This is a genomic window from Streptomyces sp. NPDC002125 (assembly GCF_053593715.1).
Genome location: NZ_JBSFDD010000030.1, coordinates 1 through 55948, shown reverse-complemented (window position 1 = coordinate 55948; position 55948 = coordinate 1). Strand labels below are relative to the sequence as shown.

49 protein-coding genes and 6 pseudogenes (1 of these 55 cut by a window edge) are annotated in these 55948 nt (G+C 68.8%); 34 read left to right on the top strand and 21 right to left on the bottom strand.

Annotation, left to right across the window (positions count from 1 at the left end; translation table 11 throughout):
- Window positions 1–254, top strand: the end of a protein-coding gene (locus ACWCQM_RS34485) for a protein kinase domain-containing protein (RefSeq protein ID WP_450919064.1). The gene continues 364 nt to the left of window position 1, outside the view; the window shows 254 of its 618 coding nt (coding positions 365–618); the start codon falls outside the window, past its left edge; its stop codon occupies window positions 252–254.
- Here ACWCQM_RS34485 and ACWCQM_RS34480 read toward each other — a convergent pair.
- Window positions 170–784, bottom strand: coding sequence for a hypothetical protein (locus tag ACWCQM_RS34480; RefSeq protein WP_450919063.1), 615 nt, complete (start codon window positions 782–784; stop codon window positions 170–172). The two genes, ACWCQM_RS34485 and ACWCQM_RS34480, sit on opposite strands and share 85 nt — an antisense overlap.
- A 160-nt stretch (window positions 785–944) precedes the next feature.
- Here ACWCQM_RS34480 and ACWCQM_RS34475 point away from each other — a divergent pair, with 160 nt between their 5' ends.
- Window positions 945–1547: a DUF6000 family protein gene (locus tag ACWCQM_RS34475; protein WP_450919010.1), complete on the top strand. Its 603-nt coding sequence runs from the start codon at window positions 945–947 to the stop codon at window positions 1545–1547.
- 178 nt (window positions 1548–1725) lie between these two features.
- On the opposite strand, the gene ACWCQM_RS34470 is transcribed toward ACWCQM_RS34475, so the two are convergent.
- On the bottom strand, window positions 1726–2112 hold the full coding sequence (locus ACWCQM_RS34470; protein WP_450919009.1) for a hypothetical protein: 387 nt from the start codon (window positions 2110–2112) through the stop codon (window positions 1726–1728).
- Window positions 2109–2471 carry a hypothetical protein gene (locus ACWCQM_RS34465; RefSeq protein WP_450919008.1) on the bottom strand — a complete coding sequence of 121 codons (363 nt, stop codon included), beginning with the start codon at window positions 2469–2471 and terminating at the stop codon, window positions 2109–2111. The genes ACWCQM_RS34470 and ACWCQM_RS34465 overlap by 4 nt, the downstream gene beginning before the upstream one ends.
- 358 nt (window positions 2472–2829) lie before the next feature.
- On the opposite strand from ACWCQM_RS34465, the gene ACWCQM_RS34460 reads away from it, so the two are divergent.
- The 8 genes and pseudogenes from ACWCQM_RS34460 (at window position 2830) to ACWCQM_RS34425 (ending at window position 8167) form a co-directional block, all read left to right on the top strand.
- Entirely contained in the window at window positions 2830–3342 is a 513-nt protein-coding gene (locus ACWCQM_RS34460; RefSeq protein ID WP_450919007.1) for a hypothetical protein, read from the top strand.
- On the top strand, window positions 3339–3683 hold the full coding sequence (locus ACWCQM_RS34455) for a transcriptional regulator (protein WP_450919006.1): 345 nt from the start codon (window positions 3339–3341) through the stop codon (window positions 3681–3683). The genes ACWCQM_RS34460 and ACWCQM_RS34455 overlap by 4 nt, the downstream gene beginning before the upstream one ends.
- Window positions 3680–4612, top strand: coding sequence for an ABC transporter ATP-binding protein (locus ACWCQM_RS34450; RefSeq protein ID WP_450919005.1), 933 nt, complete (start codon window positions 3680–3682; stop codon window positions 4610–4612). Before ACWCQM_RS34455 ends, ACWCQM_RS34450 begins: the two co-directional genes overlap by 4 nt.
- Before the next feature lie 11 nt (window positions 4613–4623).
- Window positions 4624–5475: an ABC transporter permease gene (locus tag ACWCQM_RS34445; protein ID WP_450919004.1), complete on the top strand. Its 852-nt coding sequence runs from the start codon at window positions 4624–4626 to the stop codon at window positions 5473–5475.
- 187 nt (window positions 5476–5662) lie between these two features.
- Window positions 5663–5881, top strand: coding sequence for a hypothetical protein (locus ACWCQM_RS34440; RefSeq protein ID WP_450919003.1), 219 nt, complete (start codon window positions 5663–5665; stop codon window positions 5879–5881).
- Window positions 5882–5904: 23 nt separating this feature from the next.
- Window positions 5905–6120 (top strand): hypothetical protein, encoded by a 216-nt coding sequence (locus tag ACWCQM_RS34435; protein WP_450919002.1) that lies wholly within the window; start codon window positions 5905–5907, stop codon window positions 6118–6120.
- Window positions 6121–6464: 344 nt separating this feature from the next.
- A pseudogene (locus tag ACWCQM_RS34430) lies at window positions 6465–6794 on the top strand (MmyB family transcriptional regulator); the annotation flags it as partial.
- Window positions 6795–6979: 185 nt separating this feature from the next.
- Entirely contained in the window at window positions 6980–8167 is a 1188-nt protein-coding gene (locus ACWCQM_RS34425) for an outer membrane protein assembly factor BamB family protein (RefSeq protein WP_450919001.1), read from the top strand.
- A 406-nt stretch (window positions 8168–8573) separates the two neighbouring features.
- Here the strand turns inward: ACWCQM_RS34425 and ACWCQM_RS34420 are convergent, their stop codons facing one another.
- The 3 genes from ACWCQM_RS34420 to ACWCQM_RS34410 all read right to left on the bottom strand — a co-directional run bounded on the left by ACWCQM_RS34420 (window position 8574) and on the right by ACWCQM_RS34410 (window position 15079).
- Entirely contained in the window at window positions 8574–9452 is an 879-nt protein-coding gene (locus ACWCQM_RS34420) for an ATP-grasp domain-containing protein (protein ID WP_450919000.1), read from the bottom strand.
- A gap of 471 nt (window positions 9453–9923) precedes the next feature.
- Window positions 9924–12515 (bottom strand): glycoside hydrolase family 9 protein, encoded by a 2592-nt coding sequence (locus ACWCQM_RS34415; protein WP_450918999.1) that lies wholly within the window; start codon window positions 12513–12515, stop codon window positions 9924–9926.
- A gap of 1127 nt (window positions 12516–13642) precedes the next feature.
- Window positions 13643–15079, bottom strand: a complete 1437-nt coding sequence (locus tag ACWCQM_RS34410) for a sulfatase-like hydrolase/transferase (RefSeq protein ID WP_450918998.1) — start codon at window positions 15077–15079, stop codon at window positions 13643–13645.
- Between the two features lie 285 nt (window positions 15080–15364).
- Here ACWCQM_RS34410 and ACWCQM_RS34405 point away from each other — a divergent pair, with 285 nt between their 5' ends.
- The 10 genes and pseudogenes from ACWCQM_RS34405 to ACWCQM_RS34360 all read left to right on the top strand — a co-directional run bounded on the left by ACWCQM_RS34405 (window position 15365) and on the right by ACWCQM_RS34360 (window position 26853).
- Window positions 15365–16711, top strand: coding sequence for an ABC transporter substrate-binding protein (locus ACWCQM_RS34405; RefSeq protein WP_450918997.1), 1347 nt, complete (start codon window positions 15365–15367; stop codon window positions 16709–16711).
- Complete coding sequence (locus ACWCQM_RS34400) at window positions 16708–17679, top strand: carbohydrate ABC transporter permease (protein WP_450918996.1); 972 nt, start codon at window positions 16708–16710, stop codon at window positions 17677–17679. Before ACWCQM_RS34405 ends, ACWCQM_RS34400 begins: the two co-directional genes overlap by 4 nt.
- Window positions 17680–17714: 35 nt before the next feature.
- A complete protein-coding gene (locus tag ACWCQM_RS34395; protein WP_450918995.1) occupies window positions 17715–18587 on the top strand; it encodes a carbohydrate ABC transporter permease in 873 nt (290 codons plus the stop codon).
- A 30-nt stretch (window positions 18588–18617) separates the two neighbouring features.
- A complete protein-coding gene (locus ACWCQM_RS34390) occupies window positions 18618–19814 on the top strand; it encodes a GntR family transcriptional regulator (protein WP_450918994.1) in 1197 nt (398 codons plus the stop codon).
- Window positions 19811–20857 carry a Gfo/Idh/MocA family protein gene (locus tag ACWCQM_RS34385; RefSeq protein WP_450918993.1) on the top strand — a complete coding sequence of 349 codons (1047 nt, stop codon included), beginning with the start codon at window positions 19811–19813 and terminating at the stop codon, window positions 20855–20857. Before ACWCQM_RS34390 ends, ACWCQM_RS34385 begins: the two co-directional genes overlap by 4 nt.
- 86 nt (window positions 20858–20943) lie before the next feature.
- Entirely contained in the window at window positions 20944–22014 is a 1071-nt protein-coding gene (locus ACWCQM_RS34380) for an ROK family protein (protein ID WP_450918992.1), read from the top strand.
- Between the two features lie 90 nt (window positions 22015–22104).
- A complete protein-coding gene (locus tag ACWCQM_RS34375) occupies window positions 22105–25011 on the top strand; it encodes a polysaccharide lyase family 8 super-sandwich domain-containing protein (RefSeq protein ID WP_450918991.1) in 2907 nt (968 codons plus the stop codon).
- A 97-nt stretch (window positions 25012–25108) separates the two neighbouring features.
- A pseudogene (locus ACWCQM_RS34370) lies at window positions 25109–25697 on the top strand (class II fructose-bisphosphate aldolase).
- A complete protein-coding gene (locus ACWCQM_RS34365; protein ID WP_450918990.1) occupies window positions 25681–26349 on the top strand; it encodes a helix-turn-helix domain-containing protein in 669 nt (222 codons plus the stop codon). Before ACWCQM_RS34370 ends, ACWCQM_RS34365 begins: the two are co-directional and overlap by 17 nt.
- 33 nt (window positions 26350–26382) lie before the next feature.
- A complete protein-coding gene (locus ACWCQM_RS34360) occupies window positions 26383–26853 on the top strand; it encodes a hypothetical protein (protein ID WP_450918989.1) in 471 nt (156 codons plus the stop codon).
- Window positions 26854–27154: 301 nt separating this feature from the next.
- On the opposite strand, the gene ACWCQM_RS34355 is transcribed toward ACWCQM_RS34360, so the two are convergent.
- Window positions 27155–28777, bottom strand: coding sequence for a protein kinase domain-containing protein (locus tag ACWCQM_RS34355; RefSeq protein WP_450918988.1), 1623 nt, complete (start codon window positions 28775–28777; stop codon window positions 27155–27157).
- A gap of 555 nt (window positions 28778–29332) precedes the next feature.
- On the opposite strand from ACWCQM_RS34355, the gene ACWCQM_RS34350 reads away from it, so the two are divergent.
- The 3 genes from ACWCQM_RS34350 (at window position 29333) to ACWCQM_RS34340 (ending at window position 31385) form a co-directional block, all read left to right on the top strand.
- Window positions 29333–29908 carry a GNAT family N-acetyltransferase gene (locus ACWCQM_RS34350; protein ID WP_450918987.1) on the top strand — a complete coding sequence of 192 codons (576 nt, stop codon included), beginning with the start codon at window positions 29333–29335 and terminating at the stop codon, window positions 29906–29908.
- 205 nt (window positions 29909–30113) lie between these two features.
- On the top strand, window positions 30114–30602 hold the full coding sequence (locus ACWCQM_RS34345) for a hypothetical protein (protein WP_450918986.1): 489 nt from the start codon (window positions 30114–30116) through the stop codon (window positions 30600–30602).
- A 132-nt stretch (window positions 30603–30734) separates the two neighbouring features.
- Window positions 30735–31385, top strand: a complete 651-nt coding sequence (locus tag ACWCQM_RS34340) for a hypothetical protein (protein ID WP_450918985.1) — start codon at window positions 30735–30737, stop codon at window positions 31383–31385.
- Window positions 31386–31504: 119 nt separating this feature from the next.
- Here the strand turns inward: ACWCQM_RS34340 and ACWCQM_RS34335 are convergent.
- Together ACWCQM_RS34335 and ACWCQM_RS34330 are read right to left on the bottom strand one after the other, a co-directional pair.
- Window positions 31505–32328: pseudogene (locus ACWCQM_RS34335) on the bottom strand (DUF4397 domain-containing protein).
- 106 nt (window positions 32329–32434) lie between these two features.
- Window positions 32435–33040 (bottom strand): RNA polymerase sigma factor, encoded by a 606-nt coding sequence (locus ACWCQM_RS34330; protein ID WP_450918984.1) that lies wholly within the window; start codon window positions 33038–33040, stop codon window positions 32435–32437.
- Between the two features lie 160 nt (window positions 33041–33200).
- On the opposite strand from ACWCQM_RS34330, the gene ACWCQM_RS34325 reads away from it, so the two are divergent.
- A complete protein-coding gene (locus ACWCQM_RS34325) occupies window positions 33201–34208 on the top strand; it encodes a MerR family transcriptional regulator (protein WP_450918983.1) in 1008 nt (335 codons plus the stop codon).
- A 714-nt stretch (window positions 34209–34922) separates the two neighbouring features.
- On the opposite strand, the gene ACWCQM_RS34320 is transcribed toward ACWCQM_RS34325, so the two are convergent.
- The 3 genes from ACWCQM_RS34320 to ACWCQM_RS34310 form a co-directional block, all read right to left on the bottom strand.
- Complete coding sequence (locus tag ACWCQM_RS34320) at window positions 34923–36065, bottom strand: polyprenyl synthetase family protein (protein WP_450918982.1); 1143 nt, start codon at window positions 36063–36065, stop codon at window positions 34923–34925.
- A 137-nt stretch (window positions 36066–36202) separates the two neighbouring features.
- Entirely contained in the window at window positions 36203–37699 is a 1497-nt protein-coding gene (locus tag ACWCQM_RS34315) for a cryptochrome/photolyase family protein (RefSeq protein ID WP_450919062.1), read from the bottom strand.
- A gap of 332 nt (window positions 37700–38031) precedes the next feature.
- Window positions 38032–39195 (bottom strand): MFS transporter, encoded by a 1164-nt coding sequence (locus ACWCQM_RS34310; protein WP_450918981.1) that lies wholly within the window; start codon window positions 39193–39195, stop codon window positions 38032–38034.
- A 108-nt stretch (window positions 39196–39303) separates the two neighbouring features.
- On the opposite strand from ACWCQM_RS34310, the gene ACWCQM_RS34305 reads away from it, so the two are divergent.
- The 5 genes and pseudogenes from ACWCQM_RS34305 (at window position 39304) to ACWCQM_RS34285 (ending at window position 42462) form a co-directional block, all read left to right on the top strand.
- Window positions 39304–39762, top strand: coding sequence for a winged helix-turn-helix transcriptional regulator (locus tag ACWCQM_RS34305; protein ID WP_450919061.1), 459 nt, complete (start codon window positions 39304–39306; stop codon window positions 39760–39762).
- Window positions 39763–39834: 72 nt separating this feature from the next.
- Window positions 39835–39963 carry a hypothetical protein gene (locus tag ACWCQM_RS34300; protein WP_450918980.1) on the top strand — a complete coding sequence of 43 codons (129 nt, stop codon included), beginning with the start codon at window positions 39835–39837 and terminating at the stop codon, window positions 39961–39963.
- 18 nt (window positions 39964–39981) lie between these two features.
- Complete coding sequence (locus tag ACWCQM_RS34295; protein ID WP_450918979.1) at window positions 39982–40650, top strand: hypothetical protein; 669 nt, start codon at window positions 39982–39984, stop codon at window positions 40648–40650.
- Between the two features lie 231 nt (window positions 40651–40881).
- A complete protein-coding gene (locus ACWCQM_RS34290; RefSeq protein ID WP_450918978.1) occupies window positions 40882–41328 on the top strand; it encodes a hypothetical protein in 447 nt (148 codons plus the stop codon).
- Between the two features lie 227 nt (window positions 41329–41555).
- Window positions 41556–42462, top strand: a pseudogene (locus ACWCQM_RS34285) (carotenoid oxygenase family protein).
- A gap of 216 nt (window positions 42463–42678) precedes the next feature.
- Here the strand turns inward: ACWCQM_RS34285 and ACWCQM_RS34280 are convergent.
- On the bottom strand, window positions 42679–44007 hold the full coding sequence (locus ACWCQM_RS34280; RefSeq protein ID WP_450918977.1) for an ISL3 family transposase: 1329 nt from the start codon (window positions 44005–44007) through the stop codon (window positions 42679–42681).
- 515 nt (window positions 44008–44522) lie between these two features.
- Between ACWCQM_RS34280 and ACWCQM_RS34275 the strand changes: the two genes are divergently transcribed.
- The gene (locus ACWCQM_RS34275; RefSeq protein WP_450918976.1) at window positions 44523–45449 is read left to right on the top strand and encodes a tyrosine-type recombinase/integrase; all 927 of its coding nucleotides are present in this window, start codon (window positions 44523–44525) and stop codon (window positions 45447–45449) included.
- A 221-nt stretch (window positions 45450–45670) separates the two neighbouring features.
- On the opposite strand, the gene ACWCQM_RS34270 is transcribed toward ACWCQM_RS34275, so the two are convergent.
- Window positions 45671–45883: a hypothetical protein gene (locus tag ACWCQM_RS34270; protein WP_450918975.1), complete on the bottom strand. Its 213-nt coding sequence runs from the start codon at window positions 45881–45883 to the stop codon at window positions 45671–45673.
- A gap of 217 nt (window positions 45884–46100) precedes the next feature.
- On the opposite strand from ACWCQM_RS34270, the gene ACWCQM_RS34265 reads away from it, so the two are divergent.
- Window positions 46101–47330, top strand: coding sequence for a tyrosine-type recombinase/integrase (locus ACWCQM_RS34265; protein WP_450918974.1), 1230 nt, complete (start codon window positions 46101–46103; stop codon window positions 47328–47330).
- A gap of 194 nt (window positions 47331–47524) precedes the next feature.
- Here the strand turns inward: ACWCQM_RS34265 and ACWCQM_RS34260 are convergent, their stop codons facing one another.
- Entirely contained in the window at window positions 47525–47827 is a 303-nt protein-coding gene (locus ACWCQM_RS34260; protein ID WP_450918973.1) for a hypothetical protein, read from the bottom strand.
- A gap of 218 nt (window positions 47828–48045) precedes the next feature.
- On the opposite strand from ACWCQM_RS34260, the gene ACWCQM_RS34255 reads away from it, so the two are divergent.
- Together ACWCQM_RS34255 and ACWCQM_RS34250 are read left to right on the top strand one after the other, a co-directional pair.
- Window positions 48046–48894: a Mu transposase domain-containing protein gene (locus tag ACWCQM_RS34255; protein ID WP_450918972.1), complete on the top strand. Its 849-nt coding sequence runs from the start codon at window positions 48046–48048 to the stop codon at window positions 48892–48894.
- A gap of 84 nt (window positions 48895–48978) precedes the next feature.
- On the top strand, window positions 48979–49329 hold the full coding sequence (locus ACWCQM_RS34250; RefSeq protein ID WP_450918971.1) for a hypothetical protein: 351 nt from the start codon (window positions 48979–48981) through the stop codon (window positions 49327–49329).
- A 20-nt stretch (window positions 49330–49349) separates the two neighbouring features.
- Here ACWCQM_RS34250 and istB (ACWCQM_RS34245) read toward each other — a convergent pair.
- The 5 genes and pseudogenes from istB (ACWCQM_RS34245) to istA all read right to left on the bottom strand — a co-directional run.
- Window positions 49350–49877, bottom strand: a pseudogene (gene istB / locus ACWCQM_RS34245) (IS21-like element helper ATPase IstB); the annotation flags it as partial.
- Window positions 49878–49979: 102 nt separating this feature from the next.
- Window positions 49980–51767, bottom strand: coding sequence for a group II intron reverse transcriptase/maturase (gene ltrA / locus ACWCQM_RS34240; protein WP_450918970.1), 1788 nt, complete (start codon window positions 51765–51767; stop codon window positions 49980–49982).
- A 653-nt stretch (window positions 51768–52420) separates the two neighbouring features.
- Window positions 52421–52660, bottom strand: a pseudogene (locus ACWCQM_RS34235) (ATP-binding protein); the annotation flags it as partial.
- Window positions 52657–53247 (bottom strand): Mu transposase domain-containing protein, encoded by a 591-nt coding sequence (locus ACWCQM_RS34230; RefSeq protein ID WP_450918969.1) that lies wholly within the window; start codon window positions 53245–53247, stop codon window positions 52657–52659. The pseudogene ACWCQM_RS34235 and the gene ACWCQM_RS34230, both read right to left, overlap by 4 nt.
- A 50-nt stretch (window positions 53248–53297) precedes the next feature.
- Window positions 53298–54008: an IS21 family transposase gene (gene istA, locus ACWCQM_RS34225; protein WP_450918968.1), complete on the bottom strand. Its 711-nt coding sequence runs from the start codon at window positions 54006–54008 to the stop codon at window positions 53298–53300.
- A 390-nt stretch (window positions 54009–54398) separates the two neighbouring features.
- Here istA and istB (ACWCQM_RS34220) point away from each other — a divergent pair, with 390 nt between their 5' ends.
- Window positions 54399–55196 carry an IS21-like element helper ATPase IstB gene (gene istB / locus ACWCQM_RS34220; RefSeq protein ID WP_450918967.1) on the top strand — a complete coding sequence of 266 codons (798 nt, stop codon included), beginning with the start codon at window positions 54399–54401 and terminating at the stop codon, window positions 55194–55196.
- 82 nt (window positions 55197–55278) lie between these two features.
- Here istB (ACWCQM_RS34220) and ACWCQM_RS34215 read toward each other — a convergent pair whose 3' ends face one another.
- Complete coding sequence (locus ACWCQM_RS34215; RefSeq protein WP_376169134.1) at window positions 55279–55575, bottom strand: hypothetical protein; 297 nt, start codon at window positions 55573–55575, stop codon at window positions 55279–55281.
- Window positions 55576–55948: the final 373 nt, after the last annotated feature.

Here is a 55948-nt window from a genome sequence, read left to right as displayed (position 1 = left end):
CGCCAGCGGCAAGGCGGACGGACTCTGGGACCCCAGGACCCGAAACCTCACCGACAGCGTCAGCACCTCTTGCCCCGCAACAACTAGCACCCCGAGGGGAGCAGAGAAACGCTTCCCTGTGTCTGTTCCACGAGCCGGGGCTGGGTTCGCACTGTTGCGCAAACGCGTTCTACTCGCCGAGTGAGTTCTCGACCTCCGTACGCAGGTCGCGAATCGGGAACGTCACTGGTGAGGGGAGCGCGTCACACTCGTGACCGTGCAGCTCGTCTGGGAGCAATGACCAGGCAATGGCCTCGTCGGGACCGCAGTACGCCGGGTCAAGGTGGAAGGTGGTCCGAGTGCCGGAGACCCTGGGCGTGCCGAAGGCTTCCCAGACGCCGATCGGCGTCGCCTGAGCCAGCTCCTGGCGGTAGCCCCGTCCGTCCAGCCATACCTCGACAACCGTACGGACGCTGAGAGCTGCGGCCGCAGCGGGCGCCCATCTCCTCTGGTCGAGGAGGGAATCGAAGAACCCGGGAAGCGGCCTGCCTTGCTCATCAGCAGCATGGCGTCGATCATCCTCTACAACGAAGCTCAGGTCCGAGCCGATCTCCACACTGATCTGGCCATGTGTACCGTCGCTGTGGTGCAGGGCGTCCCAGACCACCTGCTGAAGAACCTCGGTCGGAAGCTCAGGACTGCCCTTGTCCACCCGGAAGTACATCGCGGGACGCGCCCGGACGTGTTCCACGAAGGTGATCCCCTGGATCCGATCGGCTGTGTCACGCTCCACAGACCCGATCATGTCACCCACCTCTGACACGTCGAACTGCCGAACTGCCTATCCCGAAGCAGATTCTGCGACGCAGGGTCACCAATCACAGCAAGTGGCTCTGTGGAGCAATGACGCTGTGTGCTGTCGAAACCCTGTTTGTCCGACCTGCTCTTCGCGAGAGGATGGAGGGGTGATCCGCTACGACTCCGAGACACAGGCCCTGTACCTCCGCTACTGCTTCCCGGCACGCCGCTACCTGAAGCTTGGCGGAGCAGTACTTCGCATGTCGCGCGAGGAGTACGCGCCGTTCGTTCATGCCCTGTCCGCTGATGCGAAGGCTGTTTCCGACGCCGAGCTCGCCATCCTCTTCGAGGGCAGTTGGCGCGAGCGGCGGACCGCGGCGTGGCTCGCCGCTGTTTCGCGCCGTGACCACTTCCGCGAGCGCCTGGGAGCGCTGCTGCTGGAGAGCGAGGTCTGCTTCGCGGGTGGGGCATACTGCGTGGCTCTGGCGAGTTTCGGCACCACGCGAGACGCCGACCTGCTTGCCGCTTACCTGGATCGCTACCTGCGTCGGCCCGACCTTGCCTACGACCAGCCGACGGCCATGGGCGCCCTGGCGTACACCGACTCCGTCCTGCACGGCGACCTGGCCGGCCCCTTGCTTGAGGAGGGCGGCCTGTGGCGGAGGTGGTTCCAGGACGCGCCTCACATGCAGGGCGATGACGGCATCTCCAACTATCTCGGCGGCATCCGCCGCGCCTGCGCCGTCGTTGACGATTGCGCCAACACCTGACCTGCGTTTGTTTTGTTCGCTTTCGCACGCTCTGGCTCGACGTCCGTGCCCGCGGCTTGAGCATTCTGATCCGGTTGGAATGCCCTTCGACCGCGCCCGAGCTTCAGGACACGACAGTTGGCCTGTAGGGACAGGTCCGCGCTCAGCGACGGGGGAGATCCCGCAGACGTCCCGATGGTCAAGGCGTGGGCGAGGCCTCGGTCAGTGCCATCCAGTCTCGGACCATCTCCAGGTGCGAACCGCCGGCCGTGCTCGCAGCCGCTGCTTCGGCGTCCTCGACGGAGCACGGCTTCCCTGCTCGGGTGGGCAGGGCCAGTGGCCACGCGGGGCCCGCACCGGCTGGCTCTCCATCGAAGGCAGTCCAGTCCCAGGGGCCGTCGAACCGCCATGCCCGGCCCATGATGTCGGCGACTTCGTCGCCCGTCTGGAGAAACGCGTAGGGGCGCATCAGCAATTCGAAGGTGAAGGGGATACCGTCGCCGTGGTGGATGGTGTACCCCGAGCCATCGAGATGGCTCCCGTCTGGGAACTCACGATAGGACAGGCCTCGGCGCAGCACCGTCACGGTCTGGGGGGATGTGGAAGCCAGGCCGTCTCCAGTGGGGGATCGTGGTGGTCGACGGCCGTTACGTGCACCACGGTGGGCGGCACGCCGACCTGGCAGATGTCTCCAGCCTTCAGCTGTTCGGGCGGAGGATCCGTTCGGAACAGTTCGGCCTCCACCTCAGGCGCGACGTGCCCGCTGCCGCTCACGCCAAGGGCGACGATCCCATTCCAGTGCGCGAACTCGCTGTCGCCGTCGATTTCCCACCACGGCCACCGCACCGCCACGTGATCCCACGTGACACGCTGCTCGACCCTGGTAACCGTAAAGGGGCAGGCGACCGACAGCACGTCACCGACCCGGAAGTCCCCCTCATCCATTCAGCCAGGGTAGACGGGGCCTCTCGGCTGTCCACGAGGGCCAGGCCCAGGGGCCTGCTCGGGCCCGCGGGCCCTCGGAACAGGCGAGCCTGGCACCGATAGCACGTGCCCGAGGCCCGCTTGGGCAGCCACGCCTGCCACTGGCCCCTGCGAGGCCGGGAGCCCTTCGGGCAATTTCCGCCCCGGCAAGCGCGACCAGGGGGCTGAGGCCGCAGGCGTCCGCAGGTGCGATTCGTGCTACGGGAACGGCGGGTGACCGTCGCGGCTTCCGCCTCCCGGTATCCGCAGACCTCCGACTTGCCTGCAAGGAAAGTCAAGAGTACTTTCCTTGCAGGAAAGTACTCGGGACGGGAGGGCTATGGCCGTGAGTACGCCGGTGGATGCCGAACAGGCGTGGAAGGATCTCCAGCGCATCCGAGTGCCGCAGGAGCGGGTGTACGACGAGTTCGAGCGCTCGGCGTCCGGTGGGCGCGGTATGACCTATGGCACGGCCGCGCTCATGTGGGTGTTCCTTGCCGGCGTCGGCATGGACCTGCCCCAGTGGGGTGTCGGACTCTTCGTGGCTGCCTACGTCGTCCTGTTGAGCGCGCTGGTCGTGGTGAGCAAACGCGGGATCCGGATGCAGCTGCATCACACTCGCTGCCCCGGGCGCATGTGGGCCGCATTCGGTGCGTCGGCAGTGCTGGTCGGCGGGACGGTCGTGCTGTCGGACCACCTGACCGAGCGGCTGGCGCCGCTGTGCGCCGGCCTCGTCCAGGCCACGGCCGCGGTCGCTGTGTACCTGCTCACCCTCGGTCCCGCCAACCGCTGGGCGGCCGACTCGGTCCGGAGCAGCCGCGAGCGGGTGGCCGACGAGGAGGCGGGCCGATGAGTACCCCTGCCGGCTTCGACGAGCTGATCCACCCCGCCACCCGGCTGTCGGTGGTCGCGCTGCTCGCCGCCACCGAGTGGGCGGACTTCGCGTTCGTCCGTGACAGCCTCTCGCTCAGCGACTCCGCGCTCTCCAAGCAGCTGCACACCCTGGAGGGGGCCGGATATCTGGAGATCCAGAAGGAGGGCGGCGGCCGCAATCGTCGTACGAGGGTACGGCTCACGGGCCACGGCCGCGCTGCCTTCGAGGGACATGTGGCGGCACTCCGGGCCATCGTCGACAGTGCCGGACCCGCGCCCGGGGCAGCTCAGCAGCAGACCCACGCGGAGGCGGGCCGATGACGACGTCCGGGCGCACTGACGTCCAGCCCGTGATCCAGGTGCGCGATCTGACCATGGCGTACGGCGATGTCGACGTCCTGCGCGGCGTGGATCTGGACATCCACCGCGGTGAGGTCTTCGCGTTGCTCGGGCCCAACGGCGCGGGGAAGACCACCACCGTCGAGATTCTGGAAGGCTTCCGGCAGCGTTCCGGCGGGGAGGTGAGCGTTCTCGCCGCGGATCCCGAGCGGGCAGGCGACGCGTGGCGAGCCCGGATCGGCCTGGTCCTGCAGTCCTGGCGCGACCACCGCCGCTGGCGGGTCGCCGAGCTGCTGACCCACTTCGCGACCTACTACCCCGACCCGCGCGACCCGGCCGAACTGCTGGCCCTGGTCGGCCTCACCGATCAGGCCGGCAGGCAGGTGGACCGGCTGTCCGGCGGCCAGCGCCGGCGCCTCGACGTCGCGCTCGGCATCGTCGGCCGCCCCGAACTCCTCTTCCTTGACGAGCCGACCACCGGCTTCGACCCTCAGGCGCGGCACGAGTTCCACGTCCTGGTCGAACAGCTGGCCCGCGACGAGGGCGTCACCGTCCTGCTCACCACTCACGACCTGGCGGAGGCCGAGCGGCTTGCCGATCGGATCGCCATGCTGGTCGGCGGCCGGATCCGGGCCTGTGGCACACCCGCGGACCTGGCCCGGCGAGCCGCCGCCCAGGCCGAGGTCCGCTGGACGGCCGACGACGGGGCGCCCCGCCGCGAACGAACCGAAGACCCCTCCCGGCTGGTCTGGGAACTCCACCAACATGCGAACGGCCCGATCGCCGACCTCGAAGTCCGCCGCCCGACACTGGAGGACACCTACCTGCACATGGTCCACCGAGAGGCCGACGACACGGACAGTGCCGACGGCACGGACAGTGAAACGGACCAGGAGGCACCGGCCGCATGAAGGGGACACACATGACGAACAGCTGGCGTGCCGGGCTCCAGCGCGGCGGAATCGAGCTCCGGCTCCTCCTGCGCAACGGCAAGGAGATGTCCGGTCATCTGACCAACGTGGTTGTCGCGTTGCTCGTCGCCGTCTATCTCAGCGATGACGTGCCCGGGACCCGAACCCCGATGACTCATCTCGTGCTGGCGGGCTTCGCCGCCTACCTGCTGTTCCAGGTCGGGCTGATCAACCTCCCGCAGATCCTCGTGACCGAGCGGGAGGAGGGCACCCTGCTGCGGTTGCGCGCCACCCCCGGGGGGATCCCGGCCTACCTCGTCGCCAAGTGCCTGCTGGTGGTCGTCCTGGCGGTCGGCACCCTGGCGCTGCTCCTGATCGCCGGGGCGCTGCTGGCCGACGGACCGCTGCCGCACGGGCCGGGCGACTGGCTGACGCTGCTGTGGGTCACCACACTCGGGCTGCTCGCCGTCGTCCCGCTGGGCGCGGCCATAGGCGCCGTACTGCCCAACCCCCGCGAGGCCCTGGCATTGATCATGCTGCCGACGATGGGGCTGCTGCTCATCTCGGGAACGGTGTTTCCCATCACCGCGCTGCCCGTGCCGCTCCAGCAGGTGGCCGCAGTGTTTCCGCTCAAGTGGATCGCACAGGGCCTGCGTTCGGCGCTGCTGCCGGACTCGGCACGGACGGCCGAGGTGGCAGGCTCCTGGGAACTGCCCATGGTCGCCCTGGTTCTTACGGCCTGGGCGGTCCTGGGGTTCCTCCTCGCGGTACCGCTGCTGCGGCGCGCTGCCCGCCGCGAGTCCGGCTCGCGGCTGACTGCCCGCCACCGCAAGGCGGCACAGAGCGGCGCGCTGACCGCGTAGGCCAACGGCCGGCCGACGGGCCTGCGCGGCGAGCCTCGCACGGGCACGAACGCCCCGAATGCCAGAGCCGATCTGAAGAACCCCGATATCGTGACCGGCAATCAGGAGGACGAGGATTCGCCATGTGCAACAACTCCGAGACGTGGCTACCTGGCATGGCCGGCATGGCCAGAAAGGCGCACACCGGATGAGTGACGAGCAGAGCCTGATGAGGGAGGAGTCCCTCATCAGGGCGTTCGCCGGTGCCTCGCGTGTCGAGTGCGGTCCTGTGGACGCCGAGGCGGCCCGCTTGGCCTACCGGAAGGCGGGTTTCGACGTCACCGACGAGCTCGTGGAGTTCCTCGGGACGTATGGCGGACGACGGTCTTCTGGCCGTCGCACGTCACCGGGAACGAGGCGTCGCTGACGATCTCCGTGGAGGAGGCCGTGGTGGCGTTTCCGGCGTACGTCCGCTCTTTGGAGAAGCGTCTGGGAATGTCCGCCCTGCCGGTGGATACCGCCCTCTCGACCGAGGAGGTGGTTCTCCTGGCAGGGAACGGTGACATCGTCCTGGGTGGTGACGCAGGACTTCAGCGGGTCGCGCACGGGTTCGAGGAAGCCGTACGGGCCCTGATCTCTGGCGACTGGGACATGACGTTCTTCTAGTCGCCGCAGCTCTGACGTTTGGTACTGATCACAGCCATCTTCCGATCGCGGCGGCAAGGACGGTGGCTTCGAAGCTGATGGCGACCGCACGGTGTCTCTCGAGCCGGTTGATCCCGCACTCGACCGCATGGCGCTCGCGGTGGTCGACCGGGTCGAAGGGCGGCGACCGGCAGCCGCGCCCCGCTGGGCCGCGGCCTGCACGAGATCGTCTCGTCAGAGACCGAAGTGGATCTCGATGGGGTCGGTGACGTCCAGCGCCAGCCCAAGGGCCCGGTCGGGCCCAGTGCCGACCAGGTCCTCGACCTGCCCGGGGCGGCGGGCGGCGATGACGGCAGCGCGGCGACGTCCTGGCCACCAACCACCTGTGCCGGGTCCTGATCGCCGACTTCGACGCCATGCCCTACCGGGAACGCAACCTCACCCGCTGGATCGTCCTGTCGCCCGAGGCCCGCGAGCTGTACGCGGACCGGGAGCGGATCGCGGCGGAGATGACCGCGATCCTGCGCCTGGACGCCGGCCGGTATCCGGCTGATGCCCGCACCGCCGAGCTGGTCGGCGAGCTGACGATGAAGAGCGAATACTTCCGCGTAGACCTCTCGCTCGACCGGGGCAAGCCCGGGCGAGCTCAAGGACGGCATCGGTTCCTCGCGTCGAAGTGCACAGCCGGGGAATGAGGCTTCGAATCCCGCGTGCCGAGCAAGAGTGAGGGCAGTCACGTTGCGTCGCAACTAATGGAAAATAAAAGGCGGTTGATATCCAACGGAGGATCATGGGGACTTGAAGGCGGCCACCGCGCCCCGGGGGCCGGTCCGTGCCGAGCGCATTGCCATGGCAATGCCGAACGATGAGGGAAGTCCAAGTGAAGCTTCGAAGAACCATCGCCGTCCTGTTCGGTGCGGCACTGTCGGTTGTCGCGCTCGTGTCGCCGGTCGGCGCGCAGCAGGCGCCTGCCGCAGTCTCGACCACCTACCAGATCAACGCCCGGCACGACGGCAGCCTCGTCGACCCCGCTGTGGGCGCGCCCCCGCTCAATGAGAAGTGGTCCCGCGACTTGGGTGGGAAAGTCTCCTACCCCGTCGTGGCCGGCGGGCGTGTCTTCGCCACCGCCGCCTCGCCGAACGGGTACGGCACCACCCTTTACGCCATTGACGCGGCCACGGGCGAGAACGCCTGGGAGCCCGTCGATCTCGGTGGCACCTACTGGTGGTCCGCGCTCGCCTATGGGGGAGGCCGACTCTACGCCCAGAACTACGACGGAGTGCTGACGGCGTTCAACCCCGCCACCGGGAAGGAGATCTGGACCGTCAAGCTGCCCGACCAGTACTCCTTCACCTCGCCGCCCACCTTCGCCGGCGGAGTGGTGTACACGGGCGGCGCCGGTTCGGGCGGCACGTTATACGCGGTGGATGCCGCCACGGGTGCGGTGATCTGGACCCAGCCTGTCGCGAACGGGGACAACAGCTCACCCGCTGTCACGGCCAACGGCGTCTACGTCTCGTACGCCTGTGAGCAGACATACGCCTTCGACCCCAAGACGGGCGCCCCGATCTGGCACCACCAGACGGACTGCTCCGGCGGCGGCGGGCGCACCCCTGTTCTCGCCGACGGTGGTGTCTGGGTCCGCGACGGCGCCGGGATGACTCCGTCGGTCCTCAACACCGCCGACGGGACAGTCCGCGGCACCTACGAGGCTACCGGCTGGTCACCCGCGCCGGCCTTCGACGGGCGCCAGGGCTACTTCGTCGATGACGGCGTCCTCCAGGAGCGGCACAGCCGCACCCTGGCCACTCGCTGGAAGTTCGAGGGCGACGGCCAGATCAGCACCGCGCCGATCGTCGTCAACGGCTACGTTTACGTCGGCTCCCGAAGCGGTCAGCTGTGGGCGCTCAACGGTGCCACGGGACAGTCCGTCTGGTCTGCCGACGTCGGCGCGCCGATCGACGAGCCCGACGAGCACAACGTGTCCCAGCCGCTGACCGGTCTCGGCGCGGGCGGCGGGCTCGTGGTGGTGCCGGCCACCGATCTGCTCGTCGCGTACGGGCAGTGAGCAGTGGGGGGTGGCCGCCGGTTCCGGCCGCCACCCCCCGGCCCGGCCGCCGGCTGGACGCTGACTGGGCCGCTGCTACCGGCCGGCGTGGGAAATTACAGGTGGGGGGTCGTGGGACGGGCCGGCCGGAGTCCGAATCCCCATCGCAGAGTTGAGTTGCGATGGAGGAAAGATGGCTCTCGGGCCATTTGCCCCTGGCCGAAGGGGAGCTGTCGCCGGACGACCGGCACTCCGGTCTCTCAGGCGCTGCGGCGACTCGGCGCCGCCAAGGGCAATCACGTCGAGGGTTCGCCGCAGTCGGACTCGGCCGCGACGCGACACGGACGACTGGCTCTCGCCCACGAACCGGACAAGGAAGGACCGACGAGCACACCACGTGACTTGGTGCGGGGAAGGAGCGCACGTGCTACGGACCTACCAGCAGCGCGGCCAATTCGCCTCGGCTGATCGACTGGTGCAGATCGCTGACTTGGCCATCCCCGACTTCGACGACCCGCCACACCCCGTCCGAGCGAAGGGCCACGTCGGTGGTGACGAACCGGCATCCCAGGCGCCGCACTGCAGGTCCGATGTGATCAAGGTCGGGCACCAGCCCGCGCCCCAACGCGCTGTCCGGATGGGGCGTCAGCAGCCTGGGTTCACCATCGAGCCACCAGACGCGCACTTCAGCCGCGGCGGACTCAAGCCGTGAGAACGCCTCGAAGGCGCGGAGAACGATCCCACCAGCCAGGAACTCCTCCTGCAACTCTACAAAGCGCCGCACGACCCGCGTCAGCTCCACGGCGTCGGCGAGATCGGGAATGAAGCACGCTTGCTCCCACTCGTGCTTGCGTGATTTGACGTAGTCCTTCACGATTCCCGAGCCTGGCAGCAGGGGTTCGGCGAGAGCAGCCAGGTCGTCGGCGGTCAGCATCTCACCGGGCTTCGTGGGACGCCACACGCTCGCGGGCGAGATGTCGACGAACATCGCATACCAACCTGGCAGTTCGTGAGCGGTGCGGTACTGCTGGGGTGTCACGAGCAGATCGGTGCCACGTCGGCTCAGGGCCTCAGCCAACGCGGCGTATCGATCGCTGGGAATCATCCAACCTCGGTACCAGGCACTTCCCAGCCCAGCCGGAACTTGTGCGACTGCCTGCTGCGCGTCACCCCGCAACAGGGCGTCGTGGTCGAGCAGCCCTACTGTTCCGCCACAGGCGCGGACCTCCCGAGCTTCCAGCGCGAAGTGTTCGTCTACGCGTCGAGGGTTCAATGAATCGCGGCAGTACAGGACGGGCATCGGCATGACCGGCACGCTACGGAACCTTCAGCTCTCGGGCCACGGGTTTCGCGCTGCCAGGCACGGCATCCAGCCATGTGCGGAGATCCTGCATCCTGCACGCAATCGAAGTGCAGTGGGAACGAGCGACGCGCGTCGATGCGCGAGACTTCAGCTGCTGGATCCAACTGTCGGTCATGCTGCGAGCGACCGCGGGCAAGCGCTTCCCGCCCGCCACCTCATCTACCGCCGCACCCTGCGCGGATTGGGCCTGCTGGACAACGCTGCAGGTCACGAAGAGTGCTCCCCGCGCCTGCGGGCCGAGTGCGTCTCGGCGCCGCGTGCGGTGGACCGATTCGTCCCACCTCGTACGTTGCCGCGCGTCTGCTGCCGCTCACCCCGTCGCCCATGAGCCCTCCCCGCACCGCGGGGAGGGCTCATGGGCCTGAGATCGTGTCAGGGTGGTTCAAGCTGGCTCGTGCGGCACCTACGGTGAGGTCAGCCCGACGAGCAGGCCCGGCCGTTCAGCTTGAACGCCGCTGGATCTGGAGCCGGGCCCGCTGCTGAGGTGTTGAAGCCGAAGTCGACCGCCGCCCCGGGGGCCAACGTCCGGTTCCACGCCAGCGGCTTCGCGCTGATCGTGCGGCCGGACTGGGTGAAGTCCGCGCTCCAGGTGTGACTCAGTTTCTGTTCACCGGAGAGCAGCCAGGTCAGCTCCCACGGCGAGACCGGCTCGGAGCCGGTGTTCTCCACGCGGACCGTCACCGTCGAGCCACTGTTCCACGGGTGTGAGGAGTAGGTGACCTCGCACGCACGGGCCTGGGCGGCCGGGTCGCCCGCGCCCGCGTCGTCCAGGTAGGAGGCGATGAATGCCAGCGGCGCGTTCCAGTTGATGGTGATCTCGTTGGTCGCCCAGGAGCCGATGTCATCGATGTAGCACATGGCCGGGGCGCAGCCGCTCAGCTTGTCCTTCGCTACCGGGTCTCCGGAGCCGGCTGCGGTGAGGTTGGGCCCACCAGCCACCGAACCTGGGGCCGGGTGGGGCAGAGCGGGATCGTTCTGGTGCGCCCAGAAGCGATGGTGCTGGTTGTGGGAGTCCCGCTCGCCGTAGCCGGTGACGTACGACTGGTTCAGGGGGTTGCGGCCGAACAGGTAGTCGGCGCCCCGCAACACGGCGCCCTGGTAGGCGGCCTTGCCGGTCAGGTCGTGGGCCGTGGCCAGCACGATCATGTTGTTCAGGACCTGACTGTTGGATCCCCAGACGTAGTCCCCGCCCTGAGGGGCGTACGGCAGCCCGTACGCCTGGGCGCCGGACTGCGCGGCGTAACGGTCGGCGGCCGTGGTGACGACGGAGCGGACCTCGTCGAGCTGCGCCGATGTCAGGCCGTTCGGCACGGTGGCAAGCGTGAGGACACCGAGTCCACCGGTGGATCCCCATGAGATTCCGCCGCCCGCCGGGAAGACCGCGTCCGTGTCCCCGTGCAGGTCGGAGGAGAGCACCGCCTGGCGGTAGGTGTCCTTGCCCGTGGTGGTGAACAGCTCGGCGGCGGCCCAGTAGAACTCGTCCGAGACGTCGTTGTCGCTGTACGCGCCGCCGCCGGTTCCGTCATCGGGGTCGGCGAGCACGTCCGGGTGCTGCTTCGCCGCGGCCCACGCGGTTTCGGCGGCCCGCAGGCAACGGTCGGCGAAGTCTTCGTCGAAGGGGGCGTAGAGCCGGGCGCACTGTGCGGCCGAGGCGGCGAGGTTCAGCGTGGCGGCCGTCGACGGCGGGTGCAACTCACGCTGCTGCGGGTCGAGATGCGGCTTCATCGGCAGCCCGGTCCACTCGGCGTCGTGCATCTTGTGGTGCGCCATTCCCGCCAGCGGTTCGCCGGTCGGCACCTGCATCTTGATCAGGAAGTCCATCTCCCAGCGCGCCTCGTCCAGAATGTCCGGCACCCCGTTGTCGCGTTCGGGCACCCGCAGCTTGCCATCTCCCAGTTCCGCCGACTCGCCGTTCGGGGCGGTCAGGGTGCGCTCGTACGTGGACATCAGCTGGGCCACCGAGATGCCGCCGTTGACCACGTACTTGCCGTGGTCGCCCGCGTCGTACCAACCGCCCGACACATCCAGCCGGTAGTCACAGACTCCGGGCTGACAGGGAACGTCCGTGTCGCCCTTGTTGGGGGCGACACCGATGTGGCCGGCCGGGCGTGCGTACTCCGCGCCCACGAGGTCCGCCTCGATGGGTGCCCCGCTGCGGTTGTGGTAGAAGTACGCCAGCGCGTCGGAGCGCAGCTTGTCGTACAGGTCACCGCGGATCGAGAACGGCTCGCTGACCTCGCCGTCCACCTCGACGGTGTAGCCGTCTCCCAGCTCGGTGAGGCCGTCGAAGTCGAAGGTGTGGACCCGCTGGTGCGAGGTGGGGTCCTCGCCTTGGGGAACGGTCGTCCCGGTGGCGGCCCTAGAACCGTCCTGGGCCTTCACCGTCCAGGTCAGCGGTGCGTCGGCATCGGTGACCACGGTGCCGCTCTTGGGGCCGTCGGGCAGGTAGCCGACCTGGTTGACGCGTACGGGCGAGCCCGTGTCGGGCACGTACACGGGCGGTTCGGCGCCACCCCGCAGGGACACGTCATCCAGACAGAAGGTCGTCGCCCGCTCACCGCCGCCTATCTGCAACTGCACCGACGCGGCCGGCAGATCGGCCGAGGCCGTGAACGTACGCGTCACCTCGGTCACCTCCGTGCCCACGGGGTCCGCAGTGGCGAGCACGGTCGTGTACGGCTCGGTCGCCTCCTGGACCCGGGTCTGGACGGCCAGAGGCACGGTGGAAGTGGCCGTGTAGGACAGCTCGTAGCTCTCACCCGCGACGATCGGTACGTCGTTCTGGCCGATGATGACGTCCCAGGCGTTGGTCGTACCGGCGGGCACCTGTGCGCAGAGCCGGCCGTCCGCGACCGCCGCCGGCGCGTTCGCCGTCCACCACCAGGGGGCGGTCCCGGCGGCGAAATCGCCGTTGGAGATCTGCTCGGGGCCGGGTTCGGCTTCGAGCGCACCGGCCGTTCCGGGCACCGCCAGCGCCGCCGCGAACAGTAAGGCGGCGGCTGACATCCCGAGCACACGTCGCCCGTGCCGAGGGCGGGTGCGCACAGGCCGTGCGGAAAGTGGTGAGGCGTTCACCGGGGAAGCCTTTCTTCGACGGGGGCGATGGGCATGGGAGAGCTGCCTTCCTGCAAGTGGGAGCGCTCCCACTTGCATTGTGGGGGGTGATCGGGTGGTCCCGCCAGGGTCATGACAGCGGCGAGTGTCATCGAGTGGTGGGCACCGCGCGCTCCTTCATCGTCGACTTGCCTCGCGCGCGACGCTCCCAACCTCTTCAGCCGCGTGTTCGGGGCTCTTCAATTCCGGCCCGGATCATGGCCCGGCCTGATAGGGAGTCCAGGCCTTGGGGAGCCCTTACCGGCGATCGAGCGACCTCGGTATCAGCCGGTCACCCGAGGCTTCGCTCCGGTTTGGCCAACCGGCTCGGAATCGCCCGGCGCACCCAACTGGCGTGCGGTGTCCTGCTCCGCCCGATGCCGGACGATGAACTCGAGCAACGGCAGAGTCGAATCTCCGAGCTGGAACTAGCCCGATGCGTGCTTCTCGCTGTCGAGCAGGAGATGCCGGAACATCAGCCCCACTCCACCGTCCGTCCACCGCGCACCACCGGAACCGCGGTCACCTGGAGATGCCGGTACCGGCAGGGCTTCCCGCCCTCTGCCCTCTCCCGGACTCGGACCACAGCGTCGAACGGGCTGTCCTCAGCCACCGCGGCGTCCCATTCCCGCTCGACGCGCGCCCGGTCCTCGGGTGCGAGGAATCGAGCCAGGCTCCCCGGGTCTCCGCCGGGCCGACGGCGAGAGCGGAGTGGTCGCCGTGCAGCAGCATGGTGACCTCCCCGTCCAAGGACATCGTCCACAGGCTCTGCCTGGTCGCGGACAACAAGGTCTCGTACCGCTGCAGATCCCTCAGCGCGGCTTCCGCCGATCTGCTGTCTTTCCCTCGGCTCACCCGACCAGGATCGCTCAGGCACAGACCCGAGCATCCGCACGTCGGCGTCCGGGTGGGAGGAGGACAGCCGCGGTGTAGGCCAGGGCTGCGTCTGCGGCCCTGCCCAGTTCCGTCTGACGGTCGCGAGGCGGTCGCAGGCCGGGGGAGGCGGAGAAGTCGAGGCGACGGCGGCGGCGGTCCGGCGCTCAGCCATCGGACAGGGGTTCGAAAGCGGTGGCGAGCGACCCCGGGGTGACAGGGGTGCGCTGGCCGGAGCCGGTGACGGGCAGGCGCGCACCGTCGAGGGCCGGGTCGACGTATGCGGCGAACCAGGCGTCCAGACGCGCGGCCAGCTCCGTGCGGACGGCCCCGTGCCGCGGGTCGTCCACCAGGTTCTGCTCCTCGCCGGGGTCGGTGACCAGTTCGTACAGTTCGTGCGGACCGTGGGGGTAGCGGTGGACGTACTTCCAGTCGCGCGTGCGGATCATGCGGACCGGGCCGTACTCGTCGTACACGACCACCCGTTCGCGGTCCGGTGTGGCGCCGTCCGGTAGGGGATCGTCTCCCAGGAGATCGGTGAAGGAGCGTCCGGGGAGGCCGGGGTCGGGGGAGTGGTCGAGTCCGAGGTGGTCGACGAGAGTAGGCAGGATGTCGTACTGGGACAGCAGCGCGTCGCAGTGGCGTCCCTGGGCGACACGGCCGGGTTGTGCGATCAGGCACGGCACGATCACCGAGCTGTCGTACATGTTCTGCGGGAAGGTGCCGTTGCCCTTGCCCCAGATGCCGTGGTGGCCGGCGTTGAAGCCGTTGTCACTGGTGAAGACGGTGAGGGTGGATTCGGTGAGGCCCAGTGCGTCGAGCCGGGCGAGGACGCGGCCGATGGCGGCGTCCATGGCGGTCGTCGCTGCGAAGTAGCCGATCAGGGCCTGGCGGGTGTCGCTCTCGCCGCCGATCGGGGCCCCGTCCTCATCGAGGGGCTGCCATGGGTGGGGAGGCCCCTGCGGGCAGGTTTCGAACGCGCAGTTCTCGTACAGGTCGGTGAATCGCTCGGGGTGCTGGCCCTTCCATGGCTTGTGCGGGGCGGTGAAGTGCAGGGACAGATGGAAGGGTTCGGGCCGCTCGGACTCGGCTGCCAGGAAGCGCTCGGCGTCGTCCGCCAGGGCGTCGGTGAGATAACCGGGTTCCTCGGAGCGCACCTCGTCGCGGTACATGGGCGCCCCGTGGTACGGACCTCCACCGCTCTCGTGGGCGTACCAGTGGACGAAGCCCTTGCGCGGCCGGTCGTTGGCGCCGAGGTGCCACTTGCCGCTCAGGCCCAGGCGGTATCCCGCGTCGGCGAGCAGATCGGTGAAGAGGAGCCGGTCGGCGAGGAAGTCGACTCCGGTGCGGCCGGCGTGGTGGTACGAGAGCCAGTCGTGGACACCGTGCTGGGAGGGCAACAGACCGGTGAACAACGAGGCACGGGCCGGTGAGCAGACCGGCGAGGTGCAGAAGAACCGGCTGAAGCGGGTTCCGCGGGCGGCGAGGGCGTCCAGGTGCGGAGTGTGGATCTCGTGGTTGCCCGCGCAGCCCATGGCCCAGGGGCCCTGGTCGTCGGAGAGGATGAGCAGGACATTGGGCCGGCTGGGATCGCGGCTGGCCATGGGTACCTCCTGGTGCGACGGGCAGGGGGCGGGCCCACATGCCTGGGGTGCATCCGATCCTGCGCGGGCTCCGGGCCCGTATCAACCGGCGCTCGCATGATGAATTCACCATGAATCCGTGGAGCACCAGCACGGCGTGAGGCGATCCAGCCGTATCGGCGGCCGACGGCGGGATTCATCTCTCATTCATGTGGTCCGAGGACGATTGACCGGTCAATGAATGACTGGAAAACATGTGGCAACCGCGCGGCTCGCCCCCAAGTCGCAGTCTCCGAGGAGTGCCCCATGCGCAGTGCCAGACCTTCCGACAGTCCTTCTCGCCCCTCTCGCCGTGCGATTCTCACCACCGCCCTGGCGACCGCGCTCGTTCTCTCCACCGCTGCCTGCTCCTCCGGCACCGGATCAGGCAGCGCGGACGGCACGTCGCTCACGTACTGGTCGATGTGGAAGCAGGACGAGCCGCAGGCCGAGGTGCTGAGCGCCGCGATCGAACAGTTCACCGCGGACACCGGCATCGAGGTCGACGTCCAGTGGAAGGGCCGCCAGGTGATCCAGCAGCTGGCGCCGACGCTGAACACCGCCAACGTACCCGCCGACCTCGTCGACTCCGCGGACCGGTTCGCCTACGCGCAGCTCCAGGCCACCGGCCAGGCCCTGGATCTCACATCCGTGCTGGACAAGCCGATTCCCGGCGAGAGCGGTAACACCGTCGGCAGCGTCATACCGGAGCGCTACCGCGATCTGAACACCACCGACGGGGCACTGTGGCAGATCCCCTACGAGGTGCTGACCACGCAGATCTGGTACGACGGCAACGCCCTGCCGGACGTCACGGAGAACCCGCCCACGACCTGGGCCGACCTCACAGAACTGCTCGCCGACCGCAAGAAGGCCCATGGGGGCGACGGGGCTCTGGCGCTGGACGGCGACATCCCCGACTACGCGGCCTACTGGACGTACTACGCCGTCCTGCGCGAACTCGGGCCGGGCGCCTTCGCCAAGGCGGCCAGGGACAAGAGCGGCGCCGCGTTCGAGGCGGAGGGTTTCGTCGACGCGCTGCGCCGGATCGAGAAGCTGGTCTCCTCCGACGACTTCACCCCTGGATACGACGGGTCCAAGTGGCCGGCGGTCCAGCAGAAGTGGGCGCAGGGCGCGTCGGACTTCCTGCTGCTCGGTACCTTCGCTCCCAGCGAGACCGCCGAGTTCGCGTCACCCGGCCTCACCTACCGGTCGTTCCCCTTCCCCGCGTTCGAGGAGGGCGGGGACATCAGCCAGGACATCTCGCTGATCGGCTTCTCGATCCCCAAGAAGGCCAAGAACGCCTCCGCCGCCGAGCAGTTCATCGCCTATTTCCTCGCCAAGAAGCAGCTGGAAGGCATTTCCACCAAGGCGTCGAACCTCACCCCGCGCTCCGACATCGCGGCCCCGAAGGACTTGGCCGACGCACAGAAGGCGGTCGCCTCGGGGAAGGTCGTGAAGACGCTCGACGGGGTCAAGGAGACCGAGGCCGAGTGGTACACCAAGGTCTTCCTGCCGCTCAACACCAAGTTCATCACCGGCCACCTCACGGCCAAGGCCTTCGCGGGTGAGCTGAAGTCCGGCTCCGCCGCCTACTGGAAGTCGGCCTCATGAGCGCCACCGAGCTCGCCGACCCGCCGCTCTCCCAGCGGCGAGAGCCGGCACCGGCCGCCGCGGATTCCCCGAGCGGGCCCAGCCCGCTCGCGGCTCGGCGCCGCAGACTCTTCTGGCCGCTGCTCCTGCCAGGCGTCCTGGTGTACCTGGTGTTCTTCGCAGGACCGTCCCTGTTCACGCTCTGGCTGAGTCTGAACAAGTGGGGCGGGGCCGGACCCATGTCGTTCGTCGGGCTCGACAACTACCAGAGGCTGTTCGAAGACCCCACGTTCCGACAGTCGTTCGGCAACACCCTGTGGATCATCTTCGGGGTGGGCGGTCTGACCTTCGCCGTCTCCTTCGGGCTGACGATGGTGTTGCGCGAGATGAGTGGCCGCAAGGCCGCCCGGTCCATCCTCTTCTTCCCCAACATCGTTCCCACCCTCGCGCTCGCGATCCTGTGGGGCTTCCTGTTCCAGCACGACGGGCTCGCCGACTCGCTCGCCTCGATGCTCGGCATGGACGAGCCGCCCAACTGGCTGGGCCAGGAGAACCTCTTCCGGGTCATCATGATCGGCCTGGTGTGGACCTCCACCGGCTTCTACACCACCATCCTGATGGCCGCCGTGGACCAGATCCCGCCCGAGCTGTACGAGGACTGCGATCTCGCGGGCGCGAACACCTTCCAGAAGTTCCGCCATGTGACGCTGCCGCTGATCTGGGAGGTGGCCGGGGTGTGCGCGGTGCTGTGGACGATCAGCGCCGTGAAGGTCTTCGAATTCATCTACGCCTTCGCGGGCGCCGCCGGGCAGATGCCCGACACCGGGGTGTGGAACACCGCCGTCTACACCTACGGCGAGGCGTTCGCCTCCGGAGGCGTGCCCCGCTACGGCTCTGCCGCCGCGAGCGCCGTGGTCATGCTGGCCCTCGTCGCCGTACTGGTGGTGCTCATCCGGCGGATCATGCGCCGCGACACCGTGCAGTTCTGACCGTTCCGCCCACCACATCCCCGGAGGCCCGTGTCATGGCCGTCACCACGCCACCCGGTCGCCCCGCTCGCCTGCGCGGCCGGCTCACCACCACCCGGCTCCTCGGAGTCCCCCTGGTCTGGCTCGTCGTCGGCTTCAACGTCCTGGCCGGCCTGTGGGTCCTGCTGTCGTCGCTGAAGACCGCGAACGAGATATTCACCGACCCCTGGCAGCTCCCGGACGCCCTGCAATGGGGCAACTACGCGCGTGCGTGGACCAGCGGCCTGTTCGGGCAGGCATTCCTCAACACCGTGCTCGTGGTGGGCGGCACCGCACTCGGCACCCTGCTCCTCGCCGCGCCCGCCGCCTACGTGCTCAGCCGCATCACCACTCGCTTCAACGGCGGCTTCACCCTGTTCTTCGTGCTGGGACTCGGCATCCCCGCTCAGGTCGTCATGCTTCCCCTGTTCGTGGTGATGAACCAGCTCCTGCTCGTGGACACCCTGTTCGGTCTGATCATCGTCTATGTGGCGACTTCGCTGCCGTTCGCGGTGTTCTTCCTGACCGGCTTCTTCTCCACGCTGCCCGTCGAGCTCGAGGAGGCGGCGTCCCTGGACGGTGCCTCCCCACTGCGCACCTTCGTACAGGTGATGCTGCCGCTCGCCCGCGGCGGCCTGGTCACCGTACTGATCCTCAACATCATCCAGCACTGGGGGGAGACCGTCTTCGCTCTGGTCTTCATCCAGACCACCGACCACCAGACGCTCCCCCTCGCACTGCTCGGCTTCCTGCAGCAGATGCAGTACAACGGGGCCGACTGGGGCGGCCTGTTCGCCGGTGTGGCCATGGTCATCCTTCCCGTCCTCGCCTGCTATGTATGGCTGGGCCGACGCATCATCGAGGGCATGACGGTCGGCTCGGTCAAGTGACGCCAGACCTGGCAGAGTCAGAGGAAACACATGGCAGAGAACGTGCATCCGTCCGAGGCTGACACTTCGGAGGACACCCCGGACCTGAAGTTCCGCCGGCTCGCACGCGAGCTGCGCCAGCGGATACGCCAAGGAACCTGGCCCGCGGACGGCCGCATACCGACAGAGAAGCAACTGTCCATGAGCAGCGGAACGTCGGTGAGCACCGTCCGGCGTGCCGTCGACGAGCTGGTCGCCGAAGGTCTGGTCGTACGCCGCCAGGGTTCCGGAACCTTCGTTCTCCCGCCCGACGCGCCCGGCACCGGCCGGGCACTGATCGGTGTCGTCGTCCCCGACACCACCTTCTACTACCCGCGAGTCCTCCAGGGGATCGAGGAGACGCTCTCCGCCGCCGGGGCAAGGCTCCTGCTCGCCTGCTCCGGCTATGACCAGAGGCGCGAGCGCAAAGACCTCCAGGACATGCTCGAAGCAGGTGTGGACGGCCTGCTCGTGGTGCCCACGCTCACCGGCCCGGAGCCGGCCGAGCGCCACCTCAGCTGGCTCTCCGCACTCCCGGTGCCAGCCGTCCTGATGGAACGCCGCGGCACCTCCCTGGGCGACATCAACGAATATGTATGTACCCATCACGAGGCCGGCGCCTACGACGCCGTACGGCACCTCGCCGCGCTCGGGCACCATGCCGTCGGACTGGCCCTGCGGGAGCCCAGTCCGACCGCCTCGCCGGTGGCCGACGGATTCCGGCAGGCGGCGACAGAACTGGGCTGCGTCACCACGGTGTTCCGTGCCAGCCGGGAGGAATGGAGCCCGGCGACGGCAGACCGGTGTCTGGCCGGTCTGCGCGCCGCCCAGGCGAGCGCGGTGGTGTGCTTCGGCGACCGGCAGGCCGCGATGCTGGTCGGCGCCGCACGCCGGGCCGGACTGACCGTGCCCGGGGACCTCGCCGTGGTCGCCTACGACGACGAGATCGCCGACCTCGCGGACATCTCGCTCACCGCGGTCGCGCCGCCCAAGCACCTGCTGGGCGTGACGGCCGCCGAGACCCTGCTGCGCCGGCTCGACAACCCCGGCCTGCCGCGCCGGCACGTCATGCTGCGCCCCGGCATCACCGTCCGGCAGTCCTGCGGGCAGCGCTTGCCCCCCACCGAGAACCACGTCGGACCCGCGCCCGAGACGCCTCGGCGGGTTCGCACCAGAAACACTCTGATGAAACGGGAGACAGATTCGTGAGTGAGATCCGGCTCGGTCTGATAGGCGCCGGCGCCGTCGGAGCCCTGCACGCCGAAGCCGCGGCGGCCACCTCCGGCTTGCGGGTGACCGCCGTGTGCGACCTTGTCGCCGACACGGCGCGAGCGCTCGCGGTTCCCGCGGGAGCCGACGTCCACACCGACCACCGGCAGCTGATCGCTTCGGGCGCGGTCGACGCGGTCGTGGTCAACACGCCCCACGCGCTGCACACCGACATCGTCACGGACTGCGCCGCGGCCGGACTCCACGTACTGGTGGAGAAGCCCATGGCCACCACCACCGAGGACTGCGCCATCATGGAGCGCGCCTGCAGGGCCGCCGACGTCGTGCTGTTCGTGGGACACATCCAGCACTTCCTGCCGCCGATGGCCGCGGCCAAGGCGGCGCTCGACGCCGGCGCCATCGGTCCTCTGCTCGCGGTCTCCGACTGGCGCAGCACCGACTATCGTCCGGGCAGCCGCCCCTCCTGGTTCTTCGACCCGGCCGTCTCCGGCGGCGGCGTCTTCATGAACATCGGAGCGCACTGCGTCGACCGGCTCCTGTGGCTCACAGGGCGCCGGGCGGTCGCGGTCGCCGCCACCGCCGGCCATCGCCTGAAAGCGGGCGTGGAGACCGACGTGCTGGCACGCCTGGAGCTGGAGGGCGGTCTGACCGGGCACATCGGAGTGACCAGCACCGGGCTGCCGTCCCGCGACGAACTCGTCCTGATCGGCGAACGGGGCGCGATCCGGGTGGCCCGCGGCGCGGGAGCCGAGCTCTACGCGGACGGCTGCCCGGACGATTCCGGGCAGCCCGGTGGATTCGGCACCCCGGTCGTGCTCGCCGAGGAGTCCGCGGACGACGTACCACGGGCCTTCCACGCCGAACTCGCCGCGTTCGCCGCCGCCGTCCGCGGCGAACAGCCCCCGGCCGTACCGGCCGAGCACGGGCGACGGGTCATCGAGGTCATCGAAGGCGTGTACGAGTCCTTCGGCAGCGGCCGACGGATCGTCCTCGGTGCGGAGCCGGCCGTCGCCACCGCCTGACACGCGCTGCGGTCCGTCGCCGGAAGGTGCCCGCGAGACCGCCCATGCACACCCGCGCCCGTGAAGGACCGGCCCGAGGGGGGCTCATGAACACAGACACCGCACGACCCCGTGCGCAGGCCGTGGCCGAGGGTGAGGGCGGCACGGAAGAGCGCCCCAGGATCGCCGCTGTGGTGACGCACGGTCACGTCGTTGCCGTCGACCTCGGCGGCACCGAGATCAAAGCCGCACTCGTGGCGCACGACGGCGGTGTGATCCGGAGCGTGCGCCGGGCCACCCGCCGTGAACGCGGGCCGGAGGCGGTCGTGGACCGGGTGACGGAGACAGCCGAGGCCCTCGCCGACGATGCCGTCGAGACGTTCGGGTCGTCGCCGCTCGCCGTCGGTGTGGCGGTCCCCGGGATTGTCGCCGAAGGAGCGGGACGGGCGGTGTACTCCGCCAACCTGGGCTGGCGGGACCTCCCGCTGCGCGACCTGCTGGCGGAGCGGCTGGGCCTGCCCGTGGTACTGGGGCATGATGTCAGGGCCGGGGCGGTGGCCGAGGGGCGGCTGGGTGCGGCGCGCGACCGGGACGAGTTCCTGTTCGCCGCGCTCGGCACCGGGATCGCCGCGGCCCACGTCCGCGGCGGCCTGGCGCACGGAGGCAGTGGCGGCGGTGCCGGCGAACTCGGGCATCTGACCGTACGGCGCGGCGGCCCGGAGTGCGGCTGCGGGAACCAGGGCTGCCTGGAAACCCTCGCTTCCGCCTCGGCCGTAGCGCGCCGGTACACCCGGGCGGCCCGCCGGTCCGCGGGTGGGAAGGCCGCCGGGCACGTCTCCGCCGAGGAGGTCTCGCGACTGGCAGCCGCCGGAGACCCATTGGCCCGCCGCATCTGGCAGGAAGCCGTCGAAGCTCTCGCCGAAGGGCTGGCCGTATACACGGTCCTGTGCGATCCCGGTCTCGTGGTGCTGGGCGGCGGTCTTGCCCGCTCGGGCGAGGCCCTGCTCGGACCGGTTCGCGCAGCACTGGCCGACCGACTGCGCTTCCACGCGGTTCCGGACCTGGTGGCGGCGGAGCTGGGCGCCGAGGCCGGCTGCCGGGGCGCCGGCCTGCTCGCCCTGGACGCCCTCTCGGCACCACCGCCAGGACCGTGCCGCCGCCGTTCCTCCGCGCCGTAGACAGGCTTCCCGCACCCGTTCCCCCTGCACCGAAACTCCGTCCGCTGTCCGATCACACACGTCATCGCACCGCACACCCGAGGAGATCCCGTGCACGAGTTCACCACCGGGCGGCTCGGCCGCCGCAGCTTCCTGACCGCCGCCGCACTGACGCTCGCCCCGCTGACCGGCGCCGCCCAGCTGCTCGCCGGCGCCACCCCGGCAGCCGCGGCCGACGACGCCTACGACACCCTCCGTGCCACATGGGGAGCCATCCTGACGGGCGGCTCCATAGACCCGTCCGACACCGGGTACGCCACCGCCCTGACGACCCTGTCCACCACCGCCACCGGCCTGTGGAACTCCCTCTCCCCGAACGCCTCTGCGAACTCCCTCTGGCCCGGCCTGCCCCTGTCCGTCCCGGCCAACATGACGGCCGGCTACAAGCAACTGGCGACCATGGCCACCGCCTACGCCACCCCCGGCACCGTGACCACCGACGGCAGCGGCCGCGCCCTGTACGCCGACCACGCGCTCGGCGCCGCCGTCGTGGCAGGCCTGGACTTCCTGCACGCGCAGGTCTACAACGCCCTCGCGACGGAGTCCGGAAACTGGTGGGAGTGGGAGATCGGCTCGCCGGTCTCCCTGACCAACGCGGCTGTGCACGTCTATCCGCTGCTGACCACCACCCAGCTGGACAACTACACCGCGGCGATCGACCACTTCGTCCCCGATCCCACCCTCAACAGGTACGGCACCGCCCGCACCACCTCGACCGGCGCGAACCGGGTCGACCTGTGTCAGGTGGTCGCCCTCCGCGGCATCCTCGGCAGGAACAGCGAGCGTCTGACGACGGCGGCCGCCGCGCTGTCCGACGTCTTCCCCTACGTCACGACGGGAGACGGCCTGTACGCCGACGGCTCCTTCGTCCAGCACACTTCCATCCCGTACACCGGCACCTACGGCATGGTGTTGCTGCGAGGACTCGCCATGCTCTTCCAACTGCTGGAGAGCTCCGACTGGGACATCACCGACCCGGCAGCCGCGCACATCCACGACTCCATCGACAGCGCCTTCGCCCCCTGGGTGTGGAACGGCCTGTGCATGGACGCCGTCCGGGGCAGGGCCATCAGCCGCTCCACCGAGACCGACTTCTACGACGGGAACCTCATCGCCCAGGCCGTGCTGCGCGCCGCCCTCTCCGCGCCGGCCACGGACCAGGCCACCCGGTTCAGAAGCCGTGCCAAGGGCTGGATCACCCGCGGCGACGCGTACGCACCCTTCGCCAGTACCGCAGGCGTCGCGGGCATCGCGCTGGCGCGACCGGTGCTCGACGACTCCTCCGTCACCCCCGCCCCCGAACCCGCGGGGCACGTCCAGTTCCCCTCCATGGACCGGGCCGTGCACCGCGGCGAAGGCTGGGCGTTCGCCCTCGCCATGTCCTCCGCGCGCATCGCCCGCTACGAGGCGATGAACGGCGAGAACCTGCACGGCTGGCACACCGGTGACGGCATGGGATACCTCTATCTCGACTCCGACCTCGGCCACTACACCGACGGCTACTGGCCCACCGTGGACCCGAACCGTCTGCCGGGCACCACCGTGGACACTCTCGCACTCGCCGACTCCGCCGGAACCGGCACGCGGCCGGCCGCGACCTGGGTGGGGGGCGCGAGTCTGGCCGGAAGATACGGCAGCGTCGGAATGGACTTCCGCCAGTACGGTTCGACGCTCGGCGCCAAGAAGTCGTGGTTCTGCCTGGGCGACTCCGTGGCCTGTCTGGGCGCGGACATCACCGGCGGCAGCGGGGCCGAGGTCGTCACGGTAGTGGAGAACCGCAACCTGGGTGCCGACGGCACCCAGACCCTCACCGTGGACGGCGCCCCGCAGTCCCCGGCCCTCGGCTGGTCGGACACCCTCGACGTCTCAGGCTGGGCGCACCTGGAGGGCGTCGGCGGCTACCTGTTCCCGGGCGGAGCCCGCGTCCAGGCCGCCCGCACTGCCCGCACGGGCGCCTGGAGCGACATCAACACAGCCGGCACCACCGACACCATCACCCGACGGTACGCATCCCTGTGCCTGTCCCACGGCACCGCCCCTTCGGCCGGGTCCTACGCCTATGTCCTGCTGCCCGGATTCAGTGCGGCGCGGACCGAGCGCCGCTCCGACTCGCCCACCGTCACCGTGCTGGCCAACTCCGCCTCCGTGCAGGCCGTTCGCGATACCTCCCTGGGGCTGACCGCCGTGAACTTCTTCAGTGCCGGATCCGCCGGCGGGATCACCGTCGGCGCACCATGCTCCGTGATCATGCGGCAGCAGGGCGGACGGCTGGTCATCGGCGTCTCCGATCCCAGCCGGGCCGCGTCCACCGTCACCGTGCAACTGGTTCTGGGCGGCTCCCTCATCAGCGCGGACCCCGGCATCACGGTCACCCGGTCCTCACCCACCATCACCCTGACGGTCGACGTCTCCGACGCGGCCGGAGCCACCCGTGAGGCGTCGTTCAACGTGACCTCCGCGACCCTCACCCCTATGGCCGACACGTACGTTCGCGATGGCTCCTACGCCGACACGAACCACGGCACGGCCACCACTCTCGTCGTCAAGAACGCCGCCGGCAGCGGGTTCAGCAGGCAGGCGTTCCTGGCCTTCGACACCACATGCGTCTTCGGGACGGTCACCGCCGCCGCTCTCTCGGTGCACGGTTTCGTCTCCGACAGCGGCGGCACCAGCGCCACCCTTGGCGCCTACGCGGTGGCCGACGTCTCGTGGAGCGAGTCCGGCCTGAACTGGAACACGAGACCTGCCCTCGGGAGTGCCCTGTCCTCATCCTCCGCCACCACCACGAAGTCCACGCTCACCTTCGATGTGACCGGCCACGTCGCCGCCCAGGCCCTGCTTCGGCGACCGGTCGGCCTGGCCGTGGCCGAAGCCGCCCCGGGGCTCGCCGTCGTCCTCGACTCGAGGGAGAACGCAACGCATCCACCGGTCCTCCACCTGGACCTCGCCGGCGGGTGAGGCCATCACCTCACTTGGCGGCGGTTGATGCGGGGCCGGAACCCGCCACCAGCCCCGTCCAGAACCTTCGAACAGAGGAAAAGAGCATGTCGTCACTCTGGAAGAAATAGCCGACCAGCCCTCGTGCTGGTCCCAGGTCCCGGCCGTGGCGGCCGGTCCCGGCAGGGCCGCGCTCCCAGCGCCCGGCGAAGAGGTCGCCGTCGTCGGCTGCGGCACCTCGTGGTTCATGGCCCAGTCGTACGCCGCTCTACCAGTTCCCGGCCGGTCGCCGCTACGACCGTGTGCTGGCGGTGACGCGGTCGGGCACGACCACCGAGGTCCTCGATCTGCTGGGGCACCTGCGCGGCACCACCGTCACCACCGTGATCACGGCGGACGACACCACGCCCGTCGTCCGGACCGTCGACCACGTCCTGGCACTGCCGTTCGCCGACGAGCGCTCGGTGGTGCAGACCCGGTTCGCCACGACAGCGCTCGCCCTGCTGCGAGTCCACCTCGGTGAGAATCTCGCACCGGCCGTGGAGGACGCCCGGAGCGCATTGGCCGACCCCCTTGGCATCGCCCTGGTGCCGTCGGTGATGTACGACGCCCCCACCCTGCCGTACAAGGAGAACGTGGCGGCCACCGCCGAGCTCGTGCAGTACTGCAAGCGGGCCCCGGTCTGGGTCGATGAAGCTTCCCCTTGATCGTGAACACCTGGAGACTTCAAGTCCTGGGTGTCCTGCTCGGTCGTGCAGCGAGCTGCGAAGTCACCTTCGAGCCGGGCCACCAGAACACCGAAGTGCACTGCGACCTCGCCACGGTCGTAGTGCTGCGGCCACTCCAACCACTCCGGATCATCGAGCTCGCGCAGCAACGCCAGCAGATCCGCTTCATTCTCGGCCATGGGCTCATCCTGACGCACCAGCCATCCCCGGAGCAGCTCGCGGACCACCACACTCGCCGTTCTCCGACATCACCCATTCGAGTTCGGTAGCGGTGAGACGCCGATCTCGGATCGTCGGGCATGGCTGCGTGGTGGGGAACGGTTGGCGCCGGTGCGAAGCACCGCATGGTTTCGTGGACCGGCTCTCGGCAACGCTCGTGCACCTTCGTCAGGGGGTGCCTCATGACGCGGCGGCCTGCTGGTTCGGCGTGGACCGCTCGACCGTTACCCAGCCGTCGGCGAGGTGCGGCCACCTCGGCGCACAGACCGGCGGACGCGTCGTGACGTCACTGCACCGCACCGCAAGTGCAAGAGGATCCCCGGAGCTTGATTGCGCAGTCTGCGCAATCAGTACTGCTGACGTCGCAGTCCGCCGAAGCGCACGCTCGGCGCAAAGGTTGGCCCTAGGATGAAGGTCTGTGCCGACGCTGGGAGTTCAGGTGGATATGGCTGAGCACACCCCGGATTACCCGCCCAGGACCCCGCCCCCGCCGAAACGCCCGCTCTCCCCGCCGCGTCCGGAGACCAGCCTGCAAGGGACGGCCAGGGCCCGGATGCAGGTCCGCAACCGGCGCAGTGCCAACTGGTCGCTGGAGGCTGCTCCGTGGTCCGCGAGGAAGGCGACCGGGCACGTTCTGGACCGGCTCCACGAATGGGGTTACAGGGAAGCCGACCAGGCCGCCGCCGACCTGACCGAGCTCCTGGTGGCCACCGCCGTCGCCGACGGGGGTCGCCGCGTCTCCCTCCACCTCGCCGACCAGGACCGCCAGGCGCTCATCGTCGCCCTGTCCCACCAGCCCGGCCTCGCCGTCACCAACGATGCAGTCCTTCCGGAGCTCACCGCCCGCGGCGCGGTGGCGTGCGGTACCGACACCGCCGACGACGGACGCCGACACTGGGCAATCCTCCCGCTGTAGAACTCACAGAAAGCCCCGGCGCCGCTCGCGCGGCTTTCGGCAACATCAGTCCGGAGCCGGCCCGGACCAGTGGCGCGAACAGGCTGTGCCCATGTACTTGAGGCCCTCCGGTTGGTGCACCGGAGCCCGCCAAGGCCGAGGACGCACCGACACTTGGGCGCCGAGAGCGGTCCCGAGGGGTCGTCCATGGGCCGTCACCTGGCCGTCGACCACGAAGAGGGTCTGTCAATCGACCGGCTCCATCGCACATTCGGTGGTGATGGGGCGTTCTGCCATCCGAGGAGGATGCGGTGCCATGTCGTCAGGCGCTACGGTGTGCCTGCTGCATGGCGCTGAGCCGGGAGACGTAGAGGGCGGTTGCCACGGCCGTGGGCACGGCGAGCAAGCGGATCAGGAGGCCCGCCGTGGCGGCGGCTTCCAGATCATGGTGGCGAAAGTAGTCACTCATCCAGCCGACGGAACTCACCCAGAACAGCGGCGACAGGGGACCGCTGACGATCCACAGCCACCACCAGGTGTGGAGCCTCGCGGCCGGAGCCATCCCTCCACCGGGAGATCGTGTTCCGGAGGCGTGCCAGACGTCATCGGCGATCCGCTTCGGCAGGATGAGGTTCCCGAAGGGAATGAACCACGACGTGACGGCCACCGAGGGGCCGTAACGCAATCGGCCCGGGGCGAACTCCTCGGCAGCGGTGCGGGTACGGGCGCACCAGATCAGCCAGACGATGGCCAGGAGGATCGCCGCAGTACCCAGGGCCGGCCCCAGGGTGAAGCGCGCCGTTTCGTGCCAGCTTTGCCACGTATCCCCCCTGATCAACTGGACGCCGCAGGACGCCAGCGCCAGGACTCCGTAGAGCCCCGCAGCCACCAGTACCGCAGTGGTCGACGGATGCCTTCCGGTGACCGTGCGCCGTTCCTCGGCCAGCGTCCGGTTCCTCGCGGCCGGTCCTACCCGCGTGTCCTTCGCCGTGGCGGGCACAGTGGCTGCGGTCCTGTTTCCCGCGTGCCCGGCGCTCCGCGTGGCCGGGTCCTCGTGTTCCAGTAACTCTGCCGCGTCTTGTCCGAGGCGGGCCAGGAGGGGCGCGGGGAGCCAGGGACCACGGTGGTGTGGCTGGGTCTTCTGCCAGGCGCGGAGTGCCGTGAGGTCGGGGCGGGTGGTGGGGCTCTTGGCGAGGCAGGCGAGAACGAGGGGAAGCAGAGGTTCGGGGACGCCGGTCAGTTCGGGTTCCTCGTGGACGACCCGGTACATCACGGCGTGCGCCCCTCCTTCGGGTGGGGCGAAGGGCAGGCGTCCGGATGCGGCGAAGGCGAGGACGGAGCCGAGCGCGAAGATGTCGCAGGCGGTGGTGAGGCGTTCGCCGCGCACCTGCTCCGGTGCCATGAACCCCGGTGATCCGACGACCACCCCGGTGGAGGTCAACCCGCCGTGGGTCGGTCCGTCCAACGCCCGGACGATGCCGAAATCGATGACCTTGGGACCGTCGATGGTGATCATGATGTTGGACGGTTTCAGATCGCGGTGCACAAGCCCGGTCGCGTGGATGGCGGCGAGCGCGTCGCAGAGTCCTGACACGAGCCCTCGTACGGAACGCTCGGGCAGGGGGCCGTGTCGTTCCACCACCTCGGCGAGAGTCGGGCCGGGGACGTATGCGGTGGCGGCCCAGGGGCGTTCAGCATGAGGATCAGCATCCAGTACGGCGGCGGTCCAGTCGCTTCCCACCCGCCGCGCGATGGCGACCTCCTGGGCGAACCGGCGTCGAAAGTCCGGTAACGCCGCCAGTTCGGGGCGGATCGACTTGACCGCGACCATACGGCCACGGGTCGACCGGGCGAGATACACCACCCCCATACCGCCCTCGCCGAGTCGGCCGAGCAGCCGATAGTCCGCGATGCGGTTGGGATCGTCCTCATTCAGGGCCTGCACAGCGCACAGTCTCCTTGCACTCGGCGATATGGCTCGCCCACCACGAGCGGATTATAGGAGTAGCGCCGCGGCCGCTCCCTGACTTCTGCCGGGGACGGCCGTGCCTTTGGCGAAGTCGATCTTCTTCGGTCTGCTCTCCAGGTCCTCGTCCTTCTGGAGGCCGCCATTCCCTGCCGGGCCGGCGACCGCACCTTCGGGGTCGGTACCGGAGCCATCGGCGACGGGCCTCGGCCTTTCACCACGGCGCACAAGGCCGTGCGTATGGCCGTAGGCGCATTCGCCGGCCGCCTCGGCCCTGTCACGCTCGGTATCCCTTGACGCCTGACCGGACGCACAGCCGGTTCCGATCCGGTCGTCCGGTTCGCATCGTCCGTACGCGAAGTGGGCAGCCGTGAACGGTCCTTTCGTCCTGCCGCGACCAGCGGGCCGGGAACCTCGCGCCCGGGCCCCGTGAGGCCTTGGACAGCGGGCACGCCGCAGGTAGCCACGAGGTGGCCATGCCGTGCCGCCGGGCGGCGAGCGGTGCCCGAAGGCACGTCGTGGCATCGTGGTGCCATGACCATCGCGGTTCGGCCGGCCACGGCCTTCGAGGATGTCCGTACTCTGGTCGGGCCGAAATCCCCTGGGGCCAATGTCTGCTGGTGCCTGAGTTACCGGATTCCGTCCAAGCTCAACAACGAGCTCCGCGGGCCGGCCCGCGGGGAGTACGTCGCCGAGTTGTGCCATGCGGAGCCCCCGCCGGGGGTACTCGCCTACGACGACGAAGAGCCCGTCGGCTGGGCCGCCGTCGCGCCGCGCTCGGACACCTCCTTCGCACGCAGCCGCAGGATCCCGCACGTCGACGAGCTGCCGGTCTGGTCGCTGTGGTGCATCCGCGTACGCCCCGGCCATCGCAAGAAGGGGATCTCGCACGCCCTGATCGCCGGCGCGGTCGAGTTCGCCCGCGACCGCGGCGCACCGGCGATCGAGGCGTACCCGCTCGACAACGGTGGTGCCACGGTCGACGCGACGATGGCCTACGCCGGAATCCGCAAGAACTTCGAGCGGGCCGGGTTCGTCCACGCCGCCGACACCACCTCGGTGCTGGCCGGGCACCCCCGCGTTCTCATGCGGCTCGACCTGCGCCCATAGACCGGTCCGGGCCCCGACGGTGAGACGGGCAATGGTGAGACCTCCACCGCCTCACGGTGCCGCCGGCCGCCCGCGGCACGTCACCGCCGCCGGCCGGGGCCGACGGACGGCGCGGGGCAGAGCTGGACACATGAACGCGGGACGGGTACACATGCCGACGCCTGCGCCTTCCCGTCGGCGAGGCAGGGAGGAATCGACCGTGCGGATGACGTTCGAGGGAGATGCCTGCTACGGGCCCCAGGGGCACGAGTCCCGGCTGGACCTGACGACCGTGTCCTCTCGGGACCTGCGGTGGTACTGCTTCCTGGGCGCCTGGCGGATCGAACGCGGGACGACGGACATCAGCCCGCCGTGGGGCTGGACACCGCTTTTCGACGCCTTCCACACCGTTCTTCACGTCATGGATTTCGCCCGGGCGGGCACGGAGCGCGTCCAGGTCGGCTTCACGGAGAACGATGAGCGCATTCGGCTCGAGCACCGTGGGGACGACCTCGTGCTCTCACCCACCTACACCGAGGCCGAAATCGCATGCCCCACCGCTGAATTCATCGACGCCGGACACGACTTCATCGAGCGGGAGCTGGGCGGTCTCGTCACCAGACATCCAGCACTCGCCCTGAACCCGGCCGTCCGGCAACTGGCGGACGAAGCGGGCCTCACCCTCGGCCGGGGAACGGAACTGCCAGACCTGTGAACACGGAGGGCTGCTGCTCCTGTGCCCCTCCCTGCGATCGGCATGGCACCCAGCGCGGTTGCGCCGCGCTCGGCCGACCAGAAGGCCGATCCCGTATCGGACCGTGTCGGTGGCTGGTGGCAGGATCGAGGGGTGCTGATCAAGGAATACGACATCGGCCCGTTGGTGCCGGGCGAGTCACTGCTGGCTTACCCGGGCTTCTGGTCCAACTACCTCTTGGCGGTGTGCAGCGACGGGGGGTGTGCCGAGCGCCCGCTTCCGGAGTGGTTCGGTGAGGACGGCGCCGATGTCGATGCCCTGTCCGAGGTCCTCTTCGATCCTGAGCGCTGGCCGGTGTTCAGGGTGCCGGCAGGAGACGGCCCCGGAGTCGTGATGATCTACCGCAACCTGGATGGCGACTACGGCACCGACTACCTCATCACCCATCCAGGCGCAAGCCACCCCGAGCAGATCGCCAGCTGGGACGGAGATTTCTCGGGCACCGGGCTGACATGGTGCGAACTGATCCGGATCGCTGACAGCCCGTCCCTCGCGGACGAAGGCGTCCAGGACACGGCCTCCCGCTTCCTGCTGCTGCTTCCCCTCCTCGCCGACCCGGATGTGCCGGAAACAGCATCGGCACGGCTTGTCGCCGCCCTGACCGCAATCGGCTCCCCACAAGACACTGTCTCCCTCGCGGCGGAGCATCTGCTGGCTCACCTCACGAGGAGATCCCGACATGACCCCGCGTGGAGATCTCCGCTGAGCGGCAGCTGTGCCCACCCGAGTTCACACCGTCGCTGAGCAGTCGCAGGGGAGCCTGACCGTGGCACTCATGAATGTCCATGAGGAGACCGGGAATGGCGAGGACGGCTCACCGGAAAGGCAACGGCCGTCGGGTTCCGGTGAGCCGTTGCGTGGTGTCAGCCACGCCGGCCGGCGAATTGGCGGGTCACCAGGACGCCGCTCACCGTGATCACCCCGGCCGCGGCGGTCCAGGCGAGCCACTGGTCGGGGGAGTTCGGTGCGGAGGCGCCGGCGTGCACCGCGTTGGACATCGTTTCCGTGCCGCTGAACGTCTGGGTGGCCAGAGCCAGGTTCTTGTCCTTGGCGCTGCCCCAGGCATAGACGACGTTGCTTGTGCCTTCCTTCAGGTTCAGGTCCGCCGGCCCGATGGCCGTGGTGTCCGTGCCGGCGAGGACGACATCTGCGTTCACGGTGCCCGCGTCCACCGTGGCGGTGTCCTCGTTCGGATTCGTCAGGTCGGTGAAGACGGGCTGTCCGCCGGCCCGTACGTCCACGGCGGGCGCGGCCGCGACATGGCGGACGGTCAGGCGTGCCTTGTCGGCGTCCACCTTCGAGACGTCGTTGCTGAACGCCGTCAACTGGGGCTTGCCGTCGGCGGAGAGGTGCGCGGCGACGGTGGCATTGCCGTCCTCGGGTACCTCGACCTTCTTCTCCAGGGCGGGTGTGCCGTCGGGGCTCTGGCCGGCTTCGAAGATCTGGATGTCGTAGGTCCCCGCGTCGAGGGACTGCGGCTCGGTCACCGTGCCGGGTTCGAAGTCGCTGAGCAGCTCGTCGCCGTTGGCATAGACGTCGACCGTCATTCCCGGGATGCCGTGGAAGACGGACACCATGGCTTTGTCCTGCGCCTGGGCGGGGGCCGCCATGGCGGGTGCGGTCATGCCGGGGCCACGGCGCAGGCCCCGGCCGAGGCGGCGACGGCGATGGTGGTCCGGGAAGTCATGGGGATCATCCCTTCGGGGGAGCTTTCAGCTCGCTGCTGAGTCTCGTAGGTGTTTCGTGCGTGGGCGGCCACGTGGATGCGCCGAGGAGTTGATTTCTCGATCCGGTCAGTGCATACCGTGTGCCTCGCCCTGGTCGATGGCCGTCCGCAACCGATGCAGACCGCGGCGGATGTGGCTCTTGACCGTGCCCAGCGGCACTCCCGTGCGTTCAGAGATCTGGGCCTGTGTCAGGTCCTCGTAGAAGGCCATGCACAGCACCTCGCGCTGAGCGTGGGGCAGCCTGGACAAGGCCTCGATCAGCAGCACGCGGTCGAGCACCTCATCCGGTGCCACCTGGACGAGCAGTGCGGCCGGGGCCTCGTGAGTGGCCGAGTGGACGAGGGTGAGACGCCTCGTCCTGGCGGCCAGCGCATCGACGATCTTGCGGCGCGTGATGCCGACCAGCCAGGCGCCGAGGGCGCCTCGCTCCGGTCGGAAGCCGTGCCGCCCGCGCCAGGCGCCGATGAAGACCTGCTGCGTCACGTCCTCGGCCTCGTCGACGTCCCCGAGGGACCGGGCTGCCATGGTGTGGACGAGCGAGCCCCAGTGCTGGTAGATGGCTGTGAACGCCGCCTCGTCCGCGGCGACCAGGCCACGTGCCAGGTCTTCCTCGTACCGCGTGTCCTCCACCGGTGGGACGAGGGCCGTGGTCGATCGCGCGTTCGTGCTCATGACCTGCTTCCTTCCACCGTGCGTCCCACGGGTCGGAAGGTTGTCCGCCGGGCGGCGAGTCCGCCGGACCGGCATACCTGCCGCCGTGCGCATGCCTCCAGTCTTGGACGCACAAACGACGCAGGCAACATGCGTCGTTTGTGCGTCGTAGGGTGGTTTTATGAGTGCGCTTGAGGGAAGCGGTGAGGACCGGCGCGGCGAGGGCGGTCCGCCCGGTGGCGGGCTGACGACCGGCGAGGTGGCCCGGCGTCTGGGGGTGGCCCCCACCACGCTCCGCACGTGGGACCGCCGGTACGGGCTCGGCCCCGACGTGCGCGCCGATGGCAGGCACCGCCGCTGGACTCCCGGGGACGTGGCGAGGCTGGATCGGATGTGCGCGCTGACGGCGACCGGGCTGCCGCCTGCCGAGGCCGCACGAATGGCGCGGAGCGAGGAGCCGCCGGCTGCGGCCCCGCCCGGGCGGACGGTCGTAGGGGCGCACCGGCCCGCGGCCCGGGGCCACAGCCGGGCGGGGAGCAAGCTGCAGCTCGGTGACGCACGCCTGGAGTGCAGGGGAGCGGCCCGGGCTGCCCTGCGCCTTGATGCCGCCGCCCTGGACGAACTGCTGCTCGCCGCGATCGCCGAGCACGGACTGGTCGCCGCCTGGACCGAGGTGATCGCGCCGACGCTTCAAGCGGTTGGCCGAAAATGGGAGAGGTCGGGCGAGAAGTACGTCGAGGTCGAGCACTTTCTGTCCTGGCACGTCTCCGGCGCGCTTCGGCGCGCCTCGCCCCCGACGGTCGCGGACCGCCCTGGTGCCACCACGTTGCTGGCCTGCGTGCCGGGGGAGACCCACACACTGCCGTTGGAGGTGTTGTCCGCGGCGCTGACGGAGCGAGGCGTTCCGGTGCGCATGTTCGGCGGTGCCCTGCCCGTCGAGTCGCTCATCGCCGCCGTCCACAGGACCGGGCCGGCCGTGGTGGGGCTGTGGGCGCAGTCCCGTACCACCGCAAGCAGGCCGTTGGCCCTGCACGTGGCCGCGATGGAGTGGGGAGTGCGTGGCGCCCGCCGCAGGCCGGCCGTACTGACCCTCGGACCCGGGTGGGCGGGGCATGCGGTGGCCGGCTTGGCGCACCCGTCGGGGCTTGCCGAGGCGGTCGCCGCCATGGAGTCCTCGATGTCCTCGTGACGCGTCGTCCGGGGCATCCGGTCCTGGCGTCCGGCATCGGCGTCGGGAACATGGCCCGCTGACGTGGCGGTCGTGCGTCGTTTCGTGGCCGGGTGCGGCAGGGAGCCTGCTGCTGGGGCGGATCCTGCCGGCCCGGGATCTGGCCGCGTCCCCGTGTGTGCCGACGGAGGGCATGGGCGAAGCCGCGCTGACCGCATGGCTGGACGCCGTCCGGGGCGAAGCACGGAGTGCTGGTGTCGCCGTACCGGAAATCCGGCCGGGCCATCTCGACACAGGTTTCGCCGATCGCCCAGTCGCAGGCACCGCCCCACCGCTGCCCAAGGGCGGCGACCCGCGTCACGTGGCAGGCGCCGTCGTGGACGCGTGGAGGCAGACGCCGAACTGCTGCGCACCGGCCCTGACGGAAGCCCCGTCATCGAACGGCGCGCCCGGTGATCCTCGTGCGCTGCGGCATGCCGCCGGGCAGGCAGACGTGGCCCCGGCCGGGGCTCCCTGCTGCAGCCACCGCCGCAGATCGCGGTGACCCGTCGCCTCGGCCCGTCCGGCGAAGCGCCGTACCTCCGCCTCCATCTCACCGTGGGGCCGGTGTCCATCTCGTACCCGCTCGGGCGCACGCGTGCGGCCCGGCCGCCGGGACCGGAGGCCCGCACCCAGAAGGCGCAGGGCACAGGACGGCCCGCACGACGACCCGGTCGTCAGGCCCCTGCACCCGGCTCACGCGACCTGATCGACAGGGCGCGCGGCCACACCGGTGGCGCGTCGGACCAGCGCCGAGAACTCCTGGCGTACAGCCGAGGGAGCGCCCGTCCGCTCGAAGTGGCTGAGGCTCACGCCTGCCAACTCCAAGATCTTCGCCTCCACGAGAGCCCGGGCGCCGGTGCGCTCCAGTGCCGCGCGCACCCGCTGTACGGCGTGCTCGGACCGCAGGTCCGCGTCCAGGGCCACTCTCGCGGCGGAGCGGTGGTCGTCGGCGGCGTCGGTGAGGTGGAGGGCGACGGCGAGAAGGTAGGTGAGCTTGCGGGAGCGCAGGTCGTCATCGGCCGGCTTGCCGGTCTGCGACGGGTCTCCGAAGACGCCGAGCACGTCGTCACGGAGCTGGAAGGCCAGCCCGGCGCACTGGCCGGCCGCCCGCAGCGCGTCCAGCAGGTGTTCGTCGGCTCCCGCCAGCGACGCCCCCAGGGCCAGGGGCCGGGCGACGGTGTACAAGGCGCTCTTCAGTGTGGCGATGGCCAGCGCCTCGTCGATATCTGACGAACGGGTGGCCTGGGCATGGAGGTCGCGGTACTGCCCGGCCACCATCTCGGTGCGCATCGCCCGCCATTCCTCGTGCAGGCGCCGGCCGTGCGGCGTACCGAGTGCGGTCTCCGTAAGCAGGTCGTCCGCCCACGCCAGCGCCAGGTCACCGGCGAGCACGGCGGCCGACGTTCCGAACGACTCCGCCGAGCCGTGCATGCCCGCGGCCCAGTGCCTGCGGGCCAGTTCGACATGCAGGGCAGGGGCACCCCTGCGGAGCAGGGATTGGTCCATCACGTCGTCGTGCACGAGGGCGCACAGCTGGAGCAGTTCGAGGGCGGCTCCCGTTCGCACGACGTCGGAGGCGTCTCCCGAGCCTCCTGCGGCGCGCCAGCCGCAGTGGGCGAACGCGGTGCGCAGCCGTTTGCCGCCCCGCTCGGCCAGCGCGGCCAGGCGGTCGGCCAGCTCCCGGGCAAAGACGGGATCGACGGCACGGGCATGACGAAGCCGTTCGCCGAGGACCTGTCCGAGGACGGCGCCGACAGCGTCGGTCGCTCCGGGCGCGGTGAGAGGAGCGCCCGCGAGTTCGGTCGGTGGGGCCACGATCGGCGGCAGTCCAGGCATGCGCAACCCCTTCTCGCGCTCTCGGTCATCCGCACGACAGTGCTTCCGCCGGGAGCCCTGATACGGATGCGCTGATCTCTGCCCGCCACCGCACAGTTGCTGTCCGAACTCACCTCAGCGGCGCAACGGCGCGAGGGTCATGGCGGCGTGTCACCCCGCGCGTCCTCCTGCTCGCGTACTTGCGCGAGGTCGGCCAGCCGATCGAGCTGCCGCACCGGCCGGGCGACGCGGTGGTTGCCGGCCAGCCGTTCACGGTGCCGGTCGAGGAAGGCCCAGTAGCCGGCCGTGTACGGGCACGCGTGCTCGCCGGTCCGGTCGCCCGGCCGGTAGACGCAAGGACCGCACAGGTCGCTCATGCGGTTCACGTAGGCGCCGCCCGAGGTGTAGGGCTTCGTCGTCATCCGGCCGCCGTCGGCGTACTGGGACATGCCGACGACGTTGGGGAGCATGACCCAGTCGTAGCCGTCCACGAAGCAGCGGTGGAACCAGTCCGTGACGGCGGCGGGATTCCAGCCACGCTGGAGTGCGTGGCTACCCAGGATCATCAGCCTGGGGATGTGGTGCGTCCATCCCGTGTCCCGTACCTGGGCGAGGACGGTGCGCAGGCAGTTCGCCCGGACGGCGTCCGCGTCGAGTTCGCTCCACCAGCCGGGCAGCGGTGCGGTGTGGTCGAGCGCGTTGGAGGTGCGGTAGTCCTCGCCGAAGTACCAGTACAGCTGCCATACGTACTCGCGCCATCCGGCGATCTGCCGCACGAAGCCTTCCACGCTGTTCAGCGGCGCCCGGCCATCGCGCCACGCCTGCTCCGCCTGCTCCACGCACTCGGCGGGGTCGAGCAGGCCGAGGTTGAGGGAGGAGGACAGCAGGCTGTGGCTCATGACCGGGTCGTCGGCGAGCATGGCGTCCTCGTACGGTCCGAACGTGGCGAGCCGCTGCTCGACGAAGCGTCGCAGCGCCCGTCGCGCCTCCGCGCGGGTCGCGGGGAACAGGCGCGGCCCGTCCCGTCCGACGAAGGAGACGTCGCCGTCGCGCTCCCAGCGGTCGAGGTCGTGGCGGACCTCTGCGTCGATGTCGTCCTCCTGGGGCCGGTAGGGACGGCCGACCTGGAGGGAGGTCGTGTCGCGGGGTGGGGGCTCCCGGTTGTCGTGGTCGAGATTCCACCGGCCCGCCGCAGGCCGGCCGCCCTCCATGAGCAGGTCATGCTCGCGACGTACCCAGTGGTAGAAATCCTCCTGCCGCAGCCGGTTCCCGCCGTGACCGTCCGCCCACGCCGCGAAGTCCGCCATAGGGACCAGAAAGCCGCGCGCGGGACCCACTGTCATCTGAGGGAGGGTACGGACCAGGCGGAGAGCCGCGTGCGAGGTGGGGTGGTGGACGCTCACCCGGCCCCCGCGCGCCGCGCGGTCCAGGCCGTCCCGGTAGGTGTCGGCACGTACGTAGGTGACACGGTCGCCGAGTTCGGCCGCGCGATGGCGCATCGCGGAGAGCACGAGGTGGGCCTTGGCCCGGTGGAACCGGCGCCGCCGGAGGACGGAGCGGGACTCGATCATGAGCAGGGGCGTGTCGTGCCCGGGCCCGTCGTCTCCGGGGGTCAGGAAATGGGGGCCGAGCTGATCGCCGAAGAGCCAGTGCACGACGGGTGTCCTCTCAGTCGCGGTCACGGGCGCGTCTGAAGCGCGCGAGCCCGGCAGGCCCGGTCGTCCCGTTTCCCGGGGGAACGCCGGGCGAGGCGCCGGACACGTCCGCACGGGCGGGCAGCGGCTCGCTGTGGATCCTCTCGGCGGTGGGCACGGTACGCGGCGCGGGGGCGGGCTTTCTCAACGTCTCCTGCAAACCAGTAGCGGACGTACGGGGTGAGACCCGCGACGTGGTCGGAGCCGATGCCGAAGGTCGGTTTACGCATGGCGCCGCCTTCCGTGAGTCGGTGTTCGGCGTACACACCAGCACAGCCCGGAAAGATCATTGGTCAGGCCACGCCGAGGGGAGGTGAATCTGCATCGGCGGCCGCGTTTCGGCCGACGGCCCAGACAAGGAGTGCGCAGAGGGCGAAGGCAGCGCCGAGAAGGCTGGATCCAGCCCACCCTGCGGCCGAGTACACCGCGGTGGTGCCGGTCGCTCCGACGGCGGAGCCGAAGGAGTAGAAGAGCATGTAGCCGCCGATGACGCTGCTCGTCCGGTGTGAGTATGCGGACGTGAGCAGGTGTTGATTGCTGACGTGCACTGCCTGCACCGCGAAGTCGAGAACGATCACCCCGATGATGACTGCCCAGAGCGACCAGCCCGCTTGCCCGTTCGCCAGCCACGAAGCGATCAGGAGCACCAGCGCACCGCCTGTGATGACGTTGGCGCGGCCGACGTCGGCCCCCTGCCCGGCCCGGGTGGCGCCCAGCGCCCCGGCGAGCCCGGCGATTCCGAAGAGGCCGATCTGGGCCGTGCTCAGACGCCATGGTTCGGCCGCGAGTGGCAGTGCCAGGCCGCTCCACAGCGTGCCGAAGGAAGCAAAGAGGAAGAACGCAATCAGTCCACGCGAGACGAACAGACGGTCACGGAACATGCGACCCAGGGAGATCAGCACCGCGGCATAGGTAGGCCGGGCGTCGCGCGGATCGGGTGGCAGGAGCCTGAGCACGATGCAGGTGAGCGCGATGAGGAGCAGTGCGAACACCACGTAGATGCTTCGCCACCCCCAGAGGGCAGCGAGACTGCCGGCGAGTACGCGCGCTCCGAGAATGCCGATGATGATACCGGAGGTCACGGCTCCGAGTGTGCGGCCTCGTTCCGCCGCCGTGGCCAGGTCGGCGGCGAAGGCGACTGTGGTCTGAACGACGACCGCGAACAGGCCGGCGAGGGCCAGCCCGGCAAGCAGGAGCCATAGCTGGGCGGCGACTGAGGCCAGAGCCATGCCGGCCGCAGCGAGGAGAAGATGCCCGGCAATGAGCTTGCGCCGGTCGAACATGTCTCCCAGAGGGACAAGCAGGGCCAAGCCGATCAGGTAGCCGAGCTGCCCTGTGGTGACGATCCATCCCAAGTCGGCTTCCGGGAGGCCCAGGTCACCGCCGATCTGGGCCAGTACGGGCTGCGCCGCATAGATGGTCGCGACCGCGACCGCGCAGATCACGGCGAACAGCATCCTCCGGCCAAGGGTGAGACCCACTGACACACTCCAATGAGTAGCAAATTGCAACTAAAATTAGGGTACGGCAGAATGGTTTCGATCCGCAACTTTTCAGGAGGAGTGATGGCTCGCACAGTGCCCCGTGCCGAGGGCGTGTCCTGGACCGACCCCGCCTGCCCCGTCGCGCGCACGCTCGACATGGTCGGAGATCGTTGGAGCCTGCTGATCATTCGCGACGCGATGGACGGTGCGCGAGCGTTCACCGACTTCCAGCACCGCACCGGAATCGCGCGAAACATCCTCACCGACCGCCTGCGACGCTTGATCGAACGAGGAATCCTGGAGCGGCAGACCGCCCCGACAGGGCGGCGGCAGAACTACGTCCTCACGGATGCGGGCCGGGACCTCTTTGCCGTCATCGTGGCTGCGCGTCAGTGGGGCGAACGGCATGCCTTCGCATCAGGTGAAACTCACTCAGTTCTCGTTGATGAAAACGGTCTGCCGCTTCCGGAGCTGCGCCCCACCGACGCACACGGCAGCCCCGTGGACGTCGATACGACCTCCGTGCTGCACCAGCGCTGACCGCAAGGGCAGGCACTGGACGCTTCCAGTCGCCCGCGACATCTTCGCCGGCAGCACCGAGGTAACCGCGAGGTGGTGGACGCCGCAGCGGGCCGCAGCGCCCCTGGCGCGGAGTACGTCGAACCGTTGCGGGCCCACACCACCAGTCGCAACGGCCTCCTGGCCCGCACCATCAACCACAGTTCCTCCCTGCTCCTCTGATCCTTCTGGAGTCGCCGCGTGCCGATATCCGTACATGCGCTCGCACACCGGCCGTTGACCGAAGCTGTGGTCGCCGAGCTCCTTGCCCTGCCGGCTGCGCCCGCCCCGGAGACCGGCGACGCGATGGCTGCCGAGATGCAGCGGCGCGGATGGAGCTGGGAACACGAGCTGGTCTGCGACTCCGTCAGGACGGGACACGGACACGTCCTGTGCACCGACGGCTACGACCCGTTCGGACGCCCTGATGCCCGGCGCTTCCTTGTCTTCGCCGAGTTGTATCCCGTCGATCCGGAAGACGACGAGATGGACAACGGGCCTTGGCTGTACGGCATCATGGACAACTGGCAGCGACTGCCCGGCTGGAGTGGCCGCCGTGCGTGCACCGACGAGGACTGCGAGACCCTTCTCGCCGAGGCGGCACAATCGGTGACCGAACACCTTGGGTCAGCTCCGGAGAGGACGCTGCTGTCGTCCGCAGCCGTTGTCACCGGCCCGCCCCTGACTCACCGAATCTGGCGCACCCCCACCCACGCCGTGGTTCTCGGGCCGGCTGCCGACAACGGCCCCTATGCCTATCTCACCTACTTGCAGCTGTCCCTCACACCCCTTGCCTGCGGCCCTGACCTCCTGCCCGCTGACGACGAGGACGGCCTGACCGCTTGGATCAGGACGCACGTCGACCGGTGACTCCCCTTCATGGCGCGGGCGCCAGCCGTCGAGCCCTGCCATGTGGTGATGACCAGCACATATGACCGTCTGTCATGTGCCCCTCTGAGCCTGGGCCATGAGCCGTAACCCAGCCCCGCACCGGGAGCCTGTCGGCGAACCCCGGTGATGCACACCAGGCGGTTTGCCCGCAGGCCGGCCTGTCGTGCCGAGCCGTTGCTGTGTGGTGCCGTTCCTTGGGACCGTTCCCGCATGTTCGAAATTCTCCCCGAGGTCGGTCTCCGGCTCCCTGGCAGTGCCGGGACCCTCCGCTTCGGCATGGACGAACGCACCGCCCGGTGGGCTGTCGCCACCGTGGCGGACGTTCGTGACGGTTGGGTCTGCGGCGCCCGCTGGGCCTTCGGCGCGCAGTACCGGGGCCTGACCCTTGAGGCGTACGGCGACACCACGGACCGCCGCGGCTGGCACCAGGACACCGACGGCCTGGCCGGCATCGGCATCGTCCGCGACCCCTTCGCGCTCACTGGGCCGTCTGCCTGCCCAGTTGTCCTTCGCGGCATCGATCTCTTCGGCTACCCGACCACCGAGGTTTCGGACGCCCTCGGTGAGAGCCTGCCGCCGACGCTCCGGCTCAGCATCGACGGGTCCTTCCTCACTGCCGTGTCGGTCCATGCGCAGCCCGTGCCTGTCGAGAACTGACCGGGACAGCGCGCCGGATCACCGGGTTCACCTGCCGGCCTCCTGCGTCGGGCCCCGAAGCGCGCGAAGCAGCTCTTCCATGGTGATGCCGATCAGCCCCACCCGCACCCTCTGGTGCCGCACCCACCAACCCTTCCAGCCACACTTTGCAGGGGGTCCGATGGAGCGATTGAATGGAGAATCAGGCGGCACACACGACTCGCATCGCCCCGTCGAGGGAGGCCGTGATGGCCATGCACGCTCCGCAGACGTTCGATCCCGCGCGCGTGCCCCATCTCTCCGGCCAGTTCGCTCCGGTCACGGAGGAAGTGGACGAGACCGGGCTCAAGGTGGCGGGGGAGCTGCCGACGGAGCTGGACGGGCTGTTCCTGCGTAACGGGCCCAACCCTCGTTTCAGCCCGATCGGTTCGTACCTCTATCCGATCGACGGCGACGGCATGCTGCACGGGGTGTGGATTTCCGGCGGGCGGGCCCGCTACCGCAACCGCTTCGTGCGTACCCCCGCGGTGGTCGCAGAGGAGCGGGCCGGACGCGCCTTGTGGGGCGGACTGGAATCGATGATCACTTTGCCGGTACCTTCCGGGATCTGCCGGACATCAACGTGGTGCGTCACGCGGGGCGCCTGCTCGCGCTCGCCGAGTCGGGGTGCCCGTTCCTGATGACCCCTGAGCTGGAGACGGCGGGCTGGTCCGCGCGGTCATCGACCCGGCCGCCGGCACCATGTGCCGCACGCTGCTGGACGACGCGCGCATGGAACTGCCACGCACCGACGACCGGTTGATCGGCCAGCCGCATCAGCAGCTGGCGGTGGCCTCGCAGGCGGGGGACCTGGACCTGCTGCCGGGTGAGTACAACGCCTTGCGCTGGTACGACGGGAGGGACGCCAACGGCATCAGCGTGAAGTGGGATGCGGGGAACCTGTCGGTCGGCGAGCCTGTGTTCGCCCCGTCACCCGGCTCACCAGGCGGTGAGGGCGGCTTCTGGATGACATACGCTACCGACCGCACCGATGGGAGCAGTTGGCTGCTGGTGATCCCGGCAGACGACCCTGGTTCCGGCCCGGTCGCACGGGTGCGGATTCCGGTGCGCGTCCCTCTGGGGCTGCATGGGAACTGGCTGCCCACCGAGGAGTGAATCGGTCGGTGGCGCGTGTGGCCCATCCAGCGGCAGCAGAGCCGTCGGGGGTGTGTCCGGCGCGGCGAGATGTCGCTGGGTTCGCCCGTAGGTGTGATCGGGCAGGGACCTGCCGGCCGGTCGGTTGGCCGGGAGCGCGCCGGCCCCGGGCCTGGGCGGTGGAGCCTGTCAGCGTACAGCTCCGCCTGGCTCTGGCAGGATTTTCGTGGGCAGAGGTCATCTCGGTGTGATGGTCGGCCGGTCGGCATAGCGTCGTCGGAGGTGGGCGATCAGAACGACGCGGTGTCTGAGGAGACGGACGCCAGTGCGTCCGGCCATGATGCGTTTCTGCAGCTTGACGTCGGTGATGCGGCCCTCGTTGACCCCGGAGTTGTAAGGGGTGGTGATGCCCTGGGTGACGGCGGCTCGGTCTTCGCGCAGAGCTCTGGCGAGGCCGGTCAGCGGTGCGAGTCCGGTGTTCGCGAGGTCGTCCAGCCACTCCGGCAGGGATGTCGCGTCGCGGTTGTCGAGCATGGCGGCGAACCGGTGGACCAGGTCGTGGGCGGTCTTGAGTTCGGGGCAGTGGTCAAGGAGGCGGGGCAGGCGGTCGTTGATGTGCGGTCCGCGGCGGTGCGGGTGGGTGGTGATCCATCGGGCGGCTTCGCATGGTGAGGGCGGCCGCTCGCGGGGCTCGTCGATGGGCAGGCCCCGCCTGAGCGGTGCGACGGCCATTTTCACGCGCTGGTAGTGGCCTAGGTAGCCCTTGATCTGCAGTTCTTCGTGCAGGATCTTGGCGCTGTGCTGTCCCTCGTCCCGGCGTGGTTGCAGATAGTCGAGGTAGGGATCCAGGGTGGAGAACCAGCGTGGAGGGCGCCGCACGACCTCCTGCCAGTTGCGGGCTCGGGCGTACTTGCTGACGGTGCGGCGATTCAGGCCGAGCTCCCGGGCCACGGAGTTGTGGCTCCGACCAGAGCGGGTCAAAGCCTGAACGGCTTCGAAAAGCCTTCGAGCATGACGCTCGGCTGGCGTGTGCTTGATGGTGCTCTCGACGGATTCCTCGACCGGTGCGGGAGCGGTGTCGCTGATGGGAGGCAGTGCTGCGGGCAGGCAGCCGCGGTGGGTGGAGGCGATGTCCTGGACTCGGCGGGAGAGCCCCTGCCAAGGGTGAAAACGGTCGCTGACCTGCACGGCATCCGGGGCACCGGCGGTGATGCCCTGCCGGTAAGCGAGGGACCCGTCGCGGCAGGCAACCTCGACACCTGGGTGTTCGCGGAGCGAGCGGCCGAGCCGTTCCGCGTCGCGTCCTTCCCAGAGCGTGAGCGGGAGCCGGGTGGCGGCGTCGACCAGGAGAGTTCCGTAGGTGCCGCCGTAGAGAGCGAAGCCGTCCACGCCCAACACCTGGGGCGTAACCAGCGGAGGCAACGGCGCCCGCATCAGCTGGGACAGCACCGCGACCCGCGAGAGCCTGATGTTCAGGATCCGCAGCATCCGCGAGCGCCGTCGGCGGAAAGTCGATGCGGTCGCGCCGTTGATCGACGCGATGCTGCGGTCCGAGATCCTGATCAAGGGTGCCGTGGTGCACGAGCGGTTGGTGGCCGAGTACGGCTTCACCGGCACCTACCAGCGGGTGAAGCTCTACATGCAGGAGGCCCGGCCCGGTATCGCCGAGGAACTGGGGATCAGCCCGGGCGAGTTGGCTGGCCTGCACCGTCGATTCGAGGTCGTGCCCGGAGCACAGGCCCAGGTTCGACTGGGGAGACGAAGGCCAGATCCTCGCTCACGTCGGGATCCCGAAGGTCTGCTCGTTCCACGTGACCTTGTCCTATTCGCGAGACCCGTTCTGCTGCTTCACCACCAGCCAGGACCTGGCTACCTTCTTCGACTGCCACCGGCAGGCGTTCGCCCACTTCGGTGGTTATGTGGGTGACAACTCTTCCGCGATCTCGTGTTCCCGGCCAGGATGGTCGCTCCCGTCGAGGAGCACGGATGGCCTGGCAGCCAGAATTGGTACGACGCATCGATGCCGCCGGAAACCCTGCGGCATCACTGGGCACGCCCTGGTCGACGACTACCCGGAGTTCGTGGCGGCACGCTGCCGGCCGAACACGCTGCTGGCCGCCGCCTACGACCTGAAGGTCTTCTTCTCGGTGGTCTCCAAGGAGCCGACCGAGGTCGTCACCGCGGACATCTTCGCGTTCATCACCGCGCAGAAGAAGCCAAGGCGGGGGACGAAGGTCGTCCGGCTCGAGGACGGTGAATCGGGTCTCTCGGCACGGACCATCAAGCGGCGGCTCGCCAGTGTCTCCGGCCTGTTCGGCTACTTGATGACCCGCGATGACCTCGCCGTCGACCGCAACCCGGTGCCGACGGGGCTGGCCAATCGCCGCCGGAGCGGCAATCGAGGGACGCCGCTGTTGGGCACGCCCCGCACCCTTCCTCGCGTCCTCGGGCCACGCGAGGTCGAAGAGGTGCTTGGTGCACTGAATACCAGGCGGGACCGAGCCATGGTTCTGGCAATGCTGCTGGGCGGACTGCGCCGCTGCGAGGTGCTCGGCCTGCGGCTGGGCGACCTGTCGCCGGGCGAGCGTCGGGTCTTCATCAGTGAGGGCGAGGGCGGGCACCAGCGCCTGATACCGATCTCCGCACAGTTCTTCGCCGTGGTCGGCGACTACTTGGACCAGGAGCGTCCTGCAGTCGAGCACGACCGGCTTTTCGTGGTGCTGCGCGGGCCGACCCGCGGTCGGCCGCTCTCCTCGGACGGTCTGGACGAGATCCTCGACGGCGTCCGGAAGCGGACCGGACTGCCGAGGCTGACCTGCCACCAGCTCCGTCATACGTGCCTGACCCGGCTACGGGAGGCGGGCATGGCCCTGGAAGCGGTACAGGCCCAGGCCGGACACCGCTCCATCGAATCCACCCGGCTCTACATCCACCTCGCGAACAGCTGGCTCGCCGAGCAGTACCTCGAGGCGAGCGCCGCCATCGATGCCGACACGGCGGACGTCTGATGCGCCGGGCCCGAGCCGCAGCATTGCCGATCGTGCGTCCCGACCTGGTCAAGTTCTACCTCGCTCACCGGGCCGCGCAGGGCATGAACACCGACCACAAGGTCCGCTGGGGTGCTCGCGCCCTGCTCGCCGCAGTGCCCGATCTGGAGGACTTCTGCCGCCTTCCGCTCGAGCGTCAACTCGCGTTCAACCATGAGACGCCCCGATTCATCAGCTGGCTCTCAGTCACCGGACGCCTGCAGCCCGGAGCCGACTACCTGGTCGCCCGGCGCCCACGACTGGGCATCGTGCTGGCCAGGACGGAGCCGGAACTGCATTTGCGGTTCATGGAAACAGCCCGGACACTCGGCTTCCGCGACTACCTGGCCATGTCCCAGTTCAATCTGCTGGGCCACTTCGTGGCTCTCTTCGGTAAACAGCCGCACGAGCTGCATCAGAGCGACTGGGACGAGGGCCGCAATCTGCTGCTGGAGGGCAGCCCGACGCATTCCCAATCGCGGGGGCAAGGCCCTGTCGACCTCTCTGTTCAACCTCGAGGCAACGCTCTTCCACTGCGAGTTGTCCGACGAGCTCCCGCGCCGACGTCACCCGGATCGAGCCGACATCCGCGCCGCCGAGTGGTCACGCGTTGCACCCACAATGGCGTCCACGATGCAGCACTACCTCGAGCAGATCGCGGGGACGCTACGGCCGGGCACCGTGAAGAACGCCGAGCTGACGCTGCGGGAGTTCGCCCTGATGGTGGCCGCCGAGGACACGACCGTGACGTGTGTCGCCGAGCTCAAGCGGCGGCACGTCGAACGCTACCGACAGTGGCTGCTGGAGCGACCAGCCGCCCGCGGCGGACCACTACACCGGCACACCGTCCGCGACCGGCTGAGCAAGCTCCGAGGATTCTTCCGCCGCCTCGACGAGTGGGACGCCGTCGACCGGCCGCCCCGCCAGCTGGTGTTCGACAGCGACTTCCCGATTGCGGACGAGCCGCTGCCACGCTTCCTCGACGACGCCGCAGCTGCCAAGCTACTTGCCGCCGGCCGACGCGATCCCGATTCGTTCGTCCGGCTGGCCATAGAGATCCTGGCCCGCACCGGTATGCCCCGCGGCGAGATGCTCGGACTCACCATCGACGCAGTCGTCCAGATCGGATCCGCCTATTGGCTCCGCGTTCCGGTCGGCAAGATGCACACCGACCGATACGTCCCCCTGCACCCTCAGCTGAAGACGCTGCTGGACGAATGGCTACTGCACCGGCCCGAGGGCCTGCGTTCGAACCTGCTGTTCACCGATCACGGTCGCGCGGTCAACGCCTCCCGCATCGAAGCCGCCGTCCGCAGGGCCGCCGAGAGCGCCGGTCTCGGTCGGGTCACCCCGCACCAGCTCAGACACACTCTGGCCACCCAGGCCATCAACCGGGGCATGTCCCTGGAGGCCATCGCCGCACTTCTCGGTCACCGATCTCTGTCTATGACACGTGTTTACGCGCGGATCGCGGACCGGACCGTCGCGGACGAGTACTTCGCCATCTCGGAGAAGGTCGAGGCCCTCTACGACGCTCCGCCTCAGCTGCCGGCCGACGCCGAGGGCTCCGAGATGGCCAAGCTCCGCCGGGAAATGCACCGTCGGATGCTCGGCAACGGCTACTGCGCTCGCCCTGTCGAGATGGACTGCCACTTCGAGTCGATCTGCGAGTCGTGCACGTTCTTCGTCACCACGATCGAGTTCCGCCCACCCTCGAACGCCAGCGGGACGATGCAGTGGCCAAGGGGCAGGTCGCCCGAGAACATATCTTCGATGGACTCCTCAGCCGTCTGGACGGAGATGCTTCCTGACGAATCAGCAACTGCGGGGCCGCATCACCGAGTTCCGCAGGCGGTTCTCTGACCTGGGCACTGAAAATCCTTCGCGTGGTGGCATGAGCCACATCTCGCGCGTGGAACATTTCAGTAGACGACGGCGTCGAAGCCTGTCGCGTCACCATCGCGCAACGCATGTTCCCCCTGCAAGCCGTGCGAGTCGTCGGGCGCGAAGTCTTTCAACGGGGCGAGGGTGTTGAGGCTGGGGGCCGGATCATCCGATCATCGGGGGCCGCCTTCCAGGAGGTCGTGGGAGTCGGTGACGGCCGGCGCCCAGTCGGGGTGATAGTCGTTGTGATCCTTCCAGCGGGCGGCAAGCAGGCGCACGGCCAGCGAGAGGCCGTCGATCCAAGCGGCATCACGCTCGCTCAGGATGCCGTGGTCGCGGTAGTGGAGCAGGTCGCCATGGAGGGCGAGGACGTGGTATGCGGCGGCCACGAGGGGGTCAACGGCGGGGGTGGGCTCGCCACGCTCGGCGAGCCGGTCGGCGACGAATCGAGCGATGGCCTTATCCGGTGCAGGCATGGTCATACGATTCCATCCATTGTTCTGGCATGCCCATGCAGGTCTGCGCCGAACGTTTCGCTCGGTAGCACTGTGACCTGGGCACTGAAATGAATCTTGCGGTACTTCAGTACCGACCGACATCAACACCGGTGATGGCTTGACATCGAGACCCGCATATTAGAGGGGTCCCGCGCACCAAGGTCCGCTACGACAACCTGAAGGCCGCCGTCGCCAGGGTGCTGGGGCAGAGCAGGGGAAGAGTCGAGGCCGACCGGTGGATCGCCTTCCGCTCGCACTTCGGCATCGAAAGCTTCTACTGCCGACCCGGCATCGAAGGCGCCCACGAGAAGGGCGGAGTCGAAGGGATGATCGGCTACTTCCGCCGCAACCACTTCGTCCCTGTCCCCGAGGTCTCCTCGCTCGCCGAGCTGAACGAGCTGGTCGAACAGTGGGACCGGCAGGACGACGCCCGCCGCATCGGCTCCAGGCCCAAGACGGTCGCGGAGTACTTCGCACTCGAACAACCGCTGCTGATGCCGCTGCCCGAGGAACCGTTCGAGACGGGCCGGCTGTTCACCCCGCGGGTCGACCGCTACGGCCAGATCCCGGTCCGCACCAACCGCTACTCGGTCCCGATCCGGCTGATCGGCAAACGCGTGCGCGTCATGCTGCACGCCTCTCACCTGGTGGTTCACGACCAGAACGTGGAGGTGGCCCGGCACGAGCGGCTGATCGCGAAAGGCGCTGTCCGTCTGGACCTGGACCACTACCTGGAAGTCCTGGTCCGCAAGCCCGGCGCCTTCCCTGGCTCTACAGCCCTCGAACAGGCCCGCTCGGCAGGCAGGTTCACCCCGGTCCACGATGCCTGGTGGGATCAGGCCCGCAAGATGCATGGTGAGCGGGACGGCACCCGGGCTCTGATCGAGGTGCTCCTGCTGGGGCGTCACTTGCCCCATGAGTATGTCGTCGCCGGCCTGGCTGCAGCTCTGCGGGCGGGGGCGATGACTGCGGACGCGGTTGCTCTGGAAGCCCGCAAGGCTGCCCTGTCGGCGTACGAGCGAAAGGCCCCAGCTCGGTACGGATGAACGTCCCCAGTTCGGTGGCTCGGATTGTGTCCGTGCGAGGATGTGCGGGTGGGGACTCCCGGTGCTTCCTTCCGCTGGCGGCGCATGATCGAAGCGCTTGCCCTACTTGGTGCGGACTCGGCCGATCAGCTCGCCTGGATCGATAAGCACGAGGCCGTGACCGACGAACTGGCCCTGGAATTCGATGATGCCTTTCGCCTGATGGCCGACCTCCAGCAGGAAGAGTTCCTGGATGCGGAAGCCTTGGGCAAGCTGCAGCTGATTGACGCGGTGCTCGGGGAAATGAGCGGCAAAGAGCACGCCGAGCGTTGGTCAAGGGAAGCGCTGGCCACCGACGCAGGGTGGCATCAGGTTCGGACGCTGGCGCGCGACCTGCTTGTCAGCCTGCAGGGCGATTGGTGCCTGCCACTTCCCGAGATTCACGTCGTGCGATGACACAGGATCGGGCAGTTCGTTCAGGCCACGTCGGTGTCCCGCTCGATGGCCTTGAGCCGATTCTTGAGGCGGTAGCTGGGGCCGTTGATTGAGATCACGTCGCAGTGGTGAAGGAGGCGGTCGAGGATGGAGGTGGCGAGGACTTCATCGCCGAACACCTGTCTCCATTCGCTGAAGGTCTTGTTCGAGGTCAGGATGATCGAGCCCTTTTCATACCGCTTTGAGATGACCTGGAAGACCAGGTTCGCTTCTCCGCGCTCGAGAATCTCGTAGCCCACCTCGTCGACCACGAGAACGCCCGGCCGCAGGTAGGTGCCGAGCTTGTTGGCCAGGCGGCCGGCGGCTTCGGCGGCTTTGAGGTTGCGGACCATGTCATCGAGGCTGGTGAAGTAGACGGAGTAGCCAGCCCGGCAGGCCGCGACGGCCAGCGAGACAGCGATATGTGTCTTGCCGACCCCGGGAGGCCCCAGCAAGGCGGCGTTCGCCTTGGCCTCGACGAACGAGAGGGTGGCCAGGTCCTTGACCTTGAGCGGGTCGAGGTCGGGCTGGAGTCGGGTAGCCGGATCACGTTGCCGTGATCCGGCCCCCTCAGAACCGGACGTGCGCCATTAAGCGCATCCGGCTCAAGCAAGCCGCGAGGGCTTCGCAGGTCAGCAGGGTTGTGTGGCCCGTTTGCCGTCGCCCGCGTGATGCTGGCGGTGGCATTCGGAGTGCACGAGGCGAAGATTGTTCCGCTCGTCTGTGCCGCCGTCTCGCCGATAGGTGAAGTGATGCTTGTGGAGCATCTTCTTCGAGGCCGCGAACCAGTTGATCCACTCGCGTGGACTGTCCGGCTCGTACTCGGCCCCGGCGATCAGCGCCTGTTTGCAGCGAGGGCAGAGCCCTCGCTGCCGCACCGCCAGGGCAAGACTGGTCTTGTCCATGGGCGGTGGCGCTTTCCTTCGACGGCGGTTTTGCCAGTACTCGCCCAGGCTGGGGTCGTCTGGTGACGCCCTGCCTTTCACGAGTGAATGGCGGACGATGCCTGTCCAGGCGAATTTGGGTAGGAAGGCTCCGCTGTCGCGGTCGCCGAATACCCATCTGTCTCGCCGGGACGGGTGGAACTGCCCGAAGTACCGCTCCATTACCCAATACCCAGGCTTGTTGTGGTGGCGACGTCTGGCCCACTTCCAGGTCAGCCGCCACACGTAGTGATCCAGCGACGTGAACGTCGTCGTGGACGCCACCGCCCGGTAGTAGGCCGCCCAACCGCGAACGATCGGGACCAGCCTGCGCAACACGGCCTCGACATTGGTCCCCTGCAGGGACTTGACCTCGTTCCGTAGTCGCGCCCGGAGCCTCTTGCAGGCTGCCGCGCTCGGCTTGATGATCAGCTTGCTGTCCATGCGGCGGACGGTAAAGCCGAGGAAGTCGAAACCTTGCTCAAGGTGAACGACTTTGGTCTTCTCCTCGTTGAAGTGAAGACCTCTGGCCTCCAACCATTCCTCCAGCCGGGACCTGACCTGATGCACTTCTGACTCGCTGTGACAGAGCACAACGAAGTCATCGGCATACCTCACCAGAACTGGGGTGCCCGATACGGAGCTGGGCTCACGCCCGGCTCGGACCACTTGATACTGGCACCCGGCAGCCTTTTCCAGTCCGTGCAGAGCAACGTTGAGCAGCAGTGGACTGATCACACCGCCTTGGGGAGTTCCCTCCTCCGTTGGTGCGAACCGACCACGGTCGATCACGCCCGCTGTCAGCCATTCGCGGACCAGCTCCCTGGCGGGGAACAGTCCGAGAGAGCTCATCAGGTGATCGTGGTCGATGCGGTCGAACGCCGCCGACAGGTCCGCGTCCAGAACCCACAGACGCTTCGCGTGCTTGCCGCAAGACGTCCAGAAGATCGCAGATATCGCGTCCTGACAGCTGCGGCCGGGCCGGAATCCGTAAGACCTCGGCTCGAACCGTGCTTCCCACTCGGGCTCCAACGCGTTCTTTACCCGCGCTTGGAGGACCCGATCACGAATGACCGGGATCCCGAGGGGCCGCTGCTTCCCGTTGCTCTTCGGGATGAATACTCGCTTGACCGGCCTGGCTTTCCAGGGGCGGGACGACCGATGGATCTCGGTCGCCAGCGTGCCTCTCGCCATGGGGGTGAGGGCTCGTTCCCCGTCGATGCCAGCGGTCTTGCGGCCACTGCTCTGCTGTGTCACCCGCTTCACGCTGACCAGCGTGTTGCTTTGGCTCCGCAGCATGAGCTTCTGCAAGTTGCGGACCTTCTTCAGGTCCCCATCCCGCGTCGCCTTGAAGATCCGCTGCCTCAACCGCCGTACGTTTTCCTCACAGGTGGCCCAGTCGATGCTGTGCCAGTCGAGGTTCGCGTCCTCGGGTCCGTTCACCGCAGGCGCGAGTGCCTCGACGGTAGTCGTGACTCCCATGTGCACCTCCGGCATCTAACTTGCCCCTCGGTTCCAGCGTTCTTGCGGTGGTGGCTTCAAAGGCTCACCTGATCCACGTGGGCGCCCTTTCGGGCCGGGCCACCAGGGCCCGTATCCGACGAGTTATGCCCGAAACGAGTGAAGGTCTCGTCTCCCGGTTTCCTCTGGCCTTTCGGCCCGCCGGTCTTCGCTTCTTGGATCATCCTTCTCCCGCCGGGGAGTTCAGCTCTCCTTGCGGTCGGCCTACCAAGCCTTGGCTTGGACCTCGACGGGGTTTCCACGTTCCACTCCGGTGAGAAGCGACTGGGGTGGGCGCCCCCTTTACCCCGGGACCAGCGGTATTCCCACCCTGGGTCTCATTGCCCTGGGGGCGCTTGGCGCATCTCAGCACCAGGTCCATGACCATGGATTGCGTGCCATCCAGTGGTTTTACGATGACGAGGCATCATCAGGGGTTCACTTGCGTTCGCCCGTCCAGCCTTCCCCTCGCCTGTGGCTCCCCGATGGCCAGGGTGCCCTTGGGCTTGAACGCTCAGCTTCATACCCCGCCGTTACCAGCGACGCATGTGAGCGCGGAGACGGGCCCGAATACTGGCCCGAAGGGCGGCCGTCCTATCCCTCCTTCATGTGACCGTCCTTACTCAATCGGAGCGACTTCGTGTCGCACACGAGAAGTCGTACTCGTCGAGCGTCTTGTGGTGCGGCAGCCTGGAGAGCCGCAGACCTTGCCGGAATCGGCGGTCGTCGCGGACTGCCAGTTCCTCGGAGAGGACCAGGTCGAGGAAGTCGAGGTAGCCCATCTTCGCCTCGTCGGCCCGGCGGGTGAACTCGTTGATGGTTTCCGCGAGGTGGGGCAGGCCGAGCTTGCCGGCCGTGGTGCGGATGCGGTTGCCGGTCAGCTCGCTCAAGACGGTTCCTTCGTCGCTCGATGGGTGGTGAAGGGGCGGGTGCCGGTCAGCTCGTCATAGACCGACAACGGTCGGCGCCCGACCTCGATCCGGGTGGCTGCGGCCCGGTTCAGCAGGGCCTGCAACGGGCCGGTCTCCTCGGTCCGCGGCCGCTCTTGACGGGGCTGGATGGGGATGTCTGCGGTGGTGGTCCGGCGGTTCTTGCCGGTGGGCAGGCCGTCCCAATGGGACTCGTCGACGACACAGGCACCGCGTCCGATGGCCCGGGGATGGGTGGCCAGCAGCGTGCTGCCGTGGGCATCGGCGAGGGGCGCATGCAGCATGACCTGTGACTTCATGGCCCGGACCTCGACCAGCTGACGAGCACGGACTCGCCGGGCAGGCACGGAGTAGAGGTTGCCGTCGAAGGCGACCAGGCAGTCCTTGCCGACGTGCCGCAGCTGCCGCTCGGCCACCAGATACGGGGTTGGCGGCAGCGGCTTGAGAGCCGCGTGATCCCGCGCCGCCCGCTCCGCGATGACCTCCCGGTGCGTCTTGTGGATCTGGGCCCGCCGCAGCGGCACCCAGGCGGTGAACGCGGCGTCCATCTCCTCGACGGAGGAGAACGATCGGCCGGACAGGACGTGGTCGCGGACGATCAGGACCTGCCGCTCGACGCGGCCCTTGCCTTGCGGGCGGTAGGCGGCCAGGACGTCGATGTCGAAGTCGTAGTGGCCGGCGAAGCCGACCGCTTCCGGATGCAGCGGGACGCCTCACCAGGGGCGACGTGCCGGCGGACGACGGTCTTGGTCCGGTCGTAGACGATCGTCATAGGCGCCCCGCCGAAGTGGGCGAAGGCCCGCCGGTGGCAGTCGAAGAAGGTCTGCAGGTCCTGGCTCGTGGTGAAGCAGCAGAACGGGTCGCGCGAGTACGACAGCGTCATGTGGAAGGAATAGACCTTCGCGATGCCCATGTGGGCTAGGATCTTGCCCTCGCCTGCCCAGTCCACTTGGGCCTGGGCCCCGGGGATCACTTCGAACCGGCGATGCATCCCCGCCAGTTCCTTGGGTGTGATCCCGAGTTCCTCGGCGATCCGGGGCCGGGCCGTCTGGACGTAGAGCTTGACTCGCTGGTAGTTGCCGGTGAAACCGTACTCCTGGGCCAGCCGCTCGTGGATGACCGCGGCCTTCATCAGGACCTCGGCCCGGAGCATCGAGTCGATCAGCGGCCCGAACTCGTCGATCACCCTCGCCCGCGACCGCCCGCTCGGCGACCGCCGCGGAGGCGTCGCTGGCCCAGGCGCGGACAGGTACTTGCGGACCGTCTTACGGTCCAGGCCGGTTTCCCTGGAGATCTCCGACAAGCTCATCGCCCCGGACTCCAGCAGGCCCCGAAAGCGCCGGAGCTCCAACCAACGCTGCGGATCCAAGACCACTGCCAGCCCCCTCCGCCGCCCGAATCGACCAAGCAGCAGAGTGCCGAGCAGCAGGTCTCACCGCATCAGCAACTGTCCCTTTTCATTCGTACGAGGCTGGGGACGTTCACGTGTACGCCGACATGCCCAGGCGGAGACCGAGCCCGCCCCTGCAGCGGACCGGCTGGTTCCCGCGAAACCGTCGGCGACGGTGACGTCGCTGCACGAGTGGCGGCTCGCGCACCTTCCTGCGGACACCAGGCCGCTGCCCTCGGTGGCCCCCTATGACCAACTGCTCCGACGCCGCCGCACCAGTGGCAGCGACCACCGTGAGGGAGAAGCACAGTGACCCTGCCCCGCCAGCGAGGCTTGACCGAACAGGCCGCCGACGCCGCCATCGACAGCGCCTGTCGGCTTCTGCGGCTGCCGTCGATTCGCAACGAGTTCTCCGAAATCGCTGATCGGGCGATGAAGGACCAGATGACCTACCGGGGCTTCCTCGCTGAGCTGCTGATGACCGAGTGCGACGACCGGTCCCGCCGCCGCTCTGAGCGGCGGATCAAGGCGGCCGGTTTCCCGTGGGAGAAGTCTCTTTGGGCCTTCGACTTCGACGCGAACCCGAACATCGACGCCGCCACCATCCACACCCTCGCCAGCTGCGAATGGATCAAGAAAAGCCAGCCGCTCTGCCTGATCGGGGACTCCGGCACCGGCAAGTCCCACATGCTCATCGCCCTTGGCACCGAAGCGGCCATGAAGGGCTACCGCGTCCGCTACACGCTCGCCACGAAACTGGTGAACGAGCTGGTCGAAGCGGCCGACGAGAAGCAGCTGAACAAGACCATCGCCCGCTACGGCCGCGTCGACCTGCTCTGCATCGACGAGCTCGGCTACATGGAACTCGACCGCCGCGGCGCCGAACTCCTCTTCCAGATATTGACCGAACGGGAGGAGAAGAACAGCGTCGCCATCGCCTCCAACGAGTCCTTCGGCAGCTGGACCAAGACCTTCACCGACCCCCGCCTCTGCGCGGCCATCGTCGACCGCCTCACCTTCAACGGCACCATCATCGAGACCGGCACTGACTCCTACCGCCTCGCCAGCACACGAGCCCGAGCTGAAGAGCCCGCAAAGGCCGACTGACCTCGTGGTCCCGCATCCGGGCCACCACCCAGCGGGCGGCGGCCCGGAAGGGACACCGAGGCGGCCGTGATGAGACGGCTCATCACCGGTCGAGACCGCCGCTTTGCTCCAGGTCATCCATGAACTGCTCGTGCACTCGAAGCTCGCGGCCCCTGCCAGGACTCGTCAAGACGATGGTCTTCGCCTCCCCGAGAGCCGATGGGCCAGCCCCCAGTAGCTCGCGCGTGATCACCACCGCGTCGAGCACCTCGACCCGCCGCTCACTCAGCAGCCTCTGCACGACGGCCATCCCACCAGCACTCGTCAGCAGCGGTCGGCACTCATCCACGAGCGCCTCAAGCCGGGCCGTCCTCTCCGGATGCAGCCCTCTGATCACCATCGCAGTGCCTCCTCGCCCTCACAGATCCGCGGTCGTCCCCCGATCATGCCCCGAACGTCCTGAGCGCCGTCATTTCTCGTCCACATCTGCGGAGGCTTAGATCACCCACCGCCTCCCAAACAGGCCGACAAACGCTGCTGCTGAAAGTGAACAAAGCCACTCGACTCCGACCGGATCGGGCGATGGTTCGCAGTTCTCGTCGGGTTCGTTCAGTAGCGCGGAATCGGCGCCCGCTCCGGAGTGGTCTCCGGGGCGGGCGCTGTGTGACTGATCAGCTGGCCCAGTCGAGTCCGAGTGCGGCGAGCTGGGCGAGTTTGTCACCACCGAGCTTGGCCCGCCGTGTCTTGCTGTTCGTGAGGAACACGCCCAGTCG

What these genes read in the sequence shown, in the direction of transcription:
- ACWCQM_RS34480 (WP_450919063.1), bottom strand. Translation starts at nt 784, where the DNA reads ATGATCGGGTCTGTGGAGCGTGACACAGCCGATCGGATCCAGGGGATC.
- ACWCQM_RS34465 (WP_450919008.1), bottom strand. Translation starts at nt 2,471, where the DNA reads ATGGATGAGGGGGACTTCCGGGTCGGTGACGTGCTGTCGGTCGCCTGC.
- ACWCQM_RS34460 (WP_450919007.1), top strand. Translation starts at nt 2,830, where the DNA reads ATGGCCGTGAGTACGCCGGTGGATGCCGAACAGGCGTGGAAGGATCTC.
- ACWCQM_RS34455 (WP_450919006.1), top strand. Translation starts at nt 3,339, where the DNA reads ATGAGTACCCCTGCCGGCTTCGACGAGCTGATCCACCCCGCCACCCGG.
- ACWCQM_RS34450 (WP_450919005.1), top strand. Translation starts at nt 3,680, where the DNA reads ATGACGACGTCCGGGCGCACTGACGTCCAGCCCGTGATCCAGGTGCGC.
- ACWCQM_RS34445 (WP_450919004.1), top strand. Translation starts at nt 4,624, where the DNA reads ATGACGAACAGCTGGCGTGCCGGGCTCCAGCGCGGCGGAATCGAGCTC.
- ACWCQM_RS34440 (WP_450919003.1), top strand. Translation starts at nt 5,663, where the DNA reads ATGAGTGACGAGCAGAGCCTGATGAGGGAGGAGTCCCTCATCAGGGCG.
- ACWCQM_RS34420 (WP_450919000.1), bottom strand. Translation starts at nt 9,452, where the DNA reads ATGCCGATGCCCGTCCTGTACTGCCGCGATTCATTGAACCCTCGACGC.
- ACWCQM_RS34415 (WP_450918999.1), bottom strand. Translation starts at nt 12,515, where the DNA reads ATGTCAGCCGCCGCCTTACTGTTCGCGGCGGCGCTGGCGGTGCCCGGA.
- ACWCQM_RS34410 (WP_450918998.1), bottom strand. Translation starts at nt 15,079, where the DNA reads ATGGCCAGCCGCGATCCCAGCCGGCCCAATGTCCTGCTCATCCTCTCC.
- ACWCQM_RS34405 (WP_450918997.1), top strand. Translation starts at nt 15,365, where the DNA reads ATGCGCAGTGCCAGACCTTCCGACAGTCCTTCTCGCCCCTCTCGCCGT.
- ACWCQM_RS34400 (WP_450918996.1), top strand. Translation starts at nt 16,708, where the DNA reads ATGAGCGCCACCGAGCTCGCCGACCCGCCGCTCTCCCAGCGGCGAGAG.
- ACWCQM_RS34395 (WP_450918995.1), top strand. Translation starts at nt 17,715, where the DNA reads ATGGCCGTCACCACGCCACCCGGTCGCCCCGCTCGCCTGCGCGGCCGG.
- ACWCQM_RS34390 (WP_450918994.1), top strand. Translation starts at nt 18,618, where the DNA reads ATGGCAGAGAACGTGCATCCGTCCGAGGCTGACACTTCGGAGGACACC.
- ACWCQM_RS34380 (WP_450918992.1), top strand. Translation starts at nt 20,944, where the DNA reads ATGAACACAGACACCGCACGACCCCGTGCGCAGGCCGTGGCCGAGGGT.
- ACWCQM_RS34365 (WP_450918990.1), top strand. Translation starts at nt 25,681, where the DNA reads ATGAAGCTTCCCCTTGATCGTGAACACCTGGAGACTTCAAGTCCTGGG.
- ACWCQM_RS34360 (WP_450918989.1), top strand. Translation starts at nt 26,383, where the DNA reads ATGGCTGAGCACACCCCGGATTACCCGCCCAGGACCCCGCCCCCGCCG.
- ACWCQM_RS34350 (WP_450918987.1), top strand. Translation starts at nt 29,333, where the DNA reads ATGACCATCGCGGTTCGGCCGGCCACGGCCTTCGAGGATGTCCGTACT.
- ACWCQM_RS34345 (WP_450918986.1), top strand. Translation starts at nt 30,114, where the DNA reads ATGACGTTCGAGGGAGATGCCTGCTACGGGCCCCAGGGGCACGAGTCC.
- ACWCQM_RS34330 (WP_450918984.1), bottom strand. Translation starts at nt 33,040, where the DNA reads ATGAGCACGAACGCGCGATCGACCACGGCCCTCGTCCCACCGGTGGAG.
- ACWCQM_RS34325 (WP_450918983.1), top strand. Translation starts at nt 33,201, where the DNA reads ATGAGTGCGCTTGAGGGAAGCGGTGAGGACCGGCGCGGCGAGGGCGGT.
- ACWCQM_RS34320 (WP_450918982.1), bottom strand. Translation starts at nt 36,065, where the DNA reads ATGCCTGGACTGCCGCCGATCGTGGCCCCACCGACCGAACTCGCGGGC.
- ACWCQM_RS34310 (WP_450918981.1), bottom strand. Translation starts at nt 39,195, where the DNA reads ATGCTGTTCGCCGTGATCTGCGCGGTCGCGGTCGCGACCATCTATGCG.
- ACWCQM_RS34305 (WP_450919061.1), top strand. Translation starts at nt 39,304, where the DNA reads ATGGCTCGCACAGTGCCCCGTGCCGAGGGCGTGTCCTGGACCGACCCC.
- ACWCQM_RS34290 (WP_450918978.1), top strand. Translation starts at nt 40,882, where the DNA reads ATGTTCGAAATTCTCCCCGAGGTCGGTCTCCGGCTCCCTGGCAGTGCC.
- ACWCQM_RS34270 (WP_450918975.1), bottom strand. Translation starts at nt 45,883, where the DNA reads ATGCAGCTCGTGCGGCTGTTTACCGAAGAGAGCCACGAAGTGGCCCAG.
- ACWCQM_RS34265 (WP_450918974.1), top strand. Translation starts at nt 46,101, where the DNA reads ATGCAGCACTACCTCGAGCAGATCGCGGGGACGCTACGGCCGGGCACC.
- ACWCQM_RS34260 (WP_450918973.1), bottom strand. Translation starts at nt 47,827, where the DNA reads ATGCCTGCACCGGATAAGGCCATCGCTCGATTCGTCGCCGACCGGCTC.
- ACWCQM_RS34250 (WP_450918971.1), top strand. Translation starts at nt 48,979, where the DNA reads ATGATCGAAGCGCTTGCCCTACTTGGTGCGGACTCGGCCGATCAGCTC.
- ltrA (WP_450918970.1), bottom strand. Translation starts at nt 51,767, where the DNA reads ATGCCGGAGGTGCACATGGGAGTCACGACTACCGTCGAGGCACTCGCG.
- ACWCQM_RS34230 (WP_450918969.1), bottom strand. Translation starts at nt 53,247, where the DNA reads ATGGACGCCGCGTTCACCGCCTGGGTGCCGCTGCGGCGGGCCCAGATC.
- istA (WP_450918968.1), bottom strand. Translation starts at nt 54,008, where the DNA reads ATGAGCTTGTCGGAGATCTCCAGGGAAACCGGCCTGGACCGTAAGACG.
- ACWCQM_RS34215 (WP_376169134.1), bottom strand. Translation starts at nt 55,575, where the DNA reads ATGGTGATCAGAGGGCTGCATCCGGAGAGGACGGCCCGGCTTGAGGCG.